General features: G+C 67.0%; 49 protein-coding genes (2 of these 49 only partly in view). 28 read left to right on the forward strand and 21 right to left on the reverse strand.

Annotated elements, in window-relative coordinates; genetic code table 11:
- On the reverse strand, nucleotides 1-353 hold the beginning of the coding sequence (locus OSB52_RS06070; RefSeq protein ID WP_266060740.1) for an MMPL family transporter. The gene continues 1888 nt to the left of window position 1, outside the view; 353 of the gene's 2241 nt are visible here — the first part of the coding sequence; the start codon lies at nucleotides 351-353; the stop codon falls past the left edge of the window.
- Nucleotides 354-490: 137 nt separating this feature from the next.
- Here OSB52_RS06070 and OSB52_RS06075 point away from each other — a divergent pair, with 137 nt between their 5' ends.
- Nucleotides 491-1792 (forward strand): alpha-hydroxy-acid oxidizing protein, encoded by a 1302-nt coding sequence (locus OSB52_RS06075; protein WP_266060742.1) that lies wholly within the window; start codon nucleotides 491-493, stop codon nucleotides 1790-1792.
- 48 nt (nucleotides 1793-1840) lie between these two features.
- Here the strand turns inward: OSB52_RS06075 and OSB52_RS06080 are convergent, their stop codons facing one another.
- On the reverse strand, nucleotides 1841-2755 hold the full coding sequence (locus tag OSB52_RS06080; RefSeq protein WP_235722862.1) for an oxygenase MpaB family protein: 915 nt from the start codon (nucleotides 2753-2755) through the stop codon (nucleotides 1841-1843).
- A 119-nt stretch (nucleotides 2756-2874) separates the two neighbouring features.
- On the opposite strand from OSB52_RS06080, the gene OSB52_RS06085 reads away from it, so the two are divergent.
- The 5 genes from OSB52_RS06085 to OSB52_RS06105 all read left to right on the forward strand — a co-directional run bounded on the left by OSB52_RS06085 (nucleotide 2875) and on the right by OSB52_RS06105 (nucleotide 7292).
- Entirely contained in the window at nucleotides 2875-3540 is a 666-nt protein-coding gene (locus tag OSB52_RS06085) for a TetR/AcrR family transcriptional regulator (protein WP_235722861.1), read from the forward strand.
- Nucleotides 3541-3585: 45 nt separating this feature from the next.
- Nucleotides 3586-4236 carry a TetR/AcrR family transcriptional regulator gene (locus tag OSB52_RS06090; RefSeq protein ID WP_235722860.1) on the forward strand — a complete coding sequence of 217 codons (651 nt, stop codon included), beginning with the start codon at nucleotides 3586-3588 and terminating at the stop codon, nucleotides 4234-4236.
- Nucleotides 4237-4325: 89 nt separating this feature from the next.
- The gene (locus OSB52_RS06095) at nucleotides 4326-5540 is read left to right on the forward strand and encodes an acyl-CoA dehydrogenase family protein (RefSeq protein ID WP_266060745.1); all 1215 of its coding nucleotides are present in this window, start codon (nucleotides 4326-4328) and stop codon (nucleotides 5538-5540) included.
- Complete coding sequence (locus OSB52_RS06100; protein ID WP_235722858.1) at nucleotides 5537-6562, forward strand: phosphotransferase family protein; 1026 nt, start codon at nucleotides 5537-5539, stop codon at nucleotides 6560-6562. Before OSB52_RS06095 ends, OSB52_RS06100 begins: the two co-directional genes overlap by 4 nt.
- Nucleotides 6555-7292 carry an SDR family NAD(P)-dependent oxidoreductase gene (locus OSB52_RS06105; RefSeq protein WP_266060746.1) on the forward strand — a complete coding sequence of 246 codons (738 nt, stop codon included), beginning with the start codon at nucleotides 6555-6557 and terminating at the stop codon, nucleotides 7290-7292. Before OSB52_RS06100 ends, OSB52_RS06105 begins: the two co-directional genes overlap by 8 nt.
- Nucleotides 7293-7557: 265 nt before the next feature.
- On the opposite strand, the gene OSB52_RS06110 is transcribed toward OSB52_RS06105, so the two are convergent.
- Nucleotides 7558-8244 (reverse strand): histidine phosphatase family protein, encoded by a 687-nt coding sequence (locus tag OSB52_RS06110; protein ID WP_266060748.1) that lies wholly within the window; start codon nucleotides 8242-8244, stop codon nucleotides 7558-7560.
- 97 nt (nucleotides 8245-8341) lie between these two features.
- Between OSB52_RS06110 and OSB52_RS06115 the strand changes: the two genes are divergently transcribed.
- Complete coding sequence (locus OSB52_RS06115) at nucleotides 8342-8773, forward strand: VOC family protein (protein WP_235722855.1); 432 nt, start codon at nucleotides 8342-8344, stop codon at nucleotides 8771-8773.
- A 23-nt stretch (nucleotides 8774-8796) separates the two neighbouring features.
- Here the strand turns inward: OSB52_RS06115 and OSB52_RS06120 are convergent, their stop codons facing one another.
- Both OSB52_RS06120 and OSB52_RS06125 read right to left on the reverse strand, forming a co-directional pair.
- Entirely contained in the window at nucleotides 8797-9843 is a 1047-nt protein-coding gene (locus OSB52_RS06120; RefSeq protein ID WP_266060749.1) for a sigma-70 family RNA polymerase sigma factor, read from the reverse strand.
- Between the two features lie 210 nt (nucleotides 9844-10053).
- The gene (locus OSB52_RS06125) at nucleotides 10054-10197 is read right to left on the reverse strand and encodes a hypothetical protein (RefSeq protein WP_266060750.1); all 144 of its coding nucleotides are present in this window, start codon (nucleotides 10195-10197) and stop codon (nucleotides 10054-10056) included.
- A 214-nt stretch (nucleotides 10198-10411) separates the two neighbouring features.
- Here OSB52_RS06125 and OSB52_RS06130 point away from each other — a divergent pair, with 214 nt between their 5' ends.
- Entirely contained in the window at nucleotides 10412-11719 is a 1308-nt protein-coding gene (locus OSB52_RS06130; RefSeq protein ID WP_266060751.1) for an ROK family protein, read from the forward strand.
- Between the two features lie 51 nt (nucleotides 11720-11770).
- On the opposite strand, the gene OSB52_RS06135 is transcribed toward OSB52_RS06130, so the two are convergent.
- The gene (locus OSB52_RS06135) at nucleotides 11771-12619 is read right to left on the reverse strand and encodes an ABC transporter permease (protein WP_266060752.1); all 849 of its coding nucleotides are present in this window, start codon (nucleotides 12617-12619) and stop codon (nucleotides 11771-11773) included.
- Nucleotides 12616-13632, reverse strand: coding sequence for an ATP-binding cassette domain-containing protein (locus OSB52_RS06140; RefSeq protein WP_266060753.1), 1017 nt, complete (start codon nucleotides 13630-13632; stop codon nucleotides 12616-12618). The genes OSB52_RS06135 and OSB52_RS06140 overlap by 4 nt, the downstream gene beginning before the upstream one ends.
- A gap of 246 nt (nucleotides 13633-13878) precedes the next feature.
- On the opposite strand from OSB52_RS06140, the gene OSB52_RS06145 reads away from it, so the two are divergent.
- From OSB52_RS06145 to OSB52_RS06160, 4 genes are read left to right on the forward strand one after another with little or no spacing between them, the layout of a single operon-like run.
- Nucleotides 13879-14280, forward strand: coding sequence for a TOBE domain-containing protein (locus OSB52_RS06145; protein WP_235722849.1), 402 nt, complete (start codon nucleotides 13879-13881; stop codon nucleotides 14278-14280).
- Between the two features lie 32 nt (nucleotides 14281-14312).
- Nucleotides 14313-15086, forward strand: a complete 774-nt coding sequence (gene modA / locus OSB52_RS06150; RefSeq protein ID WP_372512341.1) for a molybdate ABC transporter substrate-binding protein — start codon at nucleotides 14313-14315, stop codon at nucleotides 15084-15086.
- A complete protein-coding gene (locus OSB52_RS06155) occupies nucleotides 15086-15868 on the forward strand; it encodes an ABC transporter permease (protein WP_266060754.1) in 783 nt (260 codons plus the stop codon). Before modA ends, OSB52_RS06155 begins: the two co-directional genes overlap by 1 nt.
- On the forward strand, nucleotides 15865-16944 hold the full coding sequence (locus OSB52_RS06160) for a sulfate/molybdate ABC transporter ATP-binding protein (protein ID WP_266060756.1): 1080 nt from the start codon (nucleotides 15865-15867) through the stop codon (nucleotides 16942-16944). The genes OSB52_RS06155 and OSB52_RS06160 overlap by 4 nt, the downstream gene beginning before the upstream one ends.
- Here the strand turns inward: OSB52_RS06160 and OSB52_RS06165 are convergent.
- Nucleotides 16911-17843, reverse strand: coding sequence for an adenylate/guanylate cyclase domain-containing protein (locus OSB52_RS06165; RefSeq protein ID WP_235722845.1), 933 nt, complete (start codon nucleotides 17841-17843; stop codon nucleotides 16911-16913). The two genes, OSB52_RS06160 and OSB52_RS06165, sit on opposite strands and share 34 nt — an antisense overlap.
- 127 nt (nucleotides 17844-17970) lie before the next feature.
- A complete protein-coding gene (locus OSB52_RS06170; RefSeq protein ID WP_266060757.1) occupies nucleotides 17971-19143 on the reverse strand; it encodes a TetR/AcrR family transcriptional regulator in 1173 nt (390 codons plus the stop codon).
- Nucleotides 19144-19272: 129 nt separating this feature from the next.
- Here OSB52_RS06170 and OSB52_RS06175 point away from each other — a divergent pair, with 129 nt between their 5' ends.
- From OSB52_RS06175 to OSB52_RS06185, 3 genes are all read left to right on the forward strand, one after another.
- Nucleotides 19273-20484, forward strand: a complete 1212-nt coding sequence (locus OSB52_RS06175) for an acetyl-CoA C-acetyltransferase (protein ID WP_235722843.1) — start codon at nucleotides 19273-19275, stop codon at nucleotides 20482-20484.
- Nucleotides 20485-20518: 34 nt separating this feature from the next.
- Nucleotides 20519-22693 carry a 3-hydroxyacyl-CoA dehydrogenase NAD-binding domain-containing protein gene (locus tag OSB52_RS06180; protein ID WP_266060758.1) on the forward strand — a complete coding sequence of 725 codons (2175 nt, stop codon included), beginning with the start codon at nucleotides 20519-20521 and terminating at the stop codon, nucleotides 22691-22693.
- Nucleotides 22694-23134: 441 nt separating this feature from the next.
- Nucleotides 23135-23815 carry a slipin family protein gene (locus tag OSB52_RS06185; protein WP_266060760.1) on the forward strand — a complete coding sequence of 227 codons (681 nt, stop codon included), beginning with the start codon at nucleotides 23135-23137 and terminating at the stop codon, nucleotides 23813-23815.
- Between the two features lie 221 nt (nucleotides 23816-24036).
- On the opposite strand, the gene OSB52_RS06190 is transcribed toward OSB52_RS06185, so the two are convergent.
- The 3 genes from OSB52_RS06190 to OSB52_RS06200 all read right to left on the reverse strand — a co-directional run bounded on the left by OSB52_RS06190 (nucleotide 24037) and on the right by OSB52_RS06200 (nucleotide 28306).
- On the reverse strand, nucleotides 24037-24894 hold the full coding sequence (locus OSB52_RS06190) for an alpha/beta fold hydrolase (RefSeq protein ID WP_266060761.1): 858 nt from the start codon (nucleotides 24892-24894) through the stop codon (nucleotides 24037-24039).
- A gap of 236 nt (nucleotides 24895-25130) precedes the next feature.
- Nucleotides 25131-26087 (reverse strand): R2-like ligand-binding oxidase, encoded by a 957-nt coding sequence (locus OSB52_RS06195; protein WP_266060895.1) that lies wholly within the window; start codon nucleotides 26085-26087, stop codon nucleotides 25131-25133.
- Nucleotides 26088-26251: 164 nt separating this feature from the next.
- Nucleotides 26252-28306 carry an MMPL family transporter gene (locus OSB52_RS06200; protein WP_266060763.1) on the reverse strand — a complete coding sequence of 685 codons (2055 nt, stop codon included), beginning with the start codon at nucleotides 28304-28306 and terminating at the stop codon, nucleotides 26252-26254.
- A 190-nt stretch (nucleotides 28307-28496) separates the two neighbouring features.
- On the opposite strand from OSB52_RS06200, the gene OSB52_RS06205 reads away from it, so the two are divergent.
- Nucleotides 28497-29624: an NDMA-dependent alcohol dehydrogenase gene (locus OSB52_RS06205; RefSeq protein ID WP_160902038.1), complete on the forward strand. Its 1128-nt coding sequence runs from the start codon at nucleotides 28497-28499 to the stop codon at nucleotides 29622-29624.
- Nucleotides 29625-29683: 59 nt separating this feature from the next.
- Here the strand turns inward: OSB52_RS06205 and OSB52_RS06210 are convergent, their stop codons facing one another.
- Together OSB52_RS06210 and OSB52_RS06215 are read right to left on the reverse strand one after the other, a co-directional pair.
- Nucleotides 29684-30202 (reverse strand): potassium channel family protein, encoded by a 519-nt coding sequence (locus OSB52_RS06210; RefSeq protein WP_268900060.1) that lies wholly within the window; start codon nucleotides 30200-30202, stop codon nucleotides 29684-29686.
- Between the two features lie 17 nt (nucleotides 30203-30219).
- A complete protein-coding gene (locus OSB52_RS06215) occupies nucleotides 30220-32208 on the reverse strand; it encodes a M13 family metallopeptidase (protein ID WP_266060764.1) in 1989 nt (662 codons plus the stop codon).
- Nucleotides 32209-32265: 57 nt separating this feature from the next.
- Here OSB52_RS06215 and OSB52_RS06220 point away from each other — a divergent pair, with 57 nt between their 5' ends.
- The gene (locus OSB52_RS06220) at nucleotides 32266-33711 is read left to right on the forward strand and encodes a dihydrolipoyl dehydrogenase family protein (RefSeq protein ID WP_266060766.1); all 1446 of its coding nucleotides are present in this window, start codon (nucleotides 32266-32268) and stop codon (nucleotides 33709-33711) included.
- Between the two features lie 102 nt (nucleotides 33712-33813).
- Here the strand turns inward: OSB52_RS06220 and OSB52_RS06225 are convergent, their stop codons facing one another.
- Nucleotides 33814-34560, reverse strand: a complete 747-nt coding sequence (locus OSB52_RS06225) for a pirin family protein (RefSeq protein ID WP_266060769.1) — start codon at nucleotides 34558-34560, stop codon at nucleotides 33814-33816.
- Nucleotides 34561-34710: 150 nt separating this feature from the next.
- Between OSB52_RS06225 and OSB52_RS06230 the strand changes: the two genes are divergently transcribed.
- Complete coding sequence (locus tag OSB52_RS06230; protein WP_235723034.1) at nucleotides 34711-36354, forward strand: NTF2-like N-terminal transpeptidase domain-containing protein; 1644 nt, start codon at nucleotides 34711-34713, stop codon at nucleotides 36352-36354.
- A gap of 98 nt (nucleotides 36355-36452) precedes the next feature.
- Here the strand turns inward: OSB52_RS06230 and OSB52_RS06235 are convergent, their stop codons facing one another.
- Complete coding sequence (locus OSB52_RS06235) at nucleotides 36453-36917, reverse strand: DUF3054 domain-containing protein (RefSeq protein WP_372474978.1); 465 nt, start codon at nucleotides 36915-36917, stop codon at nucleotides 36453-36455.
- Between the two features lie 6 nt (nucleotides 36918-36923).
- Nucleotides 36924-38069: a lysylphosphatidylglycerol synthase transmembrane domain-containing protein gene (locus OSB52_RS06240; protein ID WP_266060771.1), complete on the reverse strand. Its 1146-nt coding sequence runs from the start codon at nucleotides 38067-38069 to the stop codon at nucleotides 36924-36926.
- A gap of 34 nt (nucleotides 38070-38103) precedes the next feature.
- On the opposite strand from OSB52_RS06240, the gene OSB52_RS06245 reads away from it, so the two are divergent.
- From OSB52_RS06245 to OSB52_RS06255, 3 genes are read left to right on the forward strand one after another with little or no spacing between them, the layout of a single operon-like run.
- On the forward strand, nucleotides 38104-39456 hold the full coding sequence (locus OSB52_RS06245; protein WP_266060772.1) for an AI-2E family transporter: 1353 nt from the start codon (nucleotides 38104-38106) through the stop codon (nucleotides 39454-39456).
- Complete coding sequence (macS, locus tag OSB52_RS06250) at nucleotides 39425-40660, forward strand: MacS family sensor histidine kinase (protein ID WP_372474977.1); 1236 nt, start codon at nucleotides 39425-39427, stop codon at nucleotides 40658-40660. Before OSB52_RS06245 ends, macS begins: the two co-directional genes overlap by 32 nt.
- Entirely contained in the window at nucleotides 40629-41324 is a 696-nt protein-coding gene (locus tag OSB52_RS06255) for a response regulator (RefSeq protein WP_266060773.1), read from the forward strand. The genes macS and OSB52_RS06255 overlap by 32 nt, the downstream gene beginning before the upstream one ends.
- 106 nt (nucleotides 41325-41430) lie before the next feature.
- Here OSB52_RS06255 and OSB52_RS06260 read toward each other — a convergent pair whose 3' ends face one another.
- The 4 genes from OSB52_RS06260 to trmB all read right to left on the reverse strand — a co-directional run bounded on the left by OSB52_RS06260 (nucleotide 41431) and on the right by trmB (nucleotide 47850).
- Complete coding sequence (locus tag OSB52_RS06260) at nucleotides 41431-42786, reverse strand: MFS transporter (RefSeq protein WP_235722824.1); 1356 nt, start codon at nucleotides 42784-42786, stop codon at nucleotides 41431-41433.
- Nucleotides 42787-42934: 148 nt separating this feature from the next.
- On the reverse strand, nucleotides 42935-46210 hold the full coding sequence (locus OSB52_RS06265; RefSeq protein ID WP_266060775.1) for an MMPL family transporter: 3276 nt from the start codon (nucleotides 46208-46210) through the stop codon (nucleotides 42935-42937).
- A gap of 123 nt (nucleotides 46211-46333) precedes the next feature.
- Nucleotides 46334-47074, reverse strand: coding sequence for an NYN domain-containing protein (locus tag OSB52_RS06270; RefSeq protein WP_266060777.1), 741 nt, complete (start codon nucleotides 47072-47074; stop codon nucleotides 46334-46336).
- A complete protein-coding gene (trmB, locus tag OSB52_RS06275) occupies nucleotides 47071-47850 on the reverse strand; it encodes a tRNA (guanosine(46)-N7)-methyltransferase TrmB (RefSeq protein ID WP_235722821.1) in 780 nt (259 codons plus the stop codon). The genes OSB52_RS06270 and trmB overlap by 4 nt, the downstream gene beginning before the upstream one ends.
- Before the next feature lie 104 nt (nucleotides 47851-47954).
- On the opposite strand from trmB, the gene OSB52_RS06280 reads away from it, so the two are divergent.
- The 7 genes from OSB52_RS06280 to OSB52_RS06310 all read left to right on the forward strand — a co-directional run.
- Nucleotides 47955-48821: a GTPase Era family protein gene (locus OSB52_RS06280; RefSeq protein ID WP_266060778.1), complete on the forward strand. Its 867-nt coding sequence runs from the start codon at nucleotides 47955-47957 to the stop codon at nucleotides 48819-48821.
- Nucleotides 48806-50263, forward strand: a complete 1458-nt coding sequence (locus tag OSB52_RS06285) for a GTPase domain-containing protein (protein WP_266060779.1) — start codon at nucleotides 48806-48808, stop codon at nucleotides 50261-50263. Before OSB52_RS06280 ends, OSB52_RS06285 begins: the two co-directional genes overlap by 16 nt.
- Before the next feature lie 184 nt (nucleotides 50264-50447).
- Nucleotides 50448-50846, forward strand: coding sequence for a DUF6802 family protein (locus OSB52_RS06290; protein WP_266060781.1), 399 nt, complete (start codon nucleotides 50448-50450; stop codon nucleotides 50844-50846).
- Between the two features lie 220 nt (nucleotides 50847-51066).
- Entirely contained in the window at nucleotides 51067-52896 is a 1830-nt protein-coding gene (locus OSB52_RS06295) for a phosphoenolpyruvate carboxykinase (GTP) (protein ID WP_266060782.1), read from the forward strand.
- Between the two features lie 261 nt (nucleotides 52897-53157).
- Nucleotides 53158-54171, forward strand: a complete 1014-nt coding sequence (locus tag OSB52_RS06300) for an esterase-like activity of phytase family protein (protein WP_235722816.1) — start codon at nucleotides 53158-53160, stop codon at nucleotides 54169-54171.
- 104 nt (nucleotides 54172-54275) lie between these two features.
- Entirely contained in the window at nucleotides 54276-55208 is a 933-nt protein-coding gene (locus OSB52_RS06305; protein WP_266060784.1) for an ABC transporter ATP-binding protein, read from the forward strand.
- A 4-nt stretch (nucleotides 55209-55212) separates the two neighbouring features.
- On the forward strand, nucleotides 55213-57671 hold the 5' portion of the coding sequence (locus OSB52_RS06310; RefSeq protein WP_266060785.1) for an ABC transporter permease. 100 nt of this gene lie beyond the right edge of the window; 2459 of the gene's 2559 nt are visible here — the first part of the coding sequence; it begins with the start codon at nucleotides 55213-55215; the stop codon falls past the right edge of the window.

Below are 57671 nucleotides of genomic sequence, written 5' to 3' on the forward strand. Positions count from 1 at the left end.
GCGACGGTGACCGGGTTGGCGACGGTTTGCGGGTCGATCACCTCGGGCAGCTCACGCGCATCGGCCACCAACGCGTCGATCTGCTGCATGTGATTGGCCAAGCCGTCGTCGGCGGCGATGAGGATGCTGGTCGAGGCTTCCATCTGCCGCTCGTTGATGGCGGGGAAGTCCTCCTTCATCACCGTCATCGCCCGATCGGAGTCGGTGCCGGGCAGTTCGAAGTCGGTGGCGAACTTCGGCTGCACCGCACCGACGATCGCGCCGAATGCGATCAGCACGGCGAGCCATGCGCCGATCACCGACCACTTGTGTCGAAATGTGAAACGGCCGAGCCGGTACAACCACAACGCCACGGTCAGAACCTCCCCTTGGATGTGAGGGTCAGGGTAGTCGGCGGAGCGGACACGGCGATGTGACCACGGGCACACCAGGGCGCTGCCCGATTCCTATGATGAGCCCATGATCGTCGTCCTTCGTCAGGAGTGCCACCGTGACCGATGAGACCACTGCGCCGACGGGCGTCGGCCGGGCCCGGCAGAACGAGATCTACACCCAGGGCGTCCACGGTCGTCGGCCTCGTGTGCCGACCGATCACGCCGAGCTCGAGCGCCGGGCGCGGTCGGTGATGTCGAAGCGCGCGTGGGCCTACATCGCCGGGGGCGCGGGCGAGGGCTCGACGATGACGAGCAACCGGGCGGCCCTCGATCGGTGGGCGATCGTGCCGCGGGTGCTTCGCGACGTGTCGTCGCGCTCGTTGCAGACGGAACTGTTCGGACGGACGCTACCGGCTCCGGTGCTGTTCTCCCCGGTCGGCGCGGGTGCACTCGCGGCCCGCGAGGCCGACGTGCACATCGGCCATGCGGCCGCGGAACTCGGGGTGCCCTACATCTTCTCCAACCAGGGCAGCGCGCCGATGGAGCGGGTGGCCGCGGAGATGGACCGGGTGCGGCCGGGCGCGCCGCGTTGGTTTCAGCTGTATTGGTCTACCGACGACGACCTCGTGGACAGTCTGCTGGCGCGCGCGGAGAAGATGGGGGCCGACGCCGTGGCGGTCACCCTCGACACCACCATGCTGGGGTGGCGGCCGCAGGACCTGAATATCGGGTCGTTGCCGTTTGCGCGCGGTGAGGGGATCGACCAGTACACGTCGGACCCGAGGTTCACCGAAATCGTCGCCGATCGGGTCAGGGCCGCGGTGGGGGAGCGTCCGGAGATCTCGCTCGGCGCGATCAAGACCTTGTTATCCATCGCGCGGAACTCGCCGGGACGCCTGCTGAAGAATCTGACGGCGCCTGAGCCGCGGACCGCGGTGCAGACCTTCCTCGACATCTATTCGCGGCCGTCGCTGAATTGGGATGACATCGCCGGGCTCCGGGATCGGACGTCGCTACCCATCGTTCTCAAGGGGGTGCTGCACCCCGACGATGCGCGCCGGGCGATCGATGTCGGGGTCGACGGGATCATCGTCTCGAACCATGGTGGCCGTCAGGTGGATGGTGCGATCGGGTCGATCGACGCCCTGGCCGCCATCGCGCCGGTGGTCGACGGCCGGATGAGGGTGCTGGTGGACTCCGGAATTCACACCGGCGCCGACGTGTTCAAGGCGCTCGCGCTCGGCGCGGACGCCGCGTGCATCGGCCGCCCGCACATGTACGGGCTGGCGCTCGCCGGCGCCGACGGTGCGCGGGATGTGGTCGCCAACATCATCGCCGAACTCGACCTCACCCTCGGCCTGTCGGGCCACACATCGGTCGCCGACGTCACTCGCGAAGCGCTACAGCAGATTTCGTAGTACGAACACGCGAAATTCGCATGTTCGTACTACGAAATCGCCGGGAGGTCAGACCAGCGGGCGTCCGGTGCGGATGCGCCAGCGGACATCCCACAGGAAGAAGTTGAAGGGGAACTCGCGCAACACCTTCGGCAGGTGATCACTGATGGCCTTGGCGGCCTTGTTGTGCGCGTTGAAGACCCGACGCTTCCACGGCGTGAACTCGAGTCCCATCTTGTCGCGGAAGTTCTCCGGCAGGAAACCGATGGTCAGCAACTCGAACCACCAGCCGAACAGGAAGCTGAACCAGCGCGGCATGAACTCGGCCCGCACGATGGAGATGAGCATGTCGCGGATGACGGGATCGATCTCGAAGGTTTCCACGGTCTCGTCCCAGTAGGTCTGGAAATCCGCGCGGGTGGCCGGCCACATCTCACGCGGGACCTGCAGCGTGGTGCCCAGCACGGCGCCGTTCTGGTAGGCCTCCTCGGTGATGTCGGCGGGATCGCCGTAGAAGTACTGCATGTCCTCCCACCCCTTGTAGAGGCAGGCGGCCACCCAGAGCTGCAGCTTGGGATCGAACGCGTTGTACTTGACCGGGCTGTCTTCGGTGGAGCGGACCTGTGCGTGCGCCTTGCCCACGGCCTTGCGGTACAGGCGCCGATCCTTCGGCGTGCCCATCACGGCGACGGCAAGGTAGCTCAGGGTGGTGCGGGTGCGCTTGATGGGATGCTTGAAGAGGTTGCCGCTGTCCACGCGGCTCTCGTAGACGCCGTATCCCACTGCGGGCATCGCGAGCTGCATGATGACGTTGGCAGGTCCGGCGAGGGCCGAGATGCCCTTCATCTCGTTCTGGCGCGTCGGCAGCGCGTCGAGCTCGCCACGGGTCATCCGCGCCTGCGGCGGGATGTACTCGGTATCCGGGTCGACCGCGGCGAAGGCGGGTGGCAGGTCGATGTCATCGACGAGTGGTTCGGTGCTCATTGAAACCCCCTGTTCGAGCCGCCATCTGACTACGGCTGTTGTCTTTTTCATTGGACATTGTCAAGCTGGTCGATGTCAAGCGCCGACGGCGCCGGTGACGACAGTGTCAAGATGGATGGGTGGCGAGTACATCCGGTGAGACGAAACCTGCCGACGCTTCCGCAGGTGAGAACCTGCGCGCTTACGGTGGCGAAGACGGAGGCATCCGGGTGGCCCGACGGCGGGCGACACTGATCGACGCCGCGCTGGAATTGCTGGGTGCCTCGGACGGCGGCTCCATCACCGTCCGCGGGGTCTGCCGGGAGGCCGGCCTCACCACCCGCTACTTCTATGAGAGTTTCGATTCGATCGAAGCGCTGGTCGCCGCGACGTTCGACGGTGTCATCGGGGAGATCGCCGAGCTGGGAGTGGCCGCATTCGATTCCGGCGACGATGTCGAGGGCAAGGTCCGTGCTGCTGTCGGGGCCATTGTCGCGGTGATCGACGAGGACCGGCGTAAGGGTCGACTGTTGTTCTCGCAGGCGCTGCTGAGTCCGACGATCGCGGCCAAGCGGATGGAATCCACCGAGATCTTCGCCGCGCTCACTGTGCAGTCGGCGTCGGGCGTGGTCGAGTTCAAGTCGCGTCCAAGGGGGATCGCCGCGGCGCACTTCCAGGTCGGTGGACTCGGACGCGTCCTCGCGGCCTGGCTGGAAGGGCATCTCGACCTCGATCGGGAGGGCGTTGTTGACGTCAGCGTGGGGTTGATGATGGCGCTGGCCGACGGTGTGGCGCGCTTCGACTAGTGCCGGATGCGGGCCGCGGGACCGGCTACGACTATGTTGGACCTCATGACTAGCGGGACCGGCGACACCGATGTGCGTCCGGAGTCCCTGGGGCAATGGCGCGACTACGGCGAGTCGACGCTGCCCGTGCCGCTGGCGGCCGCGCTCGCGGCATTCGCCGAGCATGGGTACCACGGGACGTCGGTCCGCGAGATCGCTGCACGTGCCAACCTCTCGGTGCCGGGGCTCTATCACCACTACCCGTCCAAACAATCCCTGCTCCAGGGTCTGCTCGAACGCACGATGACCGATCTGCTGCACCGTTCCGAGGTGGCCATCGCCGAGGCCGGCGACCGGCCCGTCGACCAGTTCGATGCCGTCGTCGAATCGTTGTTGCGGTTCCACATGTACCGCCGCGAGCAGGCGTTCGTGGGCTCTACGGAGATTCGCAGCCTCGACGACGGCTACAAACCCACCTACATCGGCCACCGCGACCGGCAACAGCACATGGTCGACGAGATCGTGTTCGCCGGCGTCGAGGCGGGCGACTTCGCGACGCCCTACCCCAAGGACGCCGCCCGCGCCGTCGCCACCATGTGTGTCGGAGTCTCGACCTGGTTCAAGCTCGACGGCGAACTCGGGGCCGACGAACTCATCGCGCGCAACCTGGAACTGGCCCGCGCGCTGGTCGGCTATCGAGCCGACGGCGCCGTCTGATCTCCTCGGGTTGACCTGAGCCCCATCACCTGGCAAGGTGTCGATCGCCGAACGATCGCTCGGTCGGTGCCACCCGGTGAGGAGATGCGATGTCCGTTGACCTGCGTTACGACGACGATGTGACCGAAGTCGTGGAGAAGACGACCCGGTTCGTCCGCGACTATGTCCTGCCCCTGGAGAACGAGCACCGCGGGGACATCAACGCCGCCGGCGGTGACGATCTCCGACGGGAGATGAATGCCAAGGCCAAGGCCGAGGGCATCTTTGCGCCGCACGCACCGGTGCAGTTCGGCGGGCTCGGCCTCAACATGTCCGATCGGGCGCCGGTGTTCGCCGCTGCAGGCTATTCCACTTTCGGGCCGATCGCCCTGCACATCGGCGCCCCCGACGAGGGCAATGTGCACATGCTGGCGCACATCGCCAGCGACGAGCAGAAGCAGAAGTATCTCGCGCCACTGGCCGCCGGCGACGTGCGGTCGGCCTTCGCCATGACCGAGCCGTCACCGGGGGCGGGTTCGGACCCCAATGCGTTGAGCACCGCGGCGGTGAAGGTCGACGGCGGATGGAAGATCAACGGCGAGAAGCGGTTCATCACCGGTGCAGAGGGGGCCGGCTTCTTCATCATCATGGCCCGCACCGCCGGTGCACCCGGTGATCGGGGCGGCGCCACCATGTTCCTGGCCCCCGCCGACACCCCGGGCATCTCCGTGGACCGCCACATCGTCACGACCGACCGGTCGATGATCGGTGGACACTGTGAGGTCAGCTTCACCGATGTGTTCGTGCCCGATGAGGACATCCTCGGCGAGGTCGACGAAGGATACCGGTATGCGCAGGTGCGCCTCGGCCCGGCGCGGATGACCCACGTCATGCGGTGGTTCGGATCCGCGCAACGCTGCCACGACGTCGCCGTCGACTACGTCTCCAAGCGTGAAGGCTTCGGCGGCAAGCTCGGTGACCTCGGCATGATCCAACAGATGGTGGCCGACAACGAGATCGACCTCGCCGCCAGCATGGCGTTGCTGGTCAAGGCATGCCACGAACTTGACGCCGGCAGCCACGCCTCCAACGAGACGTCCATCGCGAAAACCTTTACCGCCGAAGCATACACCCGTATCGCCGACCGCAGCATGCAGATGTGTGGCGGCCTCGGCGTGTCCGAGGACCTGCCGATCGCCCGACTGCAGCAGGAGTTGCGGCCGTTCCGCATCTACGACGGACCCTCGGAGGTACATCGCTGGGCGATCGCACGGCGCGCCATCGGCCGGGCGAAGAAGGCCGCCCAGGCGGTGGCCGGCCGATGAGCGAGCATCCTGCGCTGGATTCCACGCTGCTGCGCGACTTCCTGGTCCGCGAAGGCGTCGGGGTCGTCGGCGACCTTCGGGTGGACCTGATAAGCGGCGGCAAGTCCAACCTCACCTTCAGTGTGCGCGACGACGAATCGCATTGGGTGGTGCGGCGTCCGCCGACGAGTGGGCTCACCCCCTCGGCGCATGACATGAACCGGGAATGGGCGGTTACGAGCGCGCTGCAATCCACCGACGTGCCGGTGGCGCCCGCCGTGGCCATCGACTCCGACGGCGAGGTGCTGGGAGCGCCGTTCACAGTGGTGGAGTTCGTCGACGGCCGGATCATCCGTACCGACGACGATCTGACGGCGCTGTCCGACGATGAGATCGACCGCAACGTCGACGGTTTGGTCGACACCCTGGTGCGGCTGCACGCCGTCGACTTCCGGGCCGTCGGTCTCGGCGATTTCGGTCGACCCGACGGGTTCGCGGCCCGGCAGGTGAAGCTCTGGGCGCGGCAATGGGGGCACGTCAAGACACGCGACCTCGACGATGTGGACCGGCTGGTCGCGGAGTTGAGCGAGCGGATCCCGGCCGAGGCCGACACCACGATCGTGCATGGAGACTACCGCGTCGACAACACCATCCTGTCCGCCGACGACCCGGGAACTGTTCGGGCAGTGGTGGACTGGGAGATGTCGACGCTGGGTGACCCGCTGACCGACATCGCACTGATGTGTGTGTACCGCCGCAAGGGGTTTGACCGCGTCGTCGGGTTCGACGCAGCCTGGACCAGCGACCGGTATCCCTCCGCCGACGACATGGCGCAGCGCTACGCCACCCGTACCGGTGGCGACCTGGGTGACTGGGACTTCTATCTCGCGCTGGCGAATCTGAAGCTCGGCGTGATCGCCGAAGGCATCACCTATCGGGCACGAGCCGGTGCGGCATCCGACGGTGCGGACCGCGCGGCCGAGGCGACCGGCGATTTCATTTCGGCGGGTCTGAGCACATTGAGGGGGAAAAATCGTGTCTGACAACAAGGTTGCGCTGGTAACCGGCGCGTCGCGTGGTATCGGCGCGGCGATCGCGGAGCGGTTCGCCGCCGACGGATGGGATCTCACCATCAGTTCGCGCGGACGTGATGCGCTCGAGCTGCGCGCGGGTGAACTCGGCGATCTGGGGGCCGGTCGGGTCGAGGTGATCCCGGCGGACATGACCGACGCAGACGCGGTAGAAGGTCTGGCCGCGGCGCACCGTGAGGCATTCGGGCGTTGCGACGCGCTGGTCGTCAACGCCGGTATGGGACAGAAGGGGAAGGTCGCCGACCTTCCGGTGCGCAGGTTCGACCGGCTCTATCAGGTCAATGTGCGTGCGCCGTACATCCTGTTGCAGTCGCTGGTGCCCGTGCTGCGGTCGACCGCCGAGATCGCCGGTGCGGCAAAGGTCATCGCGGTCGCGTCGATCACGGGTGTCTACCCGGAGCCGGAGTTGTCCGCCTACGGGGCGACGAAGGCGGCCCTGATCTCGCTGTGTGAGACCTTCAATCTCGAGGAGTCGGTCAACGGGGTCAGCGCCACCACCATCGCCCCGGGTTACGTGGACACCGACATGTCCGACTGGCTCAAAGACACGATCCCGGGCGAGGAGATGATCACCGTCGGCGACGTCGCCACCATCGCCCACTCGGTGACCCAGTTGTCGCGAAATGCTGTGCTGCCCAACGTCGTTTTGACGCGGCCGGGGGAGAACCTGCACCGGGCGTGACGGGGGTCTCGATACGCAGGGCCGTCTCCTTCGTCGCCGGTCCTGCTACTCGACCGGCGAGTGGAGCGCCTCATCCGTGGACGCTCCCCCGCTGTTCGAGTGGGCGGGTTTTTCCTCGCTGTTCGAGTGGACGAGCTTCCCCCGCTGTTCGAGTCGGCCGTTCCCCCGCTGTTCGAGTGGGCGGGTTTTTCCTCGCTGTTCGAGTGGACGAGCTTCCCCTCGCTGATCGAGTAGGTGACGAGCGCAGCGAGGAGCCGTATCGAGATCACCGGAACGTGGCGAGCCCACCCTCCCGGTCGGCGAGGTGGGCGTGTTCGTTGAACGACACCACCGAGACGCCGCTGCGTCCGACGATCAGTTTCGATACCGATGCATTGACCATGGTGCGAGACAATGCGGGCCACGCGCTCGGCGGAATCTCCCACAGTTGTGCCAGCCACTGCGTGATGGTGCCGGCCGACGACACCACCAGCACCGTCTGTCCTGAGCCAGCCAGCGCGGTGGCGCGTTCGGCGGCGGCGCGCACCCGCTTGGCGAAATCGGTGAAGGTCTCGCCGGTCCCGTGCTCACCGGTTCCGCTGATCCAGTCGGCCAGCCCCGCGTCGAGGCGCTGTTGATAGCTGCGGCCGTCGCGATACTCTTCGGCGCTGGTCGATCCCACCAGGGCGGGCAGGGCGTACTCGTTCCAATCAGGGTCGACCTCCGGGGTCGGCGCACCGGGGACTTGCGCGAGAACACCCGCCAGGGTCTGTGACTGTCGCGGCAGATCGCCGCTGAGCGCCGCGGTGATCGTATCGGTGAGACCGGACAGCAGGGTACCGGTGAGGCGCGCCTGCAGCTGTCCGGCGTCGGTGAGACCGCCCGGTCCGTTGACCGGCGGCTCGTCGGAGCCGTACACACCGTACGCATTCGGATCGGCCTGCCCATGCCGCACCAGATAGATCACGCCCATGGGTCACACCCTATGGCGTAGCGGCCGACGCCGATGAGTTCGGGCTGGTGCCGCGGTCTGCACCTGCAGGTCTGTCCGCGATCGAGGAGTGTCCGCTGTGTCGACGATGGTGTTCGTCAATCTGCCCGTAGCCGACGTGGCACGGTCACGCGCCTTTTTCACCCGTCTGGGCTTCCGGTTCGACGCGCTGTTCTGTGACGAGGGGACGGTGTGTTTCGCGGTCAACGACGGTTGTCGGGTGGTGCTGCATCGGGCACAACGCTTTGCCGGCTACGCCGCGGGTGCCCTCGCCGATCCGCGGTACGGACGGGAGACGGTGGTAGCGGTGTCGGCGACATCGCGCGCCGAGGTCGATCGGTACGCGGACGCGGCGTTGGCCCACGGCGGCACCCACCTCCGTGCCGCCGAGGACCTCGGGTTCCTGTACTGCCGGAGCTTCTGCGATCCCGACGGGCACGCCTGGGAGGTGCTGTGGATGGACCCGGCGCAGATCGCCGCGGGTCCGGATGAGGCCGCGGAGGTCTGCTGAGCAATACGGTCGGTGCGGGGGAGTCAGTGGAATGGGCTCGGAGACGTGCGCGCCGGCGCGTCGTACGGTGTCGGCGGCAGACCGAACCTGGCGAAATCCTCCTCCATCGTCGAGCTGAAGAACGCCACCGCGTATGCGACCGTGCCGTCCGCGCCGAGGTCGAGGACCTGCAACTGGAACGGACGATGCACGCCATCGGGCTCGCGCATGTAGAGCCCGAATGCGGGCTGTCCGTTGGCCACCGTCGGCAACAGGATCTGATCGCCGGGCCCCTCGGCGGGACAGTTGCGGGCGATGAGTTCGCCGATCGCCTCGGCCCCCTGATACCAACCGGTGAACGGGGGCATCTCCCAGATGGATTTTTCGGTGAACAGGTCGACGATCGCGTCTATGTCGTAGCGCTCGAACGCCGAGACGTACTTCGCGAGCAACTCGCGTTTGGTCGAGTCGTCGAGCACGCTCGGTGACTGGTCGGGCCCGGGGGTGTTCTTGAGCTGTTCCCGGGCACGCTGCAGCAAGCTGTTCACGGTCGCGGTGGTGACGCCGATGGTGTCGGCGACCTCGGCCGCCTTCCACTGCAGCACATCGCGCAGGATCAGCACCGCCCGCTGTCGCTCGGGGAGATGTTGCAGCGCGGCGATGAAGGCGAGTCGGATCGACTCGCGTGCACCGATCACATACGCCGGATCGGCATCGTCGCCCGGTGCGATCTCGTCGACCGTGCCGGCGAACGGCTCGAGCCAGGGGACCTCGTGGTCTTGTAGCAGGGTGTCGGTCGGGTCGAAGGCGTCCCCGCCGAGCCCCGACGGCATCGGGCGCCGCTGCTTGCTCTGCAGTGCCGTCAGGCAGGTATTCGTCGCGATCTTGTGCAGCCAGGTGCGCACCGAGGCCCGGCGATCGAACTTGCCGTAGCCGCGCCACGCCCTGATGTAGGTCTCCTGCAGTAGATCTTCGGCGTCGTGGTGCGAGCCCATCATGCGGTAGCAGTGCGCGAGGATCTCGCGCCGGTACGGCTCGAAGACCCCGACGAAGTCGTCGTCGGGCGCGGTCTGGGTGGTCGCGGTGGACATGTGATCAAGATTACGGGACACCTCTGACAAGGTCAGCCTGTGAATGGATGACACATCCGATGGAACCGGGGGCGAGGCTGATGCGTCCAAACCGTGGCTGCGCGTTCCGGCCCCAGCGGCCGGGGACGCGCCGCGGCGGGGAATCCGTCGGGTCGGCGGTTGTGAGGGGGACCGCCGACCCGCGCGGCCGTTGCGGAATCCGATTTGGAATCACGCTGCGCGCAAGTGGTCGGCGCCGCAACGCGCAGGCATATATTCGCCGGTGAACGCCCCTGCCGGCCGGTCACGCAAGGCGGTGATCCCCGGATGCGGCGGTTGCCGGTCGACCTGCGCCGTTGCTAGCTTGATCGACATGACGCACGCCACCACCCGACTCCCAGAGGTCACCTATGTGACCACCGCACTGGGCTGCCGGCTGCCGTTGGCGCGTGTCCTGTGTTGTCGACGAATGCGCTGACCCGCACATTCGCCCTCGGGCCTCGAACGCCCACTCTCTTCGTCACCTCGACTCCGGCGCGCACAGACGCGCGGCCGGGCCGGATGTGGCACATTCGATGAGGACACACAGATGACCGCAACGCTCGACCACCGATCCACCGCGATCACCACTGCACCCGCCCGCGCGGCTTCCCCCGTGCCGGTCGGCGCCAGATCGGGACCGGCCCGGACGTCGCCGTCTCGCCGAGAGCGGGTTCGGAAGGGGGCCCCCGACATTCACGTCGCCACGCCTCAGTTGCAGCTGTCGTCGAAACCCGCCGCCCTCGTCCTGCGCACGGCGCGCCTGGCCGGCCCCGTCTTCCGTGATGAGGCCGCCGAGCAGACCGCCCTGAGCGTATCGACGGTGAACCGGCAGGTCGGTGCCCTGCTCAAGGCCGGGCTGCTGCGCGAACGGGCCGATCTCGCACCGGCCGGGGCCATCGGCCGCCCGCGTTTACCGTTCGAACTCAACGTCGCCGACTTCCTGACCCTCGGCATCCACATCGGCTACAAGGTCACCTCGATCACCACCCACGACCTTTATCACCGGGTCGTCGGGGCGATCCAGATCGAAACTCCGGTCGCCGACACCCCCGCTGACGTCCTCATCGCCATCGGCCAGAGCGCTCGCCGCTTCCTGACCCGCTGGACGGGTCGTCGCGTGCTGTGGGCGGGTGTCGCCCTCGGCGGCCGGGTTGCTACCGGTGGACTCGTCGACCATCCACGACTGGGCTGGACTGCCGCCCCGGTGGGGCGGGTGATCGCCGAGACGGTTGGTCTGCCGGTGTCGGTGGCATCGCATGTGGAGGCGATGGCCTCGGCGGAACTGGTGGTCAATCCAGAACAGAAGAAGTCGAGCTTCCTGTACTTCTATGCCCGCGAGATGGTGGGTACCGCGTTCTGCGTCGACGGAACGGTCCACACGCCGGCCGCGGGGCCGCCGGTGATCGGGCATTTCCCGACCGGGCCGACCACCCTGCTCGACCCGGCGAAGACAGGGCAACTGGAGGCGGCCGCCAGCGACACCGGCGTGGTGACCGCGGCGCAGGCGCTGGGGTTGCGCGTCGTCGACATCGAGGGCGTGCACGACAGCGCCCGCAACGGTGATGCGACCGCGCGGGCGTTGCTGGAGGAACGAGCCGAGGTGCTGGGCCGCACGGTCGCGTTGATCGCCGACATCTTCAATCCCGACCACATCGTGCTCGGCGGGCAGGCGTTCACCGACTTTCCCGCGACACTGCCCACCGTGGCCAAAGCACTCAAGGCCACCTCGGTGGTCGCCAACCGGGATGTGCGCGTGTCGCATTCGGGGTCGACGGTGCAGCAGCAGGCCGCCGGTGCGGTGTCGCTGGATGCCATCTACGCAGACCCGCTGGAGGCGTTGGCCGTGACGGCGTGAGTGAGTCAGACGTTGCGGAAACCACAACGTCTGACTCACTCAACAGCTGGCTCAGTCGATGGTGCGCTTGTTGTAGGCGCGCAGCGCGAACGGTGCGAAGACGATCGTCAACGCGACCGACCAGATCAGTGTCGCCAACTCCGGGTTCTGCAGCGGCCACGGCTCGCCGGGGCCCGCGGCCGGCCCGTTGCCCCACAGCACGCGAAGCGCCTGCACGAGCGACGATATGGGGTTCCACTCGGCGATGGTCTGCAGCCAGGTCGGCATCGGGTCGGTGGGCACGAACGCGTTGGACAGGAAGGTGATCGGGAACAAGGTGGTGAACATGAAACCGTTCACCGCCTCGACGGTCTTGAGCCACGACCCGACGAGGATGCCGAACCAGATCATCGCGAACCCGAACAGCAGCAGCAGGGCGAAGGCCAGCACCGCGTCGACGAAACCGTTGCGGATACGCCAGCCGATGGCCAGGCCGGTGATTGCCATCACCACGATGCCGATCGATGAGTGCAGCAGACTGGCGATGCTGCGCCCGATGATCACCGCGGAGCGGCGGATGGGTAGCGATCGGAACCGGTCGATGATGCCCTTCTCCAGGTCGGCGGTGATGCCGGTGGAGACGATGAAGGCGGTGAACACGATCGTCTGACCCATGATGCCGGGCAGCAGGAACTCTTTGTATGACGGTCCGCCGGTGTTGGTGATCGAGGCGCCGAACACGTAGGCGAACAGCAGCACGAACATGATTGGCTGGATGGTGACGTCGGAGAGCATCTCCGGCATCCGCCGGGTGTGGATCATGTTGCGCTTGACCATGATCCAGGACTGTTGCCAGATGGTGGTCTGATGGATCTCCGGGCGCTGGGAGATGGCGCTGCCGGTGAACGCGGTGGTGGTCATGCGTTCTGCTCCTCTTCGGTGGAGGTTGCGTCTTCGGCGCGGTGGCCGGTGAGCGACAGGAACACGTCGTCGAGGCTGGGCCGGGCGAGGCCGAGATCGTCGACGGCGATGCCGCTCTCGTCGAACCAGCCGACGACCCGGGTGAGGTCGGCCAGGCCGTCGGCGGAGGTGGTGAGTTTGCGGGCACCCTCGTCGATGAAGACTTCACCGCCGGTCTTGCGCAGCAGTGCCTCGGCGGCCGGGATGTCGGCGGCGTCGGACACGGTCAGCACGAGGCTGGCCGCGCCGGCCTGTTCCTTGAGTTGCAGCGAAGTGCCCTGCGCGATGACGGTGCCCTTGTCGATCACCACGATGTTGTCCGCGAGATGATCGGCCTCTTCCAGATACTGGGTGGTCAAGAGCAGGGTAGTGCCGCCTTTGACCAGGTCGCGCAGCACATCCCAGAGTTCGGTGCGGCTGCGCGGATCGAGGCCGGTGGTGGGTTCGTCGAGGAACAACACCGGTGGCGCGGCCAGGAGGCTCACCGCCAGGTCGAGCCGGCGACGCATGCCGCCGGAATACGACTTGACCTGTTTGTCGCCGGCCTCGGTCAGCGAGAACTGTTCGAGCAGTTGCTCGGAGCGTCGTGCGAGTTCTTTGCGTCCGATGCCATAGAGACCGCCGATCATGCGGATGTTCTCCCGGCCGGTGAGGATCTCATCGACCGTCGCGGCCTGACCGGTGAGACCCATGCTGCGGCGGACCATGTCGGGTTGTTCGATGACGTCGTACCCGGCGACCCGCGCGGTGCCGCTGGTGGGTGGGGACAGCGTCGTCATCATCCGCACCGTGGTGGTTTTTCCTGCGCCATTCGGCCCGAGCAGGCCGAGGACCGATCCCTGGGGGACGGTGAAACTGACGCCGTCGACCGCGGTGAAATCGCCGAAGCGCTTCACGAGATCAACGGCCTCGATGGCGACGTCGCGCGTCGACGGGGTGGCCGGCGTTACCGCCGGAGCAGTGGGTGAGCTCATGATTCTCCACGATATCGATGGGGTCTGACAGATGGCGAGCCAATTTTCGGTGTCGGGACGGCGCTGCCCCGTCAGGTACACAGACCCGCGCGCGTCCCGAAAATCATCGCCGCGGCGCTACGGCGAAGTCCGATATGTCAGATCACGGGAGAACTTCAACTTCACTCGAAGTCAACCCAAACCTGGCGTTCCGCGTATACGGGTATTCTGCACTGAAATACCCGATTCTGCGGATATTGTTGGGTCGTGGCCGCGATTCGTATCCGAGATGCAGCCGAGTTGCTGGGCGTCAGCGATGACACCGTGCGCCGGTGGGTGGGCACCGGCCAGCTGAGCGACGCGGGTGGCGAGCAGGGTGTGGCGACCGTCGACGGAGCGGAACTCGCCGCCCTCGCGCGTGACCGCGCGCGACGCCCACCCGACGACGGCAACCCGGTGCTCCGGTCGGCACGTAACCGTTTCACCGGACTGGTCACCGAAGTGATCGCCGACGGCGTGATGGCGCAGGTCAGCATGCAATGTGGGCCGTTCGAGGTCACCTCGCTGATGAGTTCAGAGGCGGCGCGGGAGCTGCAGCTCGAACCGGGTGTGGTGGCCACGGCCGTGGTCAAGGCGACCACCGTGATCGTGGAGCGACGACCGGATTGAGTGGATCGGTAGAGATGAGTTGAGGAGACTGCGTGAAGATTTCTGGGTTGTTCCGCCGAGCACTTGTGGTTGCCGGTGTGACGCTGGCCGTCGCGACGGGAAGCGTCGGGTGTTCGAATGACGACACCGGGTCGGACTCGGTACTCGACGTCTATGCCGCGGCGTCGTTGACGCAGACCTTCACCGAGATCGCCGACATGTACGAGAAGGCTCACGAGGGTGTGGACGTGCGGCTCAACTTCGCCGGTTCGTCGGCGTTGGTGAACCAGATCCAGCAGGGCGCCGACGCCGACGTGATCGCCACCGCGGATGAGGCGACCATGCAACGACTTGGCGATGCTGCAGTCGATCCGAAGATCTTCGCCACCAACACGCTGGTCATCGTGACCGCGTCAGGCAACCCGAAGAACATCGACGGGTTCGAGAGCCTCACCAATCCGGACATCTCGACGGTGGTGTGTGCGGTCGAGGTGCCGTGTGGCGCGGCGACCGCCCAGGTGGAACGCAACACGGGTATCGAGTTGTCGCCGGTCAGTGAAGAGACTTCGGTCAGTGCAGTGCTGGCCAAGGTGACCTCGGGGCAGGCCGATGCCGGACTCGTCTATGTCACCGACGCGAAAGGGGCGGGCAACACGGTGTCGGCGGTGGGTGACCCGGCGTTCGCCTCCGTGGTCAACTCGTACCTGATCGCGACACTGCAAGGCACCCCGCACGCGGCCGACGCGCAGATGTTCGTCGACATGGTTCTCGGCGAAACCGGCGCCGAGGTGTTGGGTGCGGCCGGGTTCACTCCCGCCCCGGCCTGATGCGTCGGATACCCGTCTGGCTGTATGCCCCCGCCGCTGTGGGGGTGGCATTCATCCTGATCGGTCCGGTCGCCTTGGTGGTCCGGATGCCGTGGCAGGATTTCGTCGCCTCCGTGACGTCGCAGGAATCGCTGGATGCGCTGCGCTTGGCGGTGGTCACCGCGCTGACGAGTACGTCTCTGTGTCTGTTGTTCGGGGTGCCGATGGCGGTGGTGTTCGCGCGATCCGACGGGATCGTGGTGCGGGTGATTCGGGCACTCGTGTTGTTGCCGTTGGTGTTACCGCCCGTCGTCGGGGGCCTGGCGCTGATCTATGCGCTCGGGCGCAACGGGGTGGTCGGGCAGTATCTCGACGACGCCGGCATCACCATCGCCTTCACGACGACGGCGGTGATCCTGGCGCAGACCTTTGTCGCGTTGCCGTTTCTGGTGATCAGTGTCGAAGGTGCCTTGCGCTCGACAGACGGCGAGTTCGAGCAGGTGGCCGCCACCCTCGGCGCGGGTCCAACCCGGACTTTGTGGAAAGTGACTTTGCCGCTGGTGATTCCGTCGCTGTTGGCCGGAACGGTGTTGGCGTTCGCGCGGGCGCTCGGCGAGTTCGGGGCCACCATCACCTTCGCCGGCAATCTGCCGGGGACCACTCAGACGGCGCCCCTGCGGATCTATCTCGATGCGATCAACGATCCCGCACAAGCATTGCCACTGGCATTGGTGCTGATGGTGGTCGCTCTTGTCGTGGTGGTGGCGGTGCACCTGCGGCCGAGTGGGACGGCGGCGACATGAGTGCGCTGTCCGCACGGATTCGGGTGGAGAACCCCTCGGTGGCTGTCGATTTCGAGGTGGAGGCGGGTTGCACCCTGGCGGTGATGGGACCCAACGGAGCCGGCAAGAGCACCGCGCTGTCGGTGCTGGCGGGGTTGCGGCGAAGTGCCGGGTCGAGCGTGCTGGTGGGGGACCGGGTGTTGCAGGATGCGCGGCAGTTCGTGGCCCCGCATCGGCGGTCGGTGGCGTTGCTCGCACAACGGGCGCGGTTGTTCCCGCATCTGAGCGTGCGCCGCAACGTGGCATTCGGGCCCGCCGCAGCGCGACTGGGACGCACCGAGATCGCCGCCCGGACCGACCATTGGCTCGACGCGGTGGGCGTCGCCGACCTGGCCGACCGCATGCCCGGCCAGTTGTCCGGTGGTCAAGCGCAGCGGGTGGCGCTGGCCCGGGCGCTCGCGGTGCAGCCCGACGTCCTGCTGCTGGACGAACCGTTCGCGGCGCTGGATGTCTCCGTGGCGCAGCAGATCCGATCGCTGCTACGGGAACTTCTCGCGGAACGACGCGGCACCACGGTGCTGGTGACCCACGATCTGATTGACGCGGTCGCGCTGGCCCGTGACGTCATCGTTCTCGACCAGGGGCGGATTGTCGACGAGGGGCCGACCGCCGACGTTCTCACGCGGCCTGGGCATCCGTTCACGGCCTCGTTGTCCGGGCTGAATCTCTTCGTCGGACGGTTTCACGCAGATGCCGTCGACGACGGCGGCGGCCGGCAGGTGGTCGGTGTCGCCGCCGACGATCTCGGTGCCGGCGACGCGTGTGCTGCCGCGTTCTCGCCGCGGGCGGTGGCCGTCTATCTGCAGGCACCCCACGGGAGCCCGCGCACCGAGCTGCGTGCGCAGGTCACCGATGTGCTGCCGAGGGGCGATCATGCTGTGGTGCGGGCTCTGTGTGGTGATCAAGTTGTGGACGCCGAGGTCACCTGGTCGGCGGTGACCGACCTCGCGATGGCGCCCGGGCTGGAGGTGACGATGGTGGTCAAGGCCAGTGAGGTGCGGATCTATCGGGTGCCGTCGTCGACCGGTCCGTCGTAGTACTTGTTGACCTCCAGGGTTCTCGCTTTGAGACGACGATATCCGCGGACGTTGAGTGACGGGATGGACCGGAGATAGAACCGTTCGTCTTCGGCCAGGCCGGTGGCGACTGCGTCGTCGACCAGAATCGTTCCGGGGCGGGCCGATCCGGCCAGTCGTGCGGCGATGTTCACCGGTTCACCGAAGACGTCGCCGAGCCGACTCAGCACCCGTCCGCGGGCGAGCCCGACGCGCAGTGGCGGGATCTCGTCGGACTCGGAGAGTCGATGGATGGCGATCGCGATCACGGCGGCCTCCGATGGGTGGTGCGCAGTGAACATGACCGCATCGCCGAGCGTCTTGATGACGTGGCCGCCGTTGGCGACGACGATCTCGAAGGCGTTCTCCTCGAACGATTCCAGCAGTTGCTCCAGTTCGTCGAGGGCGATCCGGCGAGACAAACTGGTGTAGCCGACGATGTCGGCGAACCCCACCACCAGATCGTGGCTCTCGTCGGACTCGAGCTCCACGCCATGGTCGAGGGCCAGGGCCAGGTGCCGGCGCCAGATCAGCTGTTGCACCTGCCCCAGCGCTGCCGACATCTGGTCGATCGTGAACGGGACGTCGGGATCGCGGTCGAACTCGCGGAGCTGATCGGCCTGCCAATCCGCCAAGCGGGCCATCGTCTGGCCGATGGCCCGCGCGGTGGCCACCTGCGCGGTCTGCGGCATGGTGTCCTCGGAGTCGGCGAACAATCGCAACGCGTCGAGATCGGCCTCGGTGAAGATCTTGTCCGGCGTCGAGGTGCGGGCGAAACCAAAGGCATTCCAGATCTTCTCGGCATACTCAGCGCTCAACCCCAGCTCGGCGACGAGTTCGTCGCGGGTGTAGCGCGGTTCGCCGGTGCCCGGTGTCGTCATGGGGTCAGCTTAGGTGAGGCCGGCTGGTGCGCGGTCCGGGAACATGGTTCCCGCGCGCCCGGTGATCATTCGCGCGTGAAATTTCACGCGCGAATGATCGATAGGTGCGCGAGTAGGTGTACGCCGCTCAGACCCCCAACACACCCTTCATCAGATACGCCATCTGAGCCCCGAACTCGGGTCGATGGACGCCGCGCCGCATGCGGATCGCGTCGTTCACGACCGAAAGGGACGCGTGCACGTCGATGGCCGCGCGTTCGCGCGTCAGCTCAGGTTGCGCCTGGGTGAGCAGGTCCACCCAGCGAGCCACATAGCGGCGCTGGATGTCGATCAGGTCATGCGCCGTCGGCTGGCCGGCCAGTGCATAGGAGTTGTTGAACGACACGGACAGATCCGGGGTGGAGGTGATCACGTTCACATACGAGTCGACCAGCAGCGCAAGCAGTTTGGCCGGGTCGGAGGTGGACGCATAGGCGGCCATCACGCCGGCTTCGAGGCGGGTGGCGCTGCGCTGACCGATGCCGGCGAGGATCGCCATCTTGGAACTGAAGTGCTTGTACACGCTGGGCCCGGTGATACCCACGGCGGCGCCGATGTCGTCGACGCCGACGCCGCTGTACCCGCGCTCGGCGAACAGCGCCGCGGCGGCATCCAGGATCTCATCGCGTCGGGTGGGTATGCCGGCGCCCGGAGGTGGCAGCGGGGGCAGGGGTGGCGCCGTGGCCGGTCGCAGGACGATCACCCGCCGCACCAACAGATCGACCTCCTCGAGCGATCGCGTTGTCGAGAGTCGGGTGTTGTGCACCGACAGGCTGCCCGCCACACTCAGCACCGCCCACGCCAGGGTGACCGCCTCCCGTTCGGCGAGGTCGGTTCCCTCGGCCAGCGCCGCGCCCCAGCGGTGCAGGATCGCGCGGGTGCGCAGGACCACCTCGCGGTTCTGTTCGTCGGTGAGATGTTGGCTTGCCCAACGCCACAACGATGTCGACTGCGGGCGTCGTACCCCGAGCATGCAGACCGCTGCGATCAGGTCGTCGACCCGGGCATCGGGGTCGGCCATCGCGCGACCGGTGCAGGCCTCGAGGTCGTCGACGCCGGCGAGTACCGCGGCCGCCAACAGGGCCTGCTTGTCGTCGAAATGCCGGTACACCGACGGCGCCGTGACCCCTGCGGCCCGCGCGATGTCGGCCAGCGACACCTGGGTGTACCCGCGGTCGGCGAACAGCACGGCGGCCTGCTCGATGAGCTGGCTCTTGCGGTCGGCCGGACGGGTGCGCCGGGTGGGCTTCTCGGTAGGCATGGTGAATCGACCATAGCGCATATCTAGCGATGCAAGTGAGTCCCTGACCACCCGCTATAGCCAAACAAGTTATTCCACGTTAGCCTGGGAAGGTAACCACCATGGTTCATGCGAAAGGAACACTCAATCGTGGCTGATCAAGCATTCATCTACGAGGCGATCCGTACGCCCCGTGGCAAGCAGCGCGGCGGTTCGCTGCACAGCGTCAAGCCGGTCGACCTGGTGTCCGGGCTGATCGACGAGGTTCTCGCCCGGCACGGTTCCCTCGATCCGGCCGACATCAACGACGTCGTCCTCGGCGTGGTGTCGCCGGTGGGTGAGCAGGGTGCGGTCATCTCCCGCACCGCGGCCCTCAACAGCGGCCTGCCCGAGAGCGTCCCCGGCACCCAGATCAACCGCTTCTGCGCCTCCGGCCTGGAAGCCACGAACCTCGCCGCCGCCAAGGTCGCGTCGGGCTTCGACGATCTCGTTCTGGCCGGTGGTGTCGAGGCGATGTCGCGCGTGCCGATGGGTAGCGACGGCGGAGCGCTGTTCACCGACCCGACCACCGCGTACGACAACTACATCGTCCCGCAGGGCATCGGCGCCGACCTGATCGCCACCCTCGAGGGCTTCAGCCGCGAAGACGTCGACGCCTACGCGGCCGAGTCGCAGGCCCGCGCCGAGAAGGCTTGGACCAGTGGCTACTTCGCCAAGTCGGTGGTACCGGTCCGCGACATCAACGGCGTCATCGTGCTCGATCACGACGAGCACCGTCGTCCGGGCTCGACCGTCGAGTCGCTGGGCAAGCTCAAGGCCGCCTTCCAGGCGCTGGCCGACATGGCCGGCTTCGACGATGTGGCGCTGCAGAAGTACCACAACGTCGAGAAGATCAACCACGTCCACACCGGCGGCAACAGCTCCGGTATCGTCGACGGCTCCGGCCTGGTGCTGCTCGGTAGCGAAGAGGCCGGCAAGCGCAACGGGCTCACCCCGCGCGGCCGCATCGTCACCTTCGCCGAGATCGGCTCCGAGCCGACCATCATGCTCACCGGCCCGACCCCGGCCACCGAGCTGGCGCTGAAGAAGGCCGGTCTGACCGTCGACGACATCGACGTCTTCGAGCTCAACGAGGCATTCGCGTCGGTCGTCATGAAGTGGATGAAGGATCTGAAGATCCCGCACGAGAAGGTCAACGTCAACGGTGGCGCCATCGCCATGGGTCACCCGCTCGGCGCGACCGGCGCGATGATCTTCGGCACCTGCCTCGACGAGCTCGAGCGCACCGGTGGCCGCTACGGCCTGGTCACCCTGTGCATCGGCGGCGGCATGGGTGTCGCGACCATCATCGAGCGTCTCTGACCTTCCACTTCACAGAAAGAACTCTTCAAACACCATGAGTGACAACATGTTCAATTGGGAGAAGGACGCCGACGGGGTCGTTGTCCTGACCATGGACGACCCGAACCAGGGCGCCAACACCATGAACGACCTGTTCATGACCTCGCTGCCGACCATCGTCGAGCGCCTCGAGGCCGAGAAGGACGACATCACCGGTGTCGTGCTCACCTCGGCCAAGAAGACCTTCTTCGCCGGCGGCGACCTGAAAGACATGAGCAGCGACCGCGGCTCGCAGTCGAAGGAAGAGATCGCCACCGCGATCACCGAGCGCACCAACGCCATGAAGAAGGTCATGCGGCGCCTCGAGACCCTCGGCAAGCCGGTCGTCTCCGCGATCAACGGTGCCGCGCTCGGCGGTGGCCTGGAGATCGCGCTGCACACCCACTACCGCATCGCAGCCGATGTCAAGGGTGTCCAGATCGGTCTGCCCGAGGCAACTCTCGGCCTGTTGCCCGGTGGCGGTGGCGTGGTCCGTACCGTGCGTCTGCTCGGTATCCAGAATGCGCTGATGGGTGTGCTGCTGCAGGGGCAGCGGTTCAACCCGACCAAGGCCAAGGAGACCGGACTGGTCGACGAGGTCGTCGGCTCCATCGAGGAACTGATCCCGGCCGCCAAGGCATGGATCAAGGAGAATCCGGAAGCCGCGCAGCCGTGGGACAAGAAGGGCTACAAGATCCCGGGTGGTGCTCCCACCAACCCGGCGTTCGCCCAGAACCTGCCGGCACTGCCGGCGTTGCTGCGCAAGCAGATCAAGGGCGCCAACATGCCGGCTCCGCGCGCCATCCTGGCCGCCGCCGTCGAAGGTGCCTACGTCGACGTCGACACCGCCGACATCATCGAGACCCGCTACTTCGTCTCGCTGGTGACCGGTCAGGTCGCGCAGAACATGATCAAGGCGTTCTTCTTCGACCTGCAGCACATCAACGGTGGCGGCTCGCGCCCCGAGGGAATCGAGAAGTACACCGCCAAGAAGGTCGGTGTGATCGGCGCAGGCATGATGGGTGCCGCGATCGCCTACGTATCGGCCAAGGCCGGCATGGAGGTCGTGCTCAAGGACATCGACCTCGACGCCGCCAAGAAGGGCAAGGGCTACTCCGAGAAGCTCGAGGAGAAGGCACTCGCCAAGGGCAAGACCACCCAGGAGAAGAGTGACGCGCTCCTCGGCCGGATTCATCCGACCGCCGACGCCGCCGACTTCAAGGGCGTCGACCTGGTCATCGAGGCCGCCTTCGAGTCGGTTGACGTGAAGCACAAGGTGTTCCAGGAGATCGAGGACATCGTCGAGCCCGACGCGATCCTGGGTTCCAACACCTCGACCCTGCCGATCACCAGCCTCGCGCAAGGCGTGAAGCGGCAAGAGGACTTCATCGGCATCCACTTCTTCTCGCCGGTCGACAAGATGCCGCTGGTGGAGATCATCCGCGGTGAGAAGACCTCGGATGAGGTGCTGGCCAAGGTCATCGACTACACGCTGCAGATCCGCAAGACCCCGATCGTGGTCAACGACAGCCGCGGCTTCTTCACCAGCCGCGTGATCGGCACCTTCGTCAACGAGGCCATCGCGGCCGTCGGCGAGGGTGTGGACCCGGTCTTCATCGAGCATGCAGGTTCGCAGGCCGGCTACCCGGCGCCGCCGCTGCAGCTGATGGACGAGCTGACCCTGACTCTGCCGCAGAAGATCCGCAAGGAGACCGAGGCGGCGCTCAAGGCCGAGGGCAAAGAGATCCCGCAGCACGGCAGCAACGCCGTCGTCGACTGGATGGTCGAGAACGGCCGCACCGCCCGCAAGGACGGCAAGGGCTTCTACGATTACGACGAGAAGGGCAAGCGCACCGGCCTGTGGCAGGGACTGCGTGAGCAGTTCAACTCGGGCAGCAAGCAGATCCCGTTCGAGGACATGCAGGAGCGCATGCTCTTCGCCGAGGCTCTCGAGACCGTCAAGTGCTTCGACGAGGGTGTCCTGACCTCGGTGCCGGACGCCAACATCGGCTCGATCTTCGGCATCGGCTTCCCGGCGTGGACCGGTGGTGTCATCCAGTACATCAACCAGTACGAGGGCGGGCTGCAGGGCTTCGTCGACCGTGCCAAGGATCTCGCGTCCAAGTACGGCAGCAACTTCGAGCCACCGCAGAGCCTGGTGGACAAGGCAGCTCGTGGTGAGAAGTTTTAGGGGCGAGAAGCTCTGAGCTGACCTCAGCTGACGAAAGGGGCCCCGAGCGGATTCGATCCGGTCGGGGCCCTTTCGCTGTGCTGGCTGCCACGATGCATCTGGGTGCGGCGACAAATGCGTTGCGCGATCACGGCCACCGTGGCAGAGTTCTGCGTCGGCATCGGGAGAGCAGTCGAGAGCGGGGTACCGCGATCATGTTCTGCGCGTGTGATTCCCGACGTCTACTGCATGGCAAAGGATTGACGTCCTCGAGGTTCGAGTCCTCACTCGGCGTCGCCCCCGGGAGCACGGACGTGATCGGTCCAGCGGCCACCGTCGCATGTCGACGACTGGGCCCCACCGATCGGTCCGCCCGCGGGCGGCGTCCCGCCAGGCAGGCCGATCAACAACACCGAATACCGAAGCGACATGTCTTGCAACGCAATGGAAAGGAGGCTCGCCATGTCCATTTTCAACCGTATGTCCGTCGATCCCGGCTGCGTCGTCCTCGAGTATCGGGGCGGCTCGCTGTCGCGAGTCCTCCAGACGGGCAGCTACTCGCCGCGATCAGACGCTCAGTACCGGGTCGTCGACCTGCGTGAGCGGCTCGTACCTGTTGCGCTGCAGGAGGTGTTGACGTCTGACGCCATGTCGGTGCGTGTATCGATGACGCTACGAATGGTCGTCACCGACGCGGTGGCGTTCACTGAGCGTGCCGTTGACCCGATTGCGTCGGTATACCTGGCCACCCAGATTGCGCTTCGTGCGGCGACGGCGTCGGTGAGTGCCGACGACCTGATCCGGCGCGGCGATGCGCTGGACACCGGGGCCATCCGATCGGCCGCGTCGGCGGCGGGAACCGAGGTCGGCCTCCAGGTGCGCGACGTGGTGGTGAAGGACATCGTGGTGCCGGCTGAGGTCCGTGCTGCGGCGCTCGAAGTGATCACCGCGAAGTCGCGCGGTCTGGCGAAGCTGGAGGCGGCGCGTGCGGAGACGGCGGCGCTGCGTTCGCTGGCGAACGCCGGTCGTCTGCTCGACGCGCACCCGGCGCTGGCTCAGTTGCGGCTGATCCAAGCGGTTCCGTATGGGTCGCGGGTCGTGCTGTCGGTTGACGGCGCGGACGTGCCGGCGGCCGCTGAGTAGGTGGGTGGGCGCGTATCGAGGTTGCTTGCGTGGTCTCGATACGCGCCTCGCCTAGCGGCTCGGCGCTACTCGACCGGCGGATTGCGTAGCGGCTCGGCGATACTCGACCGGCGAAAAGAGTTGCGGCTCGGCGCTACTCGACCAGCGGATTGCGTAGCGGCTCGGCGATACTCGACCGGCAGATTGGATGCGGCTCGCTGCTACTTGACCGGCGAGTTGAGCTAGCGCAGCAGGAATGCGCGCACCGCCGACTCGAAAGCCTCCTTGGCCTCGATCATCACCCAGTGCCCGCACTTGGGGAACACGTGCAACTCGGCGTCGGGGATCAGCCGCATCGGCACCATCGCCATGTCGGGTGGGCTGACCCGATCGTCGCGGCCCCACGTCAACAAGGTGGGGCAGGCGACCTTGTGCATCATCGACCAGTAGGGCGGGGTGTCGGAGGCGGCCATGAACTGCTGCTGCATCTCGAACGCCGCCGACCCGTACATCATCTGTGCGGTCTTCTGGGCGTCTGGATGGATCGCGGCCTGCCAGCGTTCTTCGATGAGTTCCTCGGTGACGAGCTCGCGGTCGTAGACCATCGCCGAGAGCCAGCGAACCAGCTTGTCGCGATCCGGGTCGTCGGTGAACTCCTGTAGGAGCTTGAGCCCTTCGCTGGGGCTCGGGCTGAACACGTTGGGTCCGACGCCGCCGATGGTGACCAGTTTCTCCACGCGGTCGGGTTTCTTGATGGCGAGGTTGACGCCGACGACACCTCCCATCGAGTTGCCGATCATCGGTGCGGACTCGACGTCGAGGGCGTCCATGAACCGGATCACCGACGACCCGGCGGTCAGCACCGGATGGCCCTCGACGGGGTCGCTGACGCCGAAGCCGGGGAACTCGATGACGTAGCAGTGATGGGTCTGTGCGAAGAAGCCGAGGTTGCCGCGGTAGTTGCGCCAGCCGGTCACGCCCGGCCCCGAGCCGTGCAGCAACACCAGCGGTGGGGCGGAAGGATCGCCGGCCTCGTGATAGCGGATCGTGCCCTGGTCGGTCGAGAGTTCGCGCTTGGTCGCGTCGTAGGTGACATCCACGAGATCAGGGTAGAACGTGTTCTAGTTTGTTGTCACGGGGGCTTCGTGACGCGACGGGCTCGCACGCCCGCTCGTCGCTCCTCGGCCGGCGGGTGGGGGTAGGGCTCGCACGCTCGCGCGCTGGTACTCCTTGAGCCGGGGGTGCGTGTCCGTCCGGATCACCGGTGGGCCGGGTCGGGTGGATTATCCAATCGACGGCGGCGAGTGGTGATGCTCGCGGACATTCGGGTCGGGGCTCACCGCCCCATCGCGGCCGCGTCCTCTTCCCCGAACTGTTCCTCGAGGGTCTCCGGCGAGTAGTCGAGGTCGATCTCGGCGACGGGCCGGCCGCGCGCGGATTCGATGGCGCTCAGGCGGCGCTGTCCGCGGTCGGCCGCGTAGACGAGAAACTCGTTGTTGTCGAGTCCGAAGGGCTGTTCGTCGAACTGTTCGTTGACCCAGTTGATCATGCCCAGGGCCAGCGGCATGAGTTCTTCCATGCGGCCGGTGACCACATCCCACAGCGAGTCGTCGGCGGCCACGTGGCGTCGGCAGGTGAACGTTCCCCACGCCATGTGTCTGCGTTCGTCGTTGCCGATGAACTTGATGAGCGTCTGCATGCCCGGAAAGATCTGATGCCGCGCACACACCGTCTGCCACGCGTAGTAGCCGGTGAGTGCCAGGCTGCCCTCGATGACGTGGTTGTAGGTGACGCTCGCGCGAACCTGGTTTCGTGGGGAGGGGTCGTTGTCCAAGGCGTGTAGTGAGGCCGGGAGTTCGTCGTAGAACAGTTGTCGGTAGTACGGGTTGTCGGCGACAAAGGACTGCAGATCCCCGTTCAGGCCGACCGCGTCCATCCACCGCCGGAAGACCTGGGTGTGCTTGGCCTCCTCGAAGCAGAACTGGGTCAGGTACATCTCATCGCCGAAGCGGCCTTCGTCGGCCATCGCCTTCATGAACGGCTGGATGTCCTGGGTGACGGCTTCCTCGCCGGCGATGAACTGGCTCACCAGATAGGTTGTGCTGCGTCGTTGCTCGTCGGTGATCTCGGTCCAGTCCTGGGCGTCGCGACCGAAGTCGATGGCAGCCGGATCCCAGAACCGGGCATTGCCTTTGACGAAGAGCCGCAACGGGAACGAGTCCCAGTTGAGGCCTCCGCTGCGCAGGGACGCGAAGTCGGTGCGTCCCTGCGTGGTGTGGTCGGCGAGAGTCATGGAGATCACCAGCTAACTATCGTTCGAATCCGATGAATCGACGCTAGTCGGCGTGGCGGACGGGCGTACTGGTTTCTGTGAACTCTCAGGTCGCTGTTTGGTTTCGACGCATCGCCAGCGGCGGTCGCCACCGGTCGACCGCCACGCGGAGAGTTGCCAAATAGTCAGCGCGACAACGCACTCGGCCACCACACCCGCTTGCCGATGTCCAGCGTCAGGGCCGGCACGAGCAGTGTGCGCACGATGAGCGTGTCCACGAGGACGCCGAAGGCGACGAGGAAGGCGATCTGGGCCAGGAACAGCAACGGGATCACCGCCAGTGCCGCGAAGGTCGCGGCCAGTACGACGCCCGCCGATGTGATCACACCGCCGGTGGCCGTCAATCCGCGCAACATGCCGTCGCGGGTGCCGTGGGTCAGTGCTTCTTCGCGGACACGCGTCATCAGGAAGATGTTGTAGTCGATGCCGAGGGCGACCAAGAAGACGAACGCGAACAACGGGACCACCGGGTCGGCGCCGGCGAAGTCGAACAGGCCGTTGAACACCAGCGCCCCGACGCCGAGGGTCGCCGCGAACGAGATCACCGTCGTGGCCAGCAGCAGGACCGGAGCGGCGATGCTGCGTAGCAGCAGCATGAGCACCACCAGGACCACCACCAGCACGATGGGGATGATCAGGTTGCGGTCGTGGATCGCGGTGGTCCGGGTGTCGAGGTCGATGGCGGTGGTGCCACCCACCAAGGCGTCGGCGTCAGGAATCGGATGCACGGCGTCGCGGATCGCAACCACGGTGTCCTGTGCGGCCAGCGAGTCGGCGGTGTCGGTGAGGGTCGCCTGCACCGCGACCTTTCCGTCGACGACGGTCGGGTTGCCGCCATCCTGCACGAGTTCGGCCGAGGCCACGCCGTCGACGCCGCGGACCGCGTCGAGCACCGCGGTGCCCTGCGGTGCATCGGCGATGATCCAGGTGGGCGAACCGCTGCCGGCGTCGAAATGCTGGGCCTGGATTTCGGCGCCCTCCACCGAATCCACCGATCCGAGGAAGTAATCGGTCTGGGCGACGCCGTCGGCCTTGAATGTCGGGGCGAATGCGGCACCGATGAGTAGCACCACCAGGGTGCCGATCCAGATGGCACGCGGGCGTGTGGCGACGCGGTCGGCGATCGCTGCCCAGAAACGGTGCGTGCTGCTCGGCTCGGAGGAGTCGGTGTGTTTCGGCGCCAACGGCCAGAACGCGGTGCGGCCGAGCAAAACGAGCGCCGCAGGCAAGAAGGTCATCGATGCGATGAACGAGGCGGCGATGCCTATGGCGGCCACCGGTCCGAGGCTCCTGTTGGAGTTGAGATCGGAGAACAGCAGGCACAGCACACCCAGGATGACGGTGCCGGCCGACGCGCTGATCGGCTCGATCGTGCCGCGCCAGGCGGCTCGGATGGAGGCGTACTTGTCGTCGCTGCGGGTGAGTTCCTCGCGGAATCGCGAGACCAGGAGCAGCGCGTAGTCGGTGGCCGCACCGAAGACCAGGATGAACAGGATGCCTTGGCTCTGGCCGTTGAGCTCCAGGATGTCGCCCGAGGCGAGCAGATACACCAGCCCCGATGCGAGGCCGAGCGCGAAGATGGCGGAGATGATCACCACGAACGGCAGGATCGGGCTGCGGTAGACGACGAACAGGATGAGCATCACCACGACGCCCGCGACCAGCAGCAACAGCCCGTCGATCCCGGCGAATGCCTCGCCGAGGTCGGCGATCTGGCCGGCCGGTCCGGTGACCAGGACCGTCAGTCCCTCTGGTGGTGACGCGAGGGCGTTGCGAAGATCCTCGACATGGTCGGCGGGTTCACCTTCGGCCGCGATGGGGATGAACATCTGCGCTGCCTGACCGTCCTGCGACGGGATCGGCGGCGAGAATTCCGGCCCGAAGCCTTCCGTGCCGGCCAGGGGCGCGGTGGCCGTGGTGAGGAACTCGGTGTCGGCAGGCGTCAGACCGGACGGCCGTTCGGCGATCACGATCGCCGGCACGGTGTCGGAGTCGGTGAAGCCGGCGAGCATGTCGTTGACCTCGGTGGACTCCGCCGACGCGGGGAGGAACGCGCTGTTGTCGTTGGTGGCGACCGAGGAGAGTTTGCCTGCGTAGGGAGCGGTGACACCTCCGATGACAAGCCAACCGAGGAGAAGGAGCGCGGGGATCAGCCAGCGGATCCGGGGCGTGGTCGCCATGGCTTCATGTCTACACGTTCGCGATCTCCGCGAGGGCGACCAGTCGGACAGGCACCGAGCTAACGCTCGATACGCACGCCCAAACTTGAACTGCCACAACGAGAGTAACGATTTCGTATGCGCGGTGATGCATATGAGGCAACGATGTGAACCAGATCGCACAACGCTGTCCAACGAAAGGGGTGCGCGCATGAAGACCAAGGGGGCAATTCTCCGGAATCCGGGCGAGAAGTGGCAGATCGAGGAGTTCGAGCTCGGTGATCCGGTAGCCGGTGAAGTGCAGGTCAAGCTGGTCAGCTCGGGCCTGTGTCACTCCGATCACCACCTGCGCACGGGCGACAGCCCGGCCCCGATGCCGGTGCTCGGTGGCCACGAAGGCGCGGGAGTGGTGACGAAGGTGGGGCCCGGTGTCACCAACCTCAAGGAGGGTGACCACGTGGTCACCGCCTTCATTCCGGCCTGCGGTGTGTGTGATCCGTGCTCACGGGGCGATCAGAACTTCTGCGACGAGGGAGCTCGCCTGCTGACGGGGTTGTCCATCGCCGATGACACCCATCGGGCGCACACCACCGATGGGCAGGGCCTCACGCAGATGTGCCTGTTGGGCACCTTCGCGCCCTACATCACCGTCAACCAGGCGTCCCTCGTCAAGATCGAAGAGGACATTCCCCTGCAGACCGCTGCACTGCTCGGTTGCGGGGTGGCCACCGGATGGGGGTCGGCGGTGGAGATCGGCGGCACGCATGCCGGCGATATCGTCGTGGTGGTCGGCGTCGGCGGCGTCGGTATCAACTCCGTCCAGGGTGCGGCCGCTGCGGGTGCCCGGATCGTCGCGGCGGTGGACCCCGTGCCCTTCAAGCGCCAGATGGCCGAGAAGATGGGGGCCACCCACACCTTCGAGTCCATGGAAGAGGCGCTACCCGTCCTCGGCGAGATCAGCTGGGGCAAGATGGCCAACACCACCATCCTCACGGTCGGTGAGATCGACGGATCAATGATCCAGCCCGCACTGAGTCTGACCGGTAAGGGTGGTCAGGTCATCGTGACCGGCATGGGCAACTTCTCGTCCATGGACGCCCAGATGAACCTGTTCGAGCTCACGCTGCTGCAGAAGCGGGTGCAGGGTGCCATCTTCGGTGGCGCCAGCCCGCGTACCCAGGTGCCGACACTGCTCAACGAGTACCGCGCCGGCAAGCTGAATCTGAGCGATTTGGTGACCAACACCTACCGACTCGATCAGATCAACGAGGCCTACGATGACATGTTGGAGGGCAACAACATCCGCGGCATGATCGTCTACGGCGACGACGACTACTGAGTTCTTTGATTCCGTAGTACGAACACGCGAAGTTTCGCGTGTTCGTACTACGGAATCGCTCAGCGATTCACACGAGCGTTGACCAGCACGTTGAGGAATCGGATGCCCAGGCCGAGGAGGGCGAGGGTGCTCACCATCTGGATCGACACGGCCACTCGCGCCCCCTGTGACACCGCGGAGATGTCGCCGAAGCCGGTGGTGGTGAACACCGTCAGGCAGAAGTAGAGCGCGTCGATCCGGGTGAGCTGGGTGCTCATGCTGCCGTGGGCGTATTCGGAGAACAGGAAATACACGGTGGCGAAGCCGACGATGTAAAACGCCGCGATGGCCACCAGCATCTCCACCGCAGTGGCGACCGGGTACGGCGATCGGATGAAGTGCCGGATCTCCCACGCACAGAAAGCCATCAGGAGAAGTGCGCCGACGATCAGGCCGAGATAGTTGACCGAGCTCTCCTTGTTGATCGGCAATGCGAAGTAGCCGATCAACAGAAGTACCGCGGCGGCGATCGGCCGGATGATCGCCGCCGCGACCTGACGTCGGCCGACGTTTCTGCGTGCGTCGGCGAGGTCCCCCAATTCCTGCGCCACCGGCTCTACCAGATCCGGACGCGCTCGGACTCGTCGAGATAAAGTGCGTCGCCGGGCGTTACATCGAAGGCGCTGTAGAACGCGTCGATGTTGCGGACCACTCCGTTGCAGCGGAACTCCGGCGGTGAGTGTGGGTCGATGGACAGTCGACGGATCGCCTCTGCGTCACGGGTTTTGGTGCGCCAGATCTGCGCCCAGCTGAAGAACACCCGCTGCTCGCCACTGAGTCCGTCGATGACCGGCGGTGTGGTCCCCTCGGTGGCGAGCCGATAGGCGACCAATGCGATCGACAGGCCGCCGAGATCGCCGATGTTCTCACCAATGGTGAACTCGCCGTTCACCTTGTACTGCTCGTCTAGGCCGACCGGGGTGAACGCGCCGTACTGATCGATCAGTTTGCCTGTGCGGGCCGAGAACTCGGTACGGTCCTGGTCGGTCCACCAGTCCACCAGGTTGCCATCGCCGTCGTACTTTGCGCCCTGGTCGTCGAAGCCGTGGCCGATCTCGTGACCGATCACCGCGCCGATGCCGCCGTAGTTGGCCGCGTCGTCGGCATCCGGATCGAAGAACGGCGGCTGCAGAATGGCTGCCGGGAAGACGATCTCGTTCATCCCGGGGTTGTAGTAAGCGTTCACCGTCTGCGGGGTCATGAACCACTCGTCGTGATCCACCGGCTGCCCGATCTTGGCGAACTCCCGGTCCTGCTCGAAGGAGGATGCGCGAGCGACATTCCCGATCAGATCACCGCGGTCCACGGTGAGTGCGTCGTAGTCACGCCACTTCGCGGGGAAGCCGATCTTCGGCGTGAACTTCTCCAGCTTCGTCAGCGCCTTCTCGCGGGTGGCCGGGGTCATCCACTCGAGCTCGGTGATGTTGCGACGATAGGCGGCAACCAGATTATTGATCAACTCGTCCATCCGGGCTTTCGCCTCGGGACCGAAATGCTTGTCCACGTAGAGCTTTCCGACCGCGAAGCCCATCGCGTCCTCAACGAACCCGACGCCGCGCTTCCACCGGTCGCGGATGGTCTCGGCGCCGGTCAGCGTGCGGCCGTAGAAGTCGAAGTTCTCGTCGACGAAGTCGGCGGACAGGTACGGGGCCGCGGAGTGCAACAGTTTCCAGGTGAGCCAGGTCTTCCACTCGTCGAGTGGCCGGGCGGCAATCAATTCGCCTGCGCCGGTGACGAACGACGGCTGACCCACGACCAACTCGGCGAACGTCGAATCGCTGCTGGTGCCCAGTCCGCCGAGCCAGGTGGAAACGTCGAACGACCCGGCGGCGTCGGCGAATTCGGCGAAGGCCATCAGGTTGTAGGTCTTCTCCGCATCGCGGCGGCGCACCACGTCCCAGTGATGTTCGGCCAGCGCGGTCTCCAGGTCCAGCACCTGCCGCGCGGCGTCGTCGGCGCCGTCCACGCCGGCCAGCGTGAACATCCGACTTACATGGGCCAGGTAGCTCGCGCGGGTCTCGGCGTGCTTGTCCTCGCGGTAGTAGGACTCGTCGGGCAGGCCTAGCCCGGACTGTACGACGTGGACCAGGTAGCGGTCGGACTGTTTGGCGTCGGTGTCCACGTAGAGGCCGAACAGGCCGCCGACGCCGTGGCGTTGGAGGCGCCCGATGCGCAGGCTGAGGTCGTCGGTCGAGCCGATGGCCGCGATCTTGTCGAGTTCGCCGCGGATCGGCCCGATGCCCAGGGCGTCGATGTGGTCGGTGTCCATGAACGATGCGTAGAGGTCACCGATCTTCTGCGCGTCCGAACCACTCAGCGCGTCGGCATCGGCGCATTCGGTGATGATGTCGCGCACGTTCTCCTCGGCGCGATCGCGTAGCACGTGGAAGGCGCCGTCGAGTGAGCGATCCTCCGGGATCACGTGGCTTTCCAGCCACTTGCCGTTCACGTGGGCGAACAGGTCGTCCTGGACGCGGACGTCGTCGTCCACCCAGCTGAGATCAATACCGGAAACCTGCGAGGTGTCAGTCTGCGAAGCGGTCACCCGTCCATCCTGTCATCGCAACCTCGATTCGTCAGCCTGCTCACCTACGGTGGTGGTATGGGCAACAACACCGAGACCAGCACCTACGACGTCGTCGTGATCGGTGGCGGACCGGTCGGGGAGAACGCCGCCGACTATGCCATCCGCGGCAGTGACCGCACCGCGGTGATCATCGAGCACGAACTCGTCGGCGGTGAGTGCTCATACTGGGCGTGTATGCCCAGCAAGGGCCTCCTCGGCCCCGGTGCGGCATTGGCGGCCGCGGCCGCGCTGCCGGGTGCACGGGAACGTCTGTCCGGAGTGGCGCCGGAACCGTCGGCGGTACTCGCCCGCCGCGACGCCATCACCGGCGGGCGAGACGACAGCTCCCAAGTGGAGTGGGCGCAGGGCGCGGGGATCGACGTGATCCGCGGGCACGGGCGAATCGTCGGCGAGCGGGTGGTGGCGGTGGGGGATCGCCGCATCCATGCCCGCGAAGCCGTCGTGATCGCGACCGGCAGCACTGCGTCGATCCCACCGATCGACGGGCTGCGCGAGTCGTTGCCGTGGACGTCGCGGGATGCAACCAACCTCGTCGACATCCCGGAACGCATCGTGGTGCTCGGGGGCGGAGTCGTGGCCTGCGAGGCGGCCACCTGGCTGCTGGACCTGGGCGTGCGTGAGCTGACGATGGTGGTGCGCGGCAACCGGCTGCTGCCGAAGAGCGAATCGTTCGTCGGCGAGATGGTCGCCGGGGCGCTCACCGATCGGGGTGTCGACATCCGGTTCGGGACCGAGATCGACCGTGTCGAACGGCGCGATGTTGCAGATACGGGATATGGCCGCCTGCACGGAGGTCCGGCGCGGGTGATGTTGCGGAGCTCCGGCGACATCCTCGACGTCGACGAGATCCTGGTCGCTGCCGGGCGTGCTCCGGCCACCGAGGGCCTCGGGCTCGACGCGATCGATCTGCCCGACAGCGGACCGATCGTGGTCGACGACCATCTGATCGTGTCCGGTCATCCGTGGCTCTATGCCGTCGGTGACGTCAACGGACGGGTGGCGCTGACACACATGGGCAAGTACCAGGCCCGAGTCGCCGGTGATGTGATCGCCGCGCGCGCCGAGGGGCGCAACCTCGACAGCCCGCGGTACTCGGCCTTCGCCGATCACTCCGCCGTACCCCAGGTGGTGTTCACCCGGCCGGAGGTTGCCGCGGTCGGTCTCACCGAGCAGCAGGCACGTGACAGCGGCATCGACGTCACCGTCGCCGACATGGACCTGGCCGTCGCCGGTACGCACTTGCTCGATCCGGGTTACTCCGGGCACGCCAAACTGGTGATCGACCGAACCCGCGACGTCGTCGTCGGCGCGACCTTCGTCGGTGCAGGCACCGCCGAGCTCGTGCATTCGGCGACCGTCGCGGTGGTCGGAGAGGTCACCCTCGATCGGTTGTGGCATGCGGTGCCGTCGTATCCGACGGTCAGCGAGATCTGGTTGCGGCTGCTGGAGTCGCTGCGCTGACGATGCTGTCGGCGAGATTTTGGATTCCGTCGGCGAGAAACTGGGTTCTGTCGGCGAGAAACGGGGTTCTGTCGGCGGGGCGGCGGGGGATGCGGTGCCGACTCAGCCCATGAGTTCGCGCAGATCGCGGTCCATCACCCAGATGAGGATCTCTGCGTCACCGGCCGCCGATACTCGCACACCGCCGAGATCGCCGCCGCGGACCGCGTCGCCTTCGGCAAGCAGGTGCTCGCCAACTGTGGGTGATCCCTGGGTGACGAAGACATGGGTGAACCGGCAGCTGGGCAGTTCCACCGAGCTCGTGGCGTCGAGGCGGGCGGCGAATAAGGTGGCCGAGCGATTGGCGATGCGGATCGCCGAATCACGATTCGGATCCCCGGATGCAACCGGGACGAGACCTCCGGCGGTCAGCTCGTTGGAGATGTCGGCGGCGGCATAGGAGGGGGTCAGTCCGAACTCGTCGGGCATCACCCACATCTGTACGAACCGGACGGGTACGGTGCCGGCTTCGGGATGATCCGGCCAGGTGTCGTTGCGCTCCGAGTGCAGCACCCCGGTTCCGGCGCTCATCCGTTGTGCCAGACCGGGATAGACGATGCCCGAGTGGCCCTCCGAATCCTGGTGAACCAGTGCGCCGGACGTGACCCACGTGACGATTTCAGACTCGCGGTGCGCGTGTTGGTCAAAGCCCTGTAACGGAGTGACCACATCATCGTTATTCACCAACAGAGAGCCGTGATTTGTGTTGGATGGATCGTAGTGATCGCCGAAGGAGAAGCTGTGTCGGGACGTGAGCCAGTCGGTGGTGGTGACCGCGCGGTCGGCGGCCGGAATCACGGAGTAGACCATGACCCATTATGTGCCGCGAACGAACGTGTGGTATCGGCCACATCAATTGGGCTGCCTCGGGATCCCCGAGACCCGATCGTGACCCCTCGGATCCCCGAATGGAAGCGGACGGCATCGAAATCCAGTGTGACAAGAGTGAAAATTGAGACTATGAAGATCTGGGTCAAGCGCGCGCCGAAGGTGGCTTGTGCGGCGGCGACCTGCAGCGTCGTGGTGGCGCTCAGCGCGTGCGGAGTGTCGGGTGGGGAGAGCGGCGACGCCGCAGGTGCGGTGGCGCAATTTGCCGCGGCTATGGAACGCCAGGACGCCGGCGGGGCGGCCGAGTTCACCACCGCCCCCGGCCAGGCCGGGGCGGCACTCACCGAGACCCTGCAGTCCATGGATGCCGAGCACATCGACATGGTGGTGCAGAACCCCGTCGAGTACAGCGACGGGACGGCGTCGTTCGGGCTCAAGACCACCTGGCGGTGGGACAAGGACCGCAGCTACGAGACCACCAGTTCGGGAACCGCCCGACACCTGTCGACCGGTTGGAAGATCACCTGGGAGCCGTCGGTGATCCACCCCGGGCTCCCCGTGGGCGGACAATTGCGCGAGATCCGCACCGACGCCACCCCGGCACCGCGGGTGCGCAGCCGGAGCGGTAAGACGTTCATGTACCTGCAGCCGGTCAACGACATCATCCTCGACCCGAACCAGACCGGGGATGTGCGCAGTTCGGTACGGGCACTGGCCCGCACGATCAAGCCGATCGCACCGCTGATCACCTCTCAGGTCATCTCCGAGAAGCTGGCCGAGACCCCCGGCAAACCCATCACCGCGGTGACGTTGCGTGAACCGGACATGCAGGTACTGCAGTCGGACCCGAATGCGGTGCCCGGTGTCGTGGTGCGCAAGGCGGGCATGCTGGTGATGGCCGACCGGCGACTGTCGTCGCCCCTGGAGGCGGGGCTCACCAACTACTGGCAGGCCATCCGTGACGCGACCGCCGGCTGGGAGGTGCAGATGGTGGGCCCGGGCATCAAGCCGCGCAAGTTGGCCGGCGAGCAGGGTCCGCCCGGGCCGGATGTGCAGACCACCGTCGACCAGAGCCTGCAGCTGACCCTCGGCGATGCGGCGGTCGAGGTGGGCCAGCCGGCCACCATCCTGGCGCTCGACGCGGCCACCGGCGCAGTCCTCGGCATGGCCCGCAACAGCTACGCCGTCGACCGGGGCATCAACGCTGACACCGTCTATCCCGTGGGCACCACCCTGAACCCGGTGCTCACCGAAGTGGATCGCACCGCCAATGCCAACCAGGAATCCAGCGACGCCATCATGGACCGGCTGGGACTGGGTGTGCAGTTCACCGTTCCCGGTGCCAGTACGCCGACCAACGACCAGCCCGGAGTGGCCACCGTCGACTTCCGGCCGGACGGGCCGAGCATGTCGATGATGAACATGGGTGCACTCGGGGTGGCGCTGGCGCGGAGTTCGAAGGGCACGATGACCTCGGTGGCTCCGTACGTGATCAAGGGAGTGCCGACGACGGTGGCCGGTGGTCAGCTCGGCGAGCTCGACGCGGCTACCACCGCGCCCATCCTGCGGGCGATGACGACGGTAGCCAAGACCGGCGATGCGAGTGATCTCACCGGAGCGCCCGGCCTGAAGGCGCTGGTGGGTACCAACGGGCCGCAGGGTCCCGGCTGGTTCCTCGGGTTGCAGGGCGGCAAGGTCATCGTCATCTACACCGAGGGCAACACATCGGGGACGGCGGCGCTGCAGGTGGCGCAGAAGTATTTCCGGATCAAGTAGCCCTTCGTGACGCCCTCCGCAAGCTCCGGGCTCCTCAGGGATCGGTGGGTTTCGCGCGCGCATCGATCATTCGCGCGTGAGGCTGCGCGCGCGGAAGATCAATTGGCGCGCGACGAGGCCGAGCGACGACGCACCACCCCGTAGGCTGCGCGCCATCCCAGGAGGAACACGCCGAGGGTGATGGTGGCGACAACGACGAAACTCGGGGCGACGCCCTGGTGCAGCAGGTAGCGCAAGATCATCGCGACCGCGACGGCGCAGAACCAGATCATCACGCCGGCGGGCACGAGCCGCTCGGGGTGGAAGTCGTGGCCGAACCACTCGCTGGACCGCACGTGGGAGAACACATACGCGATCGACCATCCCGCGGCCGCGCCCACCGCGAACGGCCACAGCGTCTGCAGCACGCCGATGACGGTGAGTCCCTCGTCGTGGCTGGATCGGCCGATCATCACGAACACCGTGATCGCGACGAGATCGATGAGTGCGGTCACCGGCATCGGCAGCGCTCGGGCCCGAGCTGCCCGGGCGTCGGTACCTGCGACAACGGGAGAACTCGACATGGTCCCCTACGGTAGCGGGTCGCCGGGCCGTCGACCATCACCCGGATCGGCATCACGCTCGTCGACCCGTCCGGCCCCCGGCTCCGAGTCCAGGTCGCGATCGAGCTCCTCCTCCAGGGTCTCGCCGGTGCGGAAGGTGCCGCGGAACATGAACAGCACCACCACCCAGCCGATGGCCGCGATCAGGATGTAGCTGATGACGCGATAGACCAGCACGGCGGTGATGGCGTCGGCGGCCGGCATTCCCGCCGAGGTCAGGGCGGGAACCAGCACGGCGTCGACGACACCGATGCCACCGGGCAGCAGCGGAACCGCGGTGCCGACCGCCTTCCCGGCCGCGTAGGCCACCATCAGTCCGGCGATGCTGGGATGCGCGCCGACTGCCCAGCACGCGAACGCGAGGCACGCGACGTCGGCGACCCAGTTGAACATGCTCCAACCGAACGACACCCCGAGGTCACGTTTGGACAGCTGCACCGCACGCAGCTGTTCGAGTGTCTCCATGATGCGGTCGTGCCCGTTGCCCGCGGGTTTGCTGCGGACCTGGTTGATCCAGTCCATCACCCGCAGCAGGGTGCTCTGCAGCGATTCGGGATGGCTGGCCAGATACTGGAAGACCACCGCGACCGCGATGAAGCCGACCACCGAGAAGAACACCGAGAACGGGCTGGTCTTGGCGCCCGCCAGCAATGCGCCGCCGAACCCGAGCACCGCCAGGCCGACGCCGGCGAGCAGACCGGACATCACCACCTGCCACGATGCGACGACCGGTGTGGCGCCCCACTTGCGGGTCTCGCGGTAGACGAAGGCCGGCGACAACACCGGGCCACCCGGCATCGTCTGGCTCACCGCATTGGACGCGAGGATCACCGACAACGACTGCCATTGGCCGACCTTGACGCCGCCCGATCGCAACAGTGCACGTTGGACCTGCGCGTAGCTGTCCATGGACAGCAGGGCGGCGACGATGCTGGCGACGATCCAGACCCAGTCGAGGTCGCCGATGCGGCGCCAGGCCTCCTCGAGGCTGGGCGAGATCAACACGACCTCGACGGCCAGGATGACCACGACGATCGCCAGCAGCACCCACCGCAGCCACCAGAAGCGTGACCGCATGGACACGCTTCCCGTGGCGGGCCCCTCCGACGACATAGCCCACACCATATCCACAGCTACGCTGGTGTCTGTGAGCGATGCCGACACCGTAGATCGATCACCCCGTGCGCAGCGGCCCGCCGACATCGTCACGGTCGATCGTGAGAAGGTGCACCCGCTGGTCCGTGCCACCGCTGAATGGGCATGGCGGTTGCTGGTCATCGCCGGTGCCGCCTACGTCCTGGTGTTGACCTTCAACCAGTTCGAGGAAGTGCTGGTGCCGGTGGCGTTGGCCATTCTCGGTGCGGCGATGCTGGTGCCCGTCGTCGATGCGCTCGACCGGGCGGGCATGCCCAGGTCGCTGGCGGTGCTCTTCGCCATCGTCGTGGTGCTCGGCCTGTTGACGGCGGTCCTGACCTTCGTGGTGCAGGAGTTCATCCGAGGGTTCCCGCAGCTCACCTCCGAGATCACCACGACCATCGACCGCAGCCGTGACTGGCTCGTCGACGGCCCGTTCGGCGTGGACCGCGACCAGGTCCAGAACATCGGCAACGACCTCACCGGCTTCCTGCAGCACAACCAGGCCCAGGTCACCAGCGGCGCACTCGCGACGGCGACCACCGCGACCGAGATCGTCACCGGCGCGCTGCTCGCCTTCTTCCTGCTGATCTTCTTCCTCTACGGTGGCGGCCACATCTGGACGTTCGTCACCAAGGTGATCCCCGTCGATACGCGAGGTCGGGTGCGGGCGGCGGGCGTCGCAGGTTTCGCGACGTTGGTCGGCTACGTGCGGGCCACGGTCGCGGTCGCCTTCGTCGATGCGCTGGGTATCGGCGTGGGGTTGGCCATCCTGCACGTTCCGCTGGCGCTGCCACTGGCTTCGCTGATCTTTTTGGGAGCCTTCATCCCGATCGTCGGCGCGTTGGCGACCGGGACGTTGGCGGTACTGGTGGCGTTGGTGACGCAGGGCTGGATCGCCGCGATCATCGCGCTCGCGATCGTCGTCGGTGTCATGCAGCTGGAAAGTCATGTGCTACAGCCGTTCCTGCTGGGCCGGTCGGTGCGACTGCACCCGGTCGCGGTGGTGTTGGCGATCGCGGCGGGCATCGTCTCCGCCGGCATCATCGGCGGCCTGCTGGCCGTGCCGTTGATCGCGTTCGCCAACACCGCGGTCCGTCACCTGTCGGGCAGCGCGCCGTCGGCGCAACGCCGCGAGGAGCGGGCCGATGAGCCGATGTACTCCGCCTCACCCGACGAACCGAGGTGGGATCGCGTAGACCATCGTGACGCCGAGGACACCGTCCACACCCAGACCGTCGATGAGTTGCGCCCGACGACCACCCTGCCGGCCGAGCACGAGGACTCCGGCAGGTTGACCGACGACGAGTACGCCCGCTCCGACGCCGACGCCGATGACCCGCGACGCCGTGACGACGACACCTGAACCGCTCCACCGACCGAGCCGCGCCACTCAGTTGGCGATGGCCGTCGACACCGATCCGGTGGGGCCGCTGTGGCGGGCCGCGCAGTTGTTCCGGCTGCTCTCGTATATGTACGCCCTGGGTTTTCAGATCGCGATCAACGACGATCTGGCCCACCGCGCGACCGCGTGGGTGCTGTTCGCGGTCTTGACGGCGTGGACGGCAACCAGCGGCATCGCCTACTACGTCGGTTTCGGTCGCAACCGCTACTGGGTGAGTGCCGACGTGGCGGTGGCCTGCGCGATGATGCTGTCCACCTCATATGTGGCCACCGAATCCTGGGCCCTGAACAACCAGAGTTGGCCGACCACGCTGTGGGCCGTCAATGCCGTGATCTCGGTGGCGTTGCTGGCCGGGCCGGTCTGGGGCATCGTGTCGGGGCTGCTCGTCGGCGGCACCAGTGCATTCGTCAAGGGCGCTTTCGACCTCAACTTCGGTCGCAACGCCACGATCATCATCATTGTGGCCACCGGGATGGCCGTCGGACTGGCCGCGGTGATCGCGCGCCGCGCCCAGGCGGTGCTGGCGCAGGCGGCGGGGATCGCCGCGGCGACCGAGGAACGCGAGCGGCTCTCACGCGAGGTGCACGACGGGGTATTGCAGGTCCTCGCGCTCATCGCCCGACGGGGCCGTGAGATCGGCGGTGAGACCGCCGCGCTCGCCGAACTTGCCGGCGAACAGGAGTACGCGCTGCGACGGCTGGTCTCGGGGGCCGCCGAGGAGATCGAGATCGACGGAACCACCGTCGATCTCGCAGCCCGTTTGCGTGCCCTGGCCGCGGACGGTGTCTCGGTCAGTGCTCCGGGAACCGCGGTCGACGTGGAGGCATTCGTGGCCACCGAAATCCGCGCCGCCGTGATCAACGCCCTCGACAACGTCGTCCGGCACGCCGGGTCAGGGGCGCGTGCATTCGTGTTGCTCGAGGATCTCGGCGATCAGCTCGTGGTCAGTATCCGCGACGACGGGGTGGGTATCGCGCCGGGACGCCTCGGGGAAGCGCAACAGCAGGGGCGGATGGGGATCTCCACGTCGATCGTCGGGCGCATCGAGTCGCTGGGTGGGACCGCACACCTCGAATGCGCACCCGAGGGCGGCACAGAATGGGAACTGACGATTCCGGTGGACGGGAGGGGTAATGGCGCAACAGATGCCGACCGGGTCGGGTGAGTCGGTGGACGGCGCCGCGACCGCACTGCGGGTGATGGTGGTCGACGATCACCCGATCTGGCGGGAGGGCGTGGCCCGTGACTTGGCCGAGGACGGCTTCGATGTGGTGGCGACCGCCGACGGTGTCGGCACTGCCGTGCGCCGGGCCGGCGCGGTCGCGCCCGACGTGGTGCTGATGGACATGCAGCTGCCCGACGGCACCGGTGCCGAGGCGACCGCAGGTGTGCTCGAGGTGTCGCCGGGCAGTAGGGTCCTGGTGCTCTCCGCGTCGGAGGAGCGTGACGACGTTCTGCAGGCGGTGAAGGCCGGTGCCAGTGGTTATCTGGTGAAAAGTGCGTCGCAGGCAGAGCTGCTGGAAGCGGTCCGGGCGACCGCCGACGGGCAAGCCGTGTTCACGCCGGGGCTGGCCGGATTGATCCTCGGTGAGTACCGGCGGATCTCGGCGACACCCGATCGGGACGACAGCCGCCCCACCCTCACAGACCGGGAGACCGAGGTCCTGCGACTGGTGGCGAAAGGGTTCAGTGCCAAACAGATTGGTACCCGACTGTCGCTGAGTCACCGAACCGTCGAGAACCACGTCCAGGCGACACTGCGAAAGCTCCAGCTCGGAAACCGAGTGGAGCTGACGCGGTATGCGATCGAACAGGGGTTGGATGAATGAGTGCGACGGGCGGGGCGTCCTTCGGTGACCCACACGATGCCCGAGGGGCCCGCACGCTCACTCCGTTCGCGGGCTCCTCAGGGGCCAGAGTCGTTGTTCCGGAAGGCTATTCGGCGGCAGCCAACGGCGCTTCGGTGACCGGGTTGGCGGTGACCTCGGCCTTCGGCTTGTCCTGCGGCACCAGCATCGTCGCGGCCGCCCCGGCCAAGGCGATTGCGGCGAAGATGTAGAACGCCGCACTCGACGAGATGCCTGCGCCGATCAGCAGTCCACCGATCACCGGACCGACGATGCCGCCGAGCCGGCCGAATCCGGCGCACCACGCGACACCGGCGGCACGGGCCGAGGTGGGGTAGAAGTTCGACACGTAGCCGTAGATCAGCACCTGGGTACCGATGGTGCCGGTACCGGCAACGGCGACCGCAGCCAGCAACACCGGCAGCGGGAACCCGAGGGTCAGGCAGATCAGGGCGAATGTGGCCAGGCAGAACGAGGTGGCGACGATGCGCTGCGGGCCGCGACCATCGGCGAGGCGGGCGGCGATGAGGCCGCCGACGATGGCGCCGCCATTGAGGACCAGCAGGAACGACAACGATCCCTTGGCGTTGAAACCGGCCGATTCCATGATCTGCGGCAGCCAGGTGTTGAGGCCGTAGGTCAGCAGCAGTCCGGCGAAGCTCATCGTGCCCAGCAGCAGGGTGGGCAGCGCGAACCGGCGTGAGGCCAGGGCGGCGAAGCCGACCTTGTCCGGCTGCGCGGTGGCCTGTCCGGCGGGCTGCGGGTAGAGGTCGACGGGGATACCGGTGCGGGTGCCGATGGCGCTCGCCTCGTCGAGCCGGCCGCGCGACACCAGCCACTGCGGCGACTCGGGCATCTTGAGCCACGCCAACGGCAGCAGCGTCACCAGCGGCAACGCGCCGACCCAGAACAGTCCACGCCAGCCGATGTGATCGGCCAACAGCAGCGCCAGAACCGCTGCCAGCACGCCGCCGAACGGGACGCCGCTGTAGACGATGGCGTTGAACAGGTTGCGCTTGGATGTGGGCGCGAACTCCGCGACCAGGGCGCCGACGGTGGCGACCAGGCCACCGATGCCGATTCCGGTCAGACACCGGAGAACACCGAAGGTGGCCACGTTGGGAGCCAGTGCGGTGGCTCCCATTCCGATGGAGAACCACGCAATGTTCATCAGCATCATCCGGCGGCGGCCGACCCGATCGCCGAAGGTGCCCGCGATGAACGCGCCGATCATCATGCCGATCAGCGCGTAGGAGCCGAGCGCGCCGGCAGTGCCCGGGCTCAGTTCGCCCAGCTGCGATGGGTCGTCGAGCAGGGTGGGTAGGACGGTGCCGTACACGACGAGGTCATAGCCGTCGAAGACGATGGCGATCGCGGCGAGGGTCACCACCCAAAGCACGCTTTTTCGGTGCTCTGGGCTCGTCCAGGTGGTGGGTGCGTTCATGGGCTGCCTCCAAGGTGGGTGTGCTGGGAGACAATCCTGCGTTGATGTGCGGCCGATCACATCAGGTGTTTGGCCAGTCCTGACCAAGGTGACCTTTGATGGCTCAGATCACGTGATTGACAACCGAGCGCATCCGACGCCGCCGAGGTCAGCTTTCCGAGCGGCCGTTGCCTGAGCGGCTGCGGCGAAGCAGTTCCTGCACACTGATCTGCGCGCCGTCGCCGTCGTTGTCGGAGCGGGCGTGCCGGTCGGTGGCCCGTCGGCGCCCCTCGCCACCGTCGGTGGGTTCCGCCGTACCGGGTCGATCCCCATCCGGCTGCCGGCCGGTCAACGGCGGGGTCTCGTTGCTGAGACCACGATCCATCGGTGACCCCCCTGGTCGCTGCGGCCGCGAGGTGCGTCGTTCGCCTTCGGGGCTCAACGACGCCGCCAGCGGACGCTTACCCGTGTTGTCCAGCGCCGGGCGGCGACCGAGAGCCGAATCCGCCGGCGGGGCAGGGGTCGGGCGCTGCGGCCGCGGGGCCGTCGGTGGTGGTGGTGCCGAGGCGGCCGGCGGCGACGCGGGGCGGGGCTGCTGTGACCGGGTCGGTGCCGCACCGGGGTGGGCCGTCGGGGCCTGGGTCGGAGCCGACTGGGGGTTACGAGATTGGGGGTTACGAGATTGGGGGTTAGGAGACTGGGCCGACGGAGACTGGGCCGACGGCTCATCGTCGCCGAGGCGGATGCCACCCGCTCCCAGTCGCCAGCTGCCGGTGTCCGGGCCGTCCGACCGCGAACGCCGTGCGCGACTGAATGTGGGTGCGGGACGTGCCGCAGGAGTCGGTCGGCTCGCTGAGCGGTCGCCCGTCGGCGGCGCGGACGGGCCCACGCGTGCGGGCGCCGGTTCGGCCGACGGCCCGGCGACCTGCCCCTCACGCGGTAGTCGGCCACCGGGCACGGCCTGTGGCGCCGCGACGTTCGCCGAACGTCTCGGCGACTGACGATCCGGTGTCGGCCGAGGGGCGGTGCGTGCGGCACCGCGGGCGGCCGCACCCGTCGCTGCGGCGGCCGGAACACCGACGTCGCCGCGCGTCGACCGCGGAGCGGCGCGCATCGTGGAGGTGGGTGCCTCGGCGACGATGGTGCCGGCCGAGCGCATCCGCGAGGCAGCGGCCTGATCGCGCAATTCGTCGGGCTCATCGTCGAGAACCGTCTCGCCGAGCCCGATCTTCTGTTGCATCACCCGCATCCAGCGCGGCGCCCACCAGCAGTCGTCGCCGAGCATCTTCATCACCGACGGCACCAGCAACATGCGGATGATGGTGGCATCGAGGATCAGCGCCGCGATCATGCCGTAGGCGATGTACTTCATCATCACGATCTCGGACAGGCCGAACGCGCCGGTGACCACCACCAGGATCGCCGCCGCCGCTGTGATGATGCGACCGGTGTGGGCAGTGCCCACCCGAACGGCTTCGGTGGTGGTCGCGCCCTTCTGCCTGGCCTCGACCATGCGAGACAACAGGAATATCTCGTAGTCGGTGGACAGACCGAAGATGATCGCGATGATCAGCACCAGCACCGCGGCGAACAGCGGCCCGGGCGTGAAGTTGGCCAGCGCTGCGCCGTGACCGTCGACGAAGATGAACGTCAGGATGCCCAGCGTGGCCCCCAGCCCCAGCGCCGTCATCAGCGCGGCCTTGATCGGCAGCACCAGCGAGCCGAACGCCAGGAACATCAGGAAGCCGGTCACCAGCACCAGCAGGACGGCCATGATCGGCAGCCGTGACATCAGCGCATCGATGGAGTCCTGCGTCAGTGTCGGGGTGCCGGCCACCCACATCGTGAGGCCCTGGGTGTCGATCGCGCGCAGGTCGTCGATGGCGGGCGCGGCGGTGTTGCGGTCCACCAACCCCGCCGACATCTGGATGATCTGCGGTCCGTTGTCGCCGTACTGGCCGGTCAGCGCCCCGCCGTCGGACGACGGGCTGAACTGTTTGGTGAAGCCGGGAATCTGATTGGCCTCGTCGGCGATCTGCTGGATCTTCTGCCCGCTGGCCGCGTCGTTCGGGTCGTAGGCGACGACCAGCTTGATCTCTTCGGTGCGCTCGGTGGGGAAATACTCGTCGAAGTTCTCCTGCGCCACCCGGTTGGGGTTGTCGGGCGGCAGGTAGGCCTCGCTGATGCCGCCGAACTTGATTCCGCCGAACGGAATGGTGAGCACCAGCAACAGCAGGATCGTGGGGACCGCAGTCGCCACCGGATGCTGCATGACCCAACCGGCCAGTCGGCCCCAGAACCCGTTCTCGACCTCTTCCTTGGTCTTGGTGCGCCGCAGGAACGGCAGACCCAGCGCGTCGATCCGCGGCCCCAGGATGGCCAGGGTGGCCGGCAACACGGTGATCGACAAGATCGCCGCGAGCGTCACCGACGCGATCGCGCCGTAGGCGACCGACTTGAGGAAGCCCTGCGGCATGATCAGTAGACACGCCAGCGCCGCGACGATGATGGTCGCCGAGAACACCACGGTCTGTCCCGACGTCATCACGGTTCGGCGGACCGCGGCCTTCGTCGAATACCCTTCGGCGAGTTCCTCGCGGAATCTGCTGACGATGAACAGGCCGTAGTCGATCGCGATACCGAGGCCGATCAGCGTGACCACCGACTGCGCGAAGATGTTCAGTTCGGTGATCTGGGCGAGGATCTTCATGATGCCCAGCGATCCGGCGATCGTCAGACCGCCGATCAGCACCGGCAGACAGGCTGCGATCACCCCGCCGAAGATGAAGAACAACATGATCGCGACCAACGGCAGGGCGATCACCTCGGCACGGTGGATGTCCTTGTCCATGCCGTCGGCCATACTGCCTGCCACCGGTTGGAGGCCGGCGAGTTCGAACGTGGTGTCCTCGAGGTTGAATCTCGCGCCGATGTCGTCGAAGAACGGTTCGATGACGGTGTAGTTGTTGAGCACCGTGGTGTCGTCGTCACCCTTGACGCCGATACTGATGAACGCGTGGCGGCCGTCGTCGGTGAACGTGCGTTCCCGGATGGTGGCCTGCGCGGCCTGCGAGGTGGACGTCTGATCGCGCAGATAGAACGGGTCGATGATGCCCGGATCCTCGCGGTTGACGATGTCGCCGTGCTGCGCGATGAGGTCATCGACGAAGTTCTCCACCTTTGCGCCGAACTCAGGGTCGTCGACGGAGGTGCCCTCTGGTGGCGTGATCAGCAGGATGACGTCGGACCGGTGATCGCGGCCCAGCGCGGTGTCGGCGACCACCGATCCCTTCACCGACTCCGAGGTGGGATCGAACCAGCCGCTCTGGCTGAGGTACTTACCGAGGTCGAGACCGTAGAGGCCCAGACCGCCCATCAGGGCGATCAGAACCGCGATCACGGCGAAGCGCATTCGAAAGACGAATGTGCCGATGGCTCCGAACACGCCTCGTTCCTTTCTCGGTCGTACCTGGCGGATGAAGTGCTGCGCGCGGGAAGTTCTTCAGGCGGGATTGTGGCAAGCGGTCCTGAGTGATCCCTGAGTCGGTCGGGATCGATGGAACCGTGATCAGTACAGCAGTGCCTGCAACGGTCGGAACGGTGTGAGCCACGCCCCGTCGTCGGGCAACGAGTCGAGACCGATCCGCGGCAACGGCTCACGGAACACCGCCGGGATGTCCTCCAGGTCGACGAACTCCAACTCCTCGGTGGTCAAGGCCCAGCTGGCATGCTCGCGGAAACCGATCACGGTGACCGGAACGCCGTCGGCGGCCACCTCGAGCAGCGGCTCCCGGAACGCCTGGCCGTCGGCCGAGGCGACGATGAGGCCAGCTAGTCCAACAGTGTGCCTGCGAAGTGCGATGTGGTCGAGCATGTCGCTGTCCACATCACTGTCATCGGCGAGTTTGGGCTTCGCGAACACCGCATAACCGACGTTGCGCAGCGCATCCACCCACGGCCGAACCACGTCGGCGCTACCCGGGACGATGTTGGTGAAGACGGTGGCCTCCGGCTCCACCGACGTGCCCGTCGCCGCGGTGGCGGAGATGTCGGCGGTGCGCTGCAACAGCCAGCGGCCCAGCGCGTCGAAGCGCGGTCGGTGCGCCGCGGTCGGGCGGCCGCCGAGGATCGCGCCGAGCCCCATGTCCATGTTGGGTGCATCCCAGACCAACAGCACCCGCGGTGTTCCGCTCTGGCCGGAGATGGTGTCGGCGAACCGATTCGGCCCGGTGCCCGACGGTCCGGAACCTGGCGCTGACCCGGCACTTTGGGTGGGGGCCGGCTGGGTCGCAGTGACGTCGTCGCTCATGCTCCGCCGCTTTCGGTGGGTCGGGAAGTGGGGGGTTGGGGCCGAACATATACGAATTCGTTCACCTCGCGACCCTCTCGTTCGGCGCGCCCCTCGAATTTGGTGGTGGGACGGTCGAGCAGGATGGGCGAGCCGGCCGTCGCCTGGACGACGTGCGGTCGGTCACGCCGCTGGGTGGCGAGATGCTCGGCGATCCACTCCGCATACCCGGCGTGATCGGTCGCGATGTGCAGCACACCCCCGGGCACCAATCGGTCGGCCATCAGTTCCAGCGTGCCGCTCTGGATGAGCCTGCGCTTGTGGTGACGTGATTTCGGCCACGGGTCCGGGAAGAACACCCGGATCCCGGTCAGCGACTCCGATGTCAGCAGCTCGGTCAACACCACCACGGCGTCGCCGCGCACCATCCGCACATTCGTGAGTCCGCCGCGGTCCACCAGACCCAGTAGTTGTGCGAGGCCCGGCTTGTAGACCTCCACCGCGAGGACGTCGACGTGGGGTTCCTCGGTGGCCATCGCCGCCGTCGAGATCCCCGTGCCGCTCCCGATCTCCAGGACGACGGGTGCGTTGCGGCCGAAGAACTCCGGGAGGTCGATCGGTTCCTCGGGGACCCGGTCGGTACCGATCGCGAGGTCGCGGCCCAGCCGGGGCCACAACTGCTCCCAATTGCGCTGCTGACCCGTCGTCAGGGTGCCCCGACGGAATCGAAAACTGGTCACCCGCGGGTACAGACGTGACTGATCGACGCTCTCGCTCACCCGTCCATCGTTGCGCATGGGTGGTGTCGCGGAACAGCCGACACCGCTTCGGCCCCGGTCAGCGGGCAATCGACTCGCCGGACACCATGCCGCGCTGCGATGGTGCACGTTACATTTCCAGCATGGCGAACGACCCCAGCACTGTGTCCCCGGACACGCCCGCCCGGCTGGCCGAGTCCGGGCGCCTCGCCGACGTCGTCGCACCCGATTCACCCGCGCGCGCCGAACTCGCCGACGCCGCGCGCCGCTACGCGCGGCCCCTGCAGGTGCGGGTGACCGGTCGTGCGGGCAGCGGTCGGGCAACCTTCGCGAGAGCTCTGCACGAGCGGCTGTCGGTGGCCGCGACCAGCGATACCGGAGGTGATGACGCGGATCTGTGGATGCATGTGCTCACCGGCCCGCCGCGGGCGCACGATCGGGACATGCTGGCCCGTTCACCCACCGACCGGACCATCGTGGTGCTCAACAAATCCGACACCCACCGCGATCCGGTCGTGGCCGCCGAGGTCGCCGCGCGTTGCGCCGAGCAGATCGATCAGGCGGTGATCCCGGTGTCGGCGCTGCTGGCACGTGCGACGGTCACCGACGACGAACTCGGATTCCTCCGCGAACTGGCGCGCACCGGAGAAGAGATGCCGGCGATGGCCGGGGCGTTCCTCTCCGCCGGCCCCGACGACGAACGCGTCATGCGCGCCGCACTGATGCGGCGGCTGGACCGGACCGGAATCGAGATCGCGCTCGAGTTGCTCGCCGCACACCCCGACGTGACCGATACGACGATGCTCGACCGCGAACTGTGGCGACGCAGCGGAATCGACGAGGTGATCGCGCCCATCACCGAACGCGTCGGGCGGGTCCGGCAGTGGCGGCTGGTGGAGCTGCGCACCCGGCTCGAGACGATCGCCGCACGCGGGCACGACCGCGACGCCGTGGAGCCGCTGCTTGCGCAACTCGCCGAGACCGAGGCGACGAGATGGCCGGCGGCGTGATGGCCGGCGCCGGGGTGGCCGCCGATGTGTCGGCGGCCGTGGCCGGATTGACCGGCTACGAACCGGCCGCCATCGTCGGCGGGGGGACCGATGTCGCGGTCTTTGGGATCGGCGGGACCGGGGTGTCGACGCTGCTCGAGGCCTGCCGACACATCGACCCCACGCTGCGCGTGGAGTCCGGCCGATGGGGCGCCCGCGCCGACGATGCGGCGGTCGGCGCGGCACTGCTGGTGGTGGATCCGACGTCGTCGGTCGGTGCCGAGGAGCGCGGCGCCGTCGACGAGCTGCGGCGGCGCTTCGGAACCGTGGCGCTGGTGTGCACCAAGATCGACGCCTACTGGGAGTGGCCGCGCATCCTGCGCGCCCATCGCGCGACGCTCGATCCGCGCGAGGAACTCCCCGTCTTCGCGGTGTCGTCGACGCTCGCGCTGTCCGGGACCGACGCCGAGTCGGGCGTCGGCGCGCTGCTGCAGTGGGCTGCCGAGGAGATGGCCGCTGCACCCGCGCAGCGGCGCGAACGCGCCCGGACCGGTGCCGCGCTGGCAGCGCTCGGGCAACTCGAAGACGAGCTACTCGCCGCAGAGGCGTCCCGCGACGACGATCCCGAGAACCTGGCCGCTCACCGTCGTCGCGTGCTCGAATCCCGCGACCGCGGCCGGGCCGACCGGCTGGCGGTGGTGCGGGCCGGACTGACCCGGGTGCGCAGCGAGACGATCGCCGACATCGCCGGTGGCACCCGCGCGCTCGCCGCCGACGCCACCGCTCGCACGGCGGGGCTGTCCGCGCGGGGTCGCGACGAGTTCGCCCGGTGGCTCACCGACCAGACCACGGCGATGCGAGCGCGGGTCGATACGGCCACCGACGAGCGCCTCGACGAGGTGTCGGCCGCAGCACTGCTCGGCATCGACGCGGCGGCGCCCCGACCGGCACCGGTCGCGGGAACCGACGACGTCGGGCCGCCCTTCGACAGGCCGGTGCCCACGGCACGGCGCAGCGGAGAGGATCTGCTGGTGGTGCTGATCGGTGCGTCCAGCGGGCTCGGGCTCGGGCGGCTCATCGTGGCGCCGATGGCCTCGGTGCACACGCTCCAGTGGGTGAGTATGCCGTTGACCCTGGTGCTCGGCGTCCTGGTGGCGGTACTGGTGATCCGCGTGCGGCGATCGGCCGCGGTACGGGCCGAAATGCGCACCTGGAGCGGCGAGGCGCTCAACGAGACCCGGGCGCGACTCGAACACCGGGTGGGGTCACGAGTGGCCGCGGCCGAAGCCCATCTGATCGGTCAGATCACCCGCTACCACGAACGTCGTACCCGCCAGGCGGCCGCCGATATCGCCGCGATCGACGAGCAGCTGCGCGCCCTGCGCACCGGCGCGGCTCGCCAACCCACACGCGACCGTCTCGCCCGCGTCCGGGCACTGCGCGCCGAACTCGCTCGCGTGTGACGGTTCCTCCGCCGGGTATCGCTTCGTCCCCCAACTGCAGTTGGCCGATCTGACGAAACCAGGTGGAAGAACCGATGCGACGGCCGCCGGGAGGGGGGCCGAAGTGCGATGGAACCGAATGGCGGGCCGGCGCGTCTTATCATCACGGTGGTGTGCGGATGCGGCATCGACGAGGGGAGTGCGGATGGACATGTCATTTCTGGGTGGTGATCCACTCGGCAATGAATCGTTCGACCACCAGGGGTCGGTGGATCCGGATGGGGGCGCCGCGGTGGGCCGCCACGACGCCGGCGCGGTGTTCGAGCACGCGGGTGCCACGTCGACACCGGATGATCACTTGTGGATGCACTCCGACGGCCGCATCTGGGATCTCGGCCCGGCCGATGTCGACACCGACGACGACGGCATCCGCGACTCATTGACCCGGACCGGCGACGGTGGACTCACCGTCTACACCGACTCCGACCACGACGGGCAGGTGGACAAGATCACCGAGGTCGATGCGGAAGGAACGTTCTCGTCGCGGGTGCTCGACCCGGGCAGCGGCACCTGGGTGGCCACCGACACCGGTAGGTTGGGCTGACCGACGAGACCGAGGCCGCTGAGCTACCCGGCATGGCCGATCGCGCGCCGACTCGGGGCCGACGCAACGTCGGCATACGCCATTGGCCGATGTCGTGATGTGGGATTTGCCGCATCTGAATCACCCCGGTACCTAGCGGGCGCTCGGTGAACGTATCCTGTGGTGACGACGACATCGCGACGGCTGTGCATCGCGCCGTCACCTCGGAGGAGAACCGATCATGACCTCAGCCACCATTCCAGGCCTGGACCCGAAGACCGCCCCGACGAAACACGCCGGATTGCTGGCGTGGGTTGCCGAGGTCGCGGAGCTGACGCAGCCGGAACGGGTGGTGTGGTCCGACGGTAGCGACGCCGAATGGGAGCGTCTGACCGGTCAGCTGGTCGAGGCGGGCACCCTGGTCAAGCTGAACGAGGACAAGAAGCCGAACTCGTTCTTGGCGCAATCCGACCCCGCCGATGTCGCGCGCGTGGAGTCCCGCACCTACATCTGCTCGAAGACCGCCGAAGACGCCGGTCCCACCAACAACTGGGTGGACCCGGCCGAGATGCGCGCCACGATGAACGGTCTGTACCGCGGGTGCATGCGCGGCCGCACGATGTTCGTCATCCCGTTCTGCATGGGCCCGCTCGGCTCCGACGACCCCAAGCTCGGCGTGGAGATCACCGACTCCGAGTACGTCGTGCTGTCGATGAAGATCATGACCCGCGTCGGTCCCCAGGTCCTCGAACTCCTCGGCGAGGACGGCTTCTTCGTCAAGGCGCTGCACTCCGTCGGTGCGCCGCTCGAACCCGGCCAGGCCGACGTCCCGTGGCCCTGCAACTCGGAGAAGTACATCTCGCACTTCCCGGAGGACCGCGAAATCTGGTCCTTCGGCTCCGGCTATGGCGGCAACGCGCTGCTGGGCAAGAAGTGCTACGCGCTGCGCATCGCGTCGGTCCTCGCCCACGACGAGGGCTGGCTGGCCGAGCACATGCTGATCCTCAAGCTGACCAGCCCCGAGAAGAAGGTCTACTACGTCGCCGCCGCGTTCCCGAGCGCCTGCGGCAAGACCAACCTCGCGATGATCCAGCCGACCATCGAAGGCTGGGAAGCCGAGACCGTCGGCGACGACATCGCGTGGATGCGCTTCGGCGACGACGGTCGCCTCTACGCGATCAACCCCGAGTTCGGCTTCTTCGGTGTGGCGCCGGGCACCAGCGACGACTCGAACCCGAACGCGATGAAGACCATCGAGGCCGGTAACACCCTCTACACCAACGTCGCACTGACCGATGACGGTGACATCTGGTGGGAGGGCATCGGCGGCGAGAAGCCGGCGCACCTGACCGACTGGCTCGGCAACGACTGGACGCCGGAGTCCGATCACAAGGCCGCCCACCCCAACTCGCGCTACTGCACCCCGCTTGACCAGTGCCCGTCGCTGGCCAAGGAGTGGGACGATCCGCAGGGCGTGCCGATCTCGGCGATCCTGTTCGGTGGCCGCCGCAAGACCACCGTGCCGCTGGTGACCGAGGCCCGCGACTGGCAGCACGGCGTGTTCATGGGCGCCACCGTCGGCTCCGAGCAGACCGCAGCCGCCGAGGGCAAGGTCGGCACCGTGCGCCGCGACCCGATGGCGATGCTGCCGTTCCTCGGCTACAACGTGGGCGACTACTTCGCCCACTGGCTCGACCTTGGCAAGAATGCCGACGCGCAGAAGTTGCCGAAGGTCTTCTACGTCAACTGGTTCCGTCGCGGCGACGACGGCCGCTTCCTGTGGCCGGGCTTCGGTGAGAACAGCCGCGTGCTGGAGTGGATCGTCGGTCGGATCGAGGGCAAGAACGAGGGCATCTCGACTCCTGTCGGCATCGTCGCGAAGCCCGAGGAAATCGACGTCGACGGCCTCGATGGTGTGCCGGCCGAGGACATCGCGGCCGCGCTCGCGGTGAACGCCGACGAATGGCGCCAGGAGATCCCGCTGATCGAGGAGTTGTTCGATTTCGTCGGCGACAAGCTCCCCAGCTCACTGCGCGACGAGCTCGATCACCTGAAGCAGCGCCTCTCGTGAGTTGAGTCTGAGGGTGCGCCGACAGCGGTCGGCTACCCCCTCGCGCCGAGAGAACCCCAAAAAGCGCCGAGAGAACCCAGAATTTCGTCGAGAGAATCTGGCTGCGTGATTGGCTGGGTTCTCTCGGCGCTTTTTGCGGTTCTCTCGGCCTCCGTGGGGTGAGTTGGGGAAGTCGGGTTGCCGGGTGCGGGGCCGGGTTGGCGGGGGCCGGGGGCTTGGTGGGCCGGTCGGTGGCGGGTCCATGGGGTAGGGTGCCCTACCATGAGACTTCGCTTGTGGGGGGCGGCGCTCGTGTCCGCTTGTGCTGTAGGGCTTTCGACGATGACCGCAGGTGCGGCGGTGGCGGCACCGTCGAGCAGCGAACCGATTGCGCTGTATAGGGATTCCACGATCATCGGTGCGGTCCCCACCTTCGGCGCGATCTCCGGCCTGGACCGCACCGGAAACGGCACGTACGTGCTGATCTCCACCGACGTCGGCCGGCAGGGCCCGGCCCGGACCTACAACGCCACCATCCCGTTCACGTCGAACCTCGGCTTCACGGGCGGGGGACGCGTGACCGGTGGCGGTACGGTTTTCGCTCCCTACAACCTGCCGATCCTTCCCGGCGGCGCACAGTTCGAGGGCATCCGCCGGTTGGGGGACGGCTACGTGGTGGCCAGCGGCGGGGCGAATCAGTTCGTCCGTGTCACCGGTCCGATCGGCAATCACGTGCGGGATCTGCCGCTTCCGTCGGCCTACCGGGTCTCCGGCAAGTCCGGCCTGAACGGTCAGCGCGGGTTCACCGGAGTGGCCGTGTCGCCCGGTGATCGGGTCAGCGCGATCACCGCGGGCGGTCTGAAGCAGGACGCGCGCACGTCGGCGCGTCTGATCACCTGGGCCGGCCGCGGCACGTCGGAGTACGTCTACCGCACCGACGGCGACAAGGTGGCCGCCGATGTGCTCGCGGTGAACAACACCGACTACCTGGTGCTCGAACGCGGCAACGGGCGCGCCGCGCGCATCTACTGGACCACCACGCGTGGGGCCACCCCGGTCACCGGGAAGAAGGAGCTGTCCGGCCGCGAGAAGTCGATGCCGAAGAAGCGGATCTTCTCGACCGCACCGTTGACGCGTCTGGCTGCGGGGAACATGTCGGGATTGGCGTGGGGTAACTGGCTTCCGGCGACTCCGTCGAAGGGCTACCGGTCGCGCATCCTCTACATCGTGACCAACGACATGTTCGCCGGTCCGACCCGCGTGCACGGTCTCGAAGTCCATCTGCCCACGCGCTGACTGGGTGCCGCTCCGCTGTCCGAATGACCCGAGGACGTACCCCGAGTCCGTCTCAGGGATATTCCTGATGGCCAACGGTCGGGAGTTTTGGCACCGTTGATGCCATGACATCGGCTCATACGGACGGTTCACTCATCGACACCCGCGCGGTCGCCGCCGGCGCGGCGGATCTGACCAAGGTCTACGGCACGGGTGACACCGTCGTCGAGGCCCTGCGCGGCGTCACCATCGAATTCGGCGAAGGCGAGTTCACCGCGATCATGGGGCCGTCGGGTTCCGGCAAGTCCACCCTGATGCATTGCCTCGCCGGGCTCGACGTCGCCAGCGGTGGACGCGTGCACATCGGTGAGGCAGATCTCACCGGCCTCTCCGACAAGGCGATGACCGAGTTGCGGCGCGACCGCATCGGATTCGTGTTCCAGTCGTTCAATCTCGTTCCGACGTTGACTGCTCGGGAGAACATCACCCTGCCGGTCGACATCGCCGGCCGCGATATCGACACCGAGTGGTTCGACACGGTGATCGGGCGTCTCGGGATCGCCGATCGTCTCGATCATCTGCCCAGCGAGTTGTCCGGCGGGCAGCAGCAGCGGGTGGCGTGTGCCCGCGCCCTGGTCGGTAAGCCGGAGATCATCTTCGGCGACGAGCCGACCGGCAATCTCGACTCGCGGTCATCGGGCGAGGTGCTGTCGATCCTGCGTGCGGCGACAGACGAGTTCGGGCAGACGGTGGTGATCGTCACCCACGATCCGCGTGCGGCCTCCTATGCCGATCGGGTGGTGTTCCTCGCCGACGGGCAGATCGTCCGCGAACTCGCGCGCCCCTCGGCCGATGACGTGTTCGAGGTGATGAAGAATCTTGACGGCGCCGGGAGCGAAGCGAGCGGGCCGAGTGGTGACGGCGCCGGGAGCGAAGCGAGCGGGCCGAATGTGGACGGCGCCGGGAGCGAAGCGAGCGGGCCGAATGTGGACGGCGCCGGGAGCGAAGCGAGCGGGCCGAAGCACGCAGCCGACGAGAACACCTCCGAGGTGCGCTGACCACATGGCCTCCTCGACGGTGATGCGCCGGGTGTCGTTGCGCAACCTGCGCGCTCACAAACTCAGACTCTTCCTGACCGTGTTCTCGATCGTCCTCGGCACCTCGTTCGTGGCCGGGTCGATCGTGTTCACGTCGACCATCTCCAAAGCGTTCAACGACATCTTCGACTCGGCGGCGCCAGGCGTGGCGGTGGAGATCACCCCGGACAGCAATCAGTCGCCGGGTGTGCCGCTGACGGTCGTCGACGACCTGACCGCGCAGAAGCAGGAACTGGGTATCGACAAGATCGTCGCCAACTACACCGGCTCGGTGACGATCGCCGGGTCCGACGGCAAGGCGTTGCAGACCGGTGGCGCTCCCAGTGTCGGTACCGCCTACCTTCCGCCTGATCAGTCGTTGTCCCCGGACAGCAGCAAGATCCTGCCCGGTGGTCGTGGTCCGACGAATGCCGGTGAGGTGGCCTTGAATTCGTCGGCCGCAGACGAAGCAGGCCTGCAGGTCGGGTCCACCACACAACTCGTGGTGGGGCAGGGTTCGGCGCAGCCGCGTGAGGTGACGGTGGTCGGGCTGCTCGATCTGCCCGGCTCCACCGGCGGCTACGTCAACGTGCAGTTCGACGAGGCGACCGCGCGCAGCTTGTTCTCCGACGGGCAGCATGTCGCGCAGGTGGACATGTCCGCGGTCGACGGTGTCACGCCGGAAGAGTTGCAGCAGCGGGTGCAGGCGGCACTGCCGCCCGACACCTATGAGGTGCGCACCGGCGATCAGGTGCGTCAAGACCAGAAGGACCAGGTCAACGAGTTCCTGACGATCTTCACCGCAATCCTGTTGGCGTTCGCCGCGATCGGCCTGATCGTGGGCACCTTCATCATCTACAACACCTTCTCGATGATCGTCGCGCAGCGCAATCGCGAACTGGCGCTGCTGCGGGCGGTCGGTGCGAGCCGACGTCAGGTGTCGAGGTCGGTGCTCTTCGAGGCGTTCGTGGTCGGTGTGATCGGCGGGCTGGTGGGCCTGGCCGTCGGTATCGGTTTGGCGGCGTTGCTCAAGGCGCTCACCACCTCGGCCTCGGGGCTACCCGACGCGCCGCTGCAGATCGGCGTGTGGGCGGTACTGGCGGCGTTGTTCGTCGGGATCGTGGTGACGATGATCAGCGCCTGGGTGCCGGCTGTGCGGGCGTCACGGGTGCCGCCGGTGGAGGCGATGCGCGCCGGAATGGCGGAGGGGTCGGCTCCGCTGGTGCGACGCACCGTCGTCGGTGCGGTCGTGGGTGTCATCTCGCTGGTGGCCATCGTCGCCGGTGCGATGGGCGTCGGCGTCGGACCGGCGATCGCGGTCGGTGCCGGTGCGGCCGGTGCGATCGCGGCGGTGGTCTTGGCCGGTCCGGCGTTGTCGCGGCCGGTGGTGGGTGCCCTCGGTTCGGTGCTCGGCGCCCCGTTCGGCCGGATCGGCCGTCTGGCCCGCACCAATGCGGTGCGCAATCCGCGACGGACCGCGGCGACGGCGTTCGCGTTGACTCTGGGTCTGATGTTGGTGGCGGTCATCGGCACCCTGGGAACCTCGTTCAAGGGCACGGTCAACGAGGCCGTGGACAGCGGGATGACTGCGGAGTTCATCGTCGCCGGCAGCAATCAGATGCCGATTCCCGGGGCGGTCGCCGACCAGGTGGAGCAGGTCGACGGTGTGGCGGCGTCGGTCAGTTTCGGCATCATCCAGGCGACTGCAGACGGCCAGCAGGTGGCCGGCTATGGCGCGGTGGGCGGTCAGCCCGCCGATGTCGCGGTGCTCGACATGCGCGACGGGGCATCGGACCAGTTGCCTGCCGACGGCATGTTCGTCAGCGAACGCACCAGCATCGACAAGGGTTGGCAGCGCGGCGATGTGGTCACCTTCACCGGACCCACCGGCCAGGAGGTACCGGTCACGGTGTCCGGGGTGTACGCCGACAACGAGGCGTTGCAGCCCTGGTTGGTCGGACCCGACGTGTACGACCAGTTGGTGCCGGCGTCGGCGCAGGTGAGCGCGATGATATTCGTGGCACCGGAACCGGGTGTCTCCGCGGAGACGTTGCGCACGAATCTGGAGGATGCCACAGCGTCCTACCTGACCGTCCAGGTGCAGGACCGGACGCAGTTCAAGAGTTCGGTGTCGAGTCAGATCGATCAGATGCTGGCCACCCTGTACGCGATGCTCGGCCTGGCCCTGCTGATCGCGGTGCTCGGGATCATCAACACGCTGGCGTTGTCGGTAGTGGAACGCAAGCGGGAGATCGGAATGTTGCGCGCCGTCGGCATGCTACGGGCGCAGGTCCGTCGCAGCATCTACCTCGAGTCGGTGCTGATCGCCATTTTCGGTGCCATCCTCGGGGTGCTGCTCGGCACCGTCATCGGCGTGGCGCTGGTGCGCACGTTGGCGAAATGGGGCCTCGGTACGCCTGTGGTGCCGTGGACTCTGATCGTCAT

Origin of the sequence: Gordonia aquimaris (assembly GCF_026262595.1) — a bacterium.
GTDB classification, from domain to species: domain Bacteria; phylum Actinomycetota; class Actinomycetes; order Mycobacteriales; family Mycobacteriaceae; genus Gordonia; species Gordonia tangerina.

Bases quoted from the DNA above. Each gene is read 5' to 3' on its own strand.
- OSB52_RS06170 (WP_266060757.1), bottom strand. From the start codon at position 19,143: ATGCCTACCGAGAAGCCCACCCGGCGCACCCGTCCGGCCGACCGCAAG.
- OSB52_RS06225 (WP_266060769.1), bottom strand. From the start codon at position 34,560: ATGGTCTACTCCGTGATTCCGGCCGCCGACCGCGCGGTCACCACCACC.
- OSB52_RS06230 (WP_235723034.1), top strand. From the start codon at position 34,711: ATGAAGATCTGGGTCAAGCGCGCGCCGAAGGTGGCTTGTGCGGCGGCG.
- OSB52_RS06270 (WP_266060777.1), bottom strand. From the start codon at position 47,074: ATGAGCGACGACGTCACTGCGACCCAGCCGGCCCCCACCCAAAGTGCC.
- OSB52_RS06290 (WP_266060781.1), top strand. From the start codon at position 50,448: ATGGACATGTCATTTCTGGGTGGTGATCCACTCGGCAATGAATCGTTC.
- OSB52_RS06120 (WP_266060749.1), bottom strand. From the start codon at position 9,843: ATGTCCACCGCGACCACCCAGACCGCGCCCGACGACGACTTCGTCGGG.
- OSB52_RS06280 (WP_266060778.1), top strand. From the start codon at position 47,955: ATGGCGAACGACCCCAGCACTGTGTCCCCGGACACGCCCGCCCGGCTG.
- OSB52_RS06305 (WP_266060784.1), top strand. From the start codon at position 54,276: ATGACATCGGCTCATACGGACGGTTCACTCATCGACACCCGCGCGGTC.
- OSB52_RS06100 (WP_235722858.1), top strand. From the start codon at position 5,537: ATGAGCGAGCATCCTGCGCTGGATTCCACGCTGCTGCGCGACTTCCTG.
- OSB52_RS06240 (WP_266060771.1), bottom strand. From the start codon at position 38,069: ATGTCGTCGGAGGGGCCCGCCACGGGAAGCGTGTCCATGCGGTCACGC.
- OSB52_RS06125 (WP_266060750.1), bottom strand. From the start codon at position 10,197: ATGTCGATCAAGCTAGCAACGGCGCAGGTCGACCGGCAACCGCCGCAT.
- OSB52_RS06295 (WP_266060782.1), top strand. From the start codon at position 51,067: ATGACCTCAGCCACCATTCCAGGCCTGGACCCGAAGACCGCCCCGACG.
- OSB52_RS06185 (WP_266060760.1), top strand. From the start codon at position 23,135: ATGTCCATTTTCAACCGTATGTCCGTCGATCCCGGCTGCGTCGTCCTC.
- OSB52_RS06220 (WP_266060766.1), top strand. From the start codon at position 32,266: ATGGGCAACAACACCGAGACCAGCACCTACGACGTCGTCGTGATCGGT.
- trmB (WP_235722821.1), bottom strand. From the start codon at position 47,850: ATGCGCAACGATGGACGGGTGAGCGAGAGCGTCGATCAGTCACGTCTG.
- OSB52_RS06300 (WP_235722816.1), top strand. From the start codon at position 53,158: ATGAGACTTCGCTTGTGGGGGGCGGCGCTCGTGTCCGCTTGTGCTGTA.
- OSB52_RS06095 (WP_266060745.1), top strand. From the start codon at position 4,326: ATGTCCGTTGACCTGCGTTACGACGACGATGTGACCGAAGTCGTGGAG.
- OSB52_RS06285 (WP_266060779.1), top strand. From the start codon at position 48,806: ATGGCCGGCGGCGTGATGGCCGGCGCCGGGGTGGCCGCCGATGTGTCG.
- OSB52_RS06110 (WP_266060748.1), bottom strand. From the start codon at position 8,244: ATGGGCGTGATCTATCTGGTGCGGCATGGGCAGGCCGATCCGAATGCG.
- macS (WP_372474977.1), top strand. From the start codon at position 39,425: ATGACCCGCGACGCCGTGACGACGACACCTGAACCGCTCCACCGACCG.
- OSB52_RS06080 (WP_235722862.1), bottom strand. From the start codon at position 2,755: ATGAGCACCGAACCACTCGTCGATGACATCGACCTGCCACCCGCCTTC.
- OSB52_RS06260 (WP_235722824.1), bottom strand. From the start codon at position 42,786: ATGAACGCACCCACCACCTGGACGAGCCCAGAGCACCGAAAAAGCGTG.
- OSB52_RS06155 (WP_266060754.1), top strand. From the start codon at position 15,086: ATGCGTCGGATACCCGTCTGGCTGTATGCCCCCGCCGCTGTGGGGGTG.
- OSB52_RS06255 (WP_266060773.1), top strand. From the start codon at position 40,629: ATGGCGCAACAGATGCCGACCGGGTCGGGTGAGTCGGTGGACGGCGCC.
- OSB52_RS06160 (WP_266060756.1), top strand. From the start codon at position 15,865: ATGAGTGCGCTGTCCGCACGGATTCGGGTGGAGAACCCCTCGGTGGCT.
- OSB52_RS06130 (WP_266060751.1), top strand. From the start codon at position 10,412: ATGACCGCAACGCTCGACCACCGATCCACCGCGATCACCACTGCACCC.
- OSB52_RS06195 (WP_266060895.1), bottom strand. From the start codon at position 26,087: ATGACTCTCGCCGACCACACCACGCAGGGACGCACCGACTTCGCGTCC.
- OSB52_RS06205 (WP_160902038.1), top strand. From the start codon at position 28,497: ATGAAGACCAAGGGGGCAATTCTCCGGAATCCGGGCGAGAAGTGGCAG.
- OSB52_RS06200 (WP_266060763.1), bottom strand. From the start codon at position 28,306: ATGGCGACCACGCCCCGGATCCGCTGGCTGATCCCCGCGCTCCTTCTC.
- OSB52_RS06140 (WP_266060753.1), bottom strand. From the start codon at position 13,632: ATGAGCTCACCCACTGCTCCGGCGGTAACGCCGGCCACCCCGTCGACG.
- OSB52_RS06090 (WP_235722860.1), top strand. From the start codon at position 3,586: ATGACTAGCGGGACCGGCGACACCGATGTGCGTCCGGAGTCCCTGGGG.
- OSB52_RS06235 (WP_372474978.1), bottom strand. From the start codon at position 36,917: ATGTCGAGTTCTCCCGTTGTCGCAGGTACCGACGCCCGGGCAGCTCGG.
- OSB52_RS06165 (WP_235722845.1), bottom strand. From the start codon at position 17,843: ATGACGACACCGGGCACCGGCGAACCGCGCTACACCCGCGACGAACTC.
- OSB52_RS06180 (WP_266060758.1), top strand. From the start codon at position 20,519: ATGAGTGACAACATGTTCAATTGGGAGAAGGACGCCGACGGGGTCGTT.
- OSB52_RS06135 (WP_266060752.1), bottom strand. From the start codon at position 12,619: ATGACCACCACCGCGTTCACCGGCAGCGCCATCTCCCAGCGCCCGGAG.